The sequence below is a fragment of the Phaeobacter sp. S60 genome (assembly GCF_000826845.1).
In the GTDB taxonomy this organism is placed as follows: Bacteria; Pseudomonadota; Alphaproteobacteria; order Rhodobacterales; family Rhodobacteraceae; genus Phaeobacter; species Phaeobacter piscinae.
In genome coordinates this window covers 285570-342656 of record NZ_JSWJ01000012.1, presented here as the reverse complement: position 1 = coordinate 342656, position 57087 = coordinate 285570, and the positions used below count along the sequence as shown (strand labels likewise).

Sequence of the window (57087 nt, the reverse complement as noted above, 5' to 3'; positions counted from 1 at the left end):
AGAGCCAGATGAAAGACATTGCCGAAATCTTTGCCGAACAATATGGCGAAACGCGCGAGCAGGAGATGTCGCTGCAGGACTATCTGAATGCCTGCCGCGATGATCCCAGCATGTACGCCAATGTCGCTGAGCGTATGCTCAAGGCGATTGGCGAAGAAGAACTGGTCGATACATCGAAAGATGCGCGACTGGGGCCGATCTTTCAGAACCGCACAATCAAACGATACTCTGCCTTCAAAGATTTCTACGGCATGGAGGACACGATTGAGCGGATCGTGGGCTACTTCCGCCACGCCGCGCAGGGGTTGGAAGAGCGCAAACAGATCCTCTACCTGCTGGGCCCCGTTGGCGGCGGCAAATCCTCTCTCGCGGAACGGCTGAAGCGTCTGGTCGAGGATCAGCCGATCTACGTTCTGAAGGCAGGGGACCAGCTGTCCCCCATTTTCGAAAGCCCGCTTGGCCTCTTCGATCCGGTGCGGATGGGCAAACTTTTGAACGATGAATACGGGATCGCGCAGCACCGCCTGCCCGGGCTGATGTCACCTTGGGCGGTGCAGCGACTTGATGAATTCGGCGGCGATATCAATAAATTTTCGGTGGTGCGACTGTATCCGTCGCGGCTGCGCCGGATCTGCGTGGCCAAGGTTGAGCCGGGGGATGAGAACAATCAGGACATTTCTACCCTGGTGGGCAAAGTCGACATTCGCCAGTTGGAGCATTTCAGCCAGGACAACCCGGATGCCTATAGCTTCTCAGGCGGTTTGAACCGCGCAACACAGGGCATCCTTGAGTTTGTTGAGATGTTCAAGGCTCCGATCAAGATGCTGCACCCGCTGCTTACCGCGACGCAGGAAGGCAATTATATGGGGACCGAAAGCTTCGGCGCGATCCCCTTTACCGGCCTGATCCTTGCTCATTCCAATGAATCTGAATGGCAGCAGTTCAAGAACAACAAGAACAATGAGGCCTTCATTGACCGGGTGTCGATTGTGAAGGTGCCGTACTGTCTGCGCGTCACCGAAGAAGCGAAGATCTACGACAAGCTGATCGAGCACAGCGAACTTGCAGCAGCGCCCTGTGCCCCTGAGACGTTGAAAATTCTCAGCCGGTTCTCGGTTCTCACCCGGCTGAAGCCGCATGAGAACTCCAACCTCTATTCAAAGCTACGGGTCTACGATGGCGAGAGCCTGAAGGACACCGACCCCAAGGCGAAAACCGTGCAGGAGTATCAGGATCGCGCCGGAGTTGATGAGGGTATGAACGGGATCTCCACGCGGTTTGCCTTCAAGGTGCTGTCGACCACGTTCAACTTCGACACCGATGAGGTCGCAGCTGATCCGGTTCATCTGATGTATGTGCTGGAACAGATGATCAAGCGCGAGCAGTTCCCAACGGAGACGGAGGCAAAATATCTTGCCTTCATCAAGACAGAATTGGCGCCGCGCTATGAGGAGTTCATCGGCAACGAAATCCAGAAGGCCTATCTGGAGAGCTATACCGAATACGGGCAGAACGTGTTCGACCGGTATATCTCTTATGCTGACGCCTGGATTGAGGAGCAGGACTACAAGGACCCCGATACTGGCCAGCTCTATGATCGCGAGGTTTTGGATGCGGAGCTCAGCAAGATCGAGAAACCCGTCGGCATCGCCAACCCCAAGGATTTCCGCAATGAGGTTGTGAAATTCGCCCTGCGCCACCGCGCCAATACCGGCTCAAACCCGGCGTGGAATTCCTATGAGAAGCTGCGCGATGTGATCGAAAAACACATGTTCAGCCAGGTCGAGGAGCTGCTTCCGGTGATTTCCTTTGGCTCCAAGAAGGACAGCAAAACCGAGGGCAAACATCAGGAGTTCGTCGAACGGATGCGCAGCCACGGTTACACCGACCGGCAGGTCCGCAGGTTGGTGGAGTGGTACATGCGCGTGAACAAGGCGGGCTAACAGAAAAAGGGTGGGTGCCAGATGCATCATTTTATCGACAGGCGCGCCAATCCCAAGGGCAAGAGTTTGGGGAACCGGCAACGGTTCCTTGAACGTGCCCGCGAAAGTATCAAGGAACGTGTCGACAGATCGGTCCGAGATAAGTCGATCAAGGATGGTGGTGGCATCCCGGCCGAAGGCGAGAAGGTCACCATCCCCTCCCGCGGGCTGAAGGAACCCCGGTTTCACCATTCCCCCAAGGGGGGGCGGCGGCGCCATGTGCTGCCGGGCAACAAGGAATTCGTGGTTGGCGATACGCTGAAACGACCCCAGGGCGGTGCGGGTGAGGGCGGCAAACAGGCCTCCGAGGATGGTGATGGCGCGGATGAATTCTCCTTCACCCTGACGCGGGACGAATATCTTGAAATTCTGTTCGATGGGTTGGAGCTGCCGGATCTGGTTGAAAAGGCCACTGTAGAGACAGAAACTATCGGAACACGCCGCGCCGGGCTGACCACGGCGGGCACGCCGAATAACCTCAACCTTGTGCGGACCATGCGCAATTCCTTGGGGCGCCGGATCGCGTTGCAGCGGCCCTCCGCCAGATCTATTGCCGAGCTACAAGCCGAGATTGAAGAGCTGGAGTCGCTGCCGGAGCGTAGCGAAAAACAGCAGATCCATCTCGAGGATTTGCGCCATCGGCTGGAGGTGTTGGAGCGCAAACGTCGGGTAGTGGGCTACATTGACCCGCTGGATCTGCGGTATGATACGCATGTGCCAGAGAAAATCCGCAATTCGCGCGCGGTCGTCTTCTGCCTTATGGATGTGTCGGGTTCCATGCAGGAGCGGGAGAAGGATCTGGCGAAACGCTTCTTCCTGCTGCTGCATCTGTTCCTGACGCGCAGCTATGAACACACCGAACTGGTGTTTGTGCGCCATACCCATCACGCGCAGGAGGTCGATGAGGAGACGTTTTTCTATGCGCGCGAAACTGGTGGCACCATTGTCTCGACCGCGCTGGAAAAAATGAAGGAGATCGTCGCTGAACGGTATCCGCCGGATGAATGGAACATCTATGGCGCGCAGGCGTCTGACGGGGAAAACTTCGGCAATGACTCGGCGCGCTGCAAGGCGCTGCTGCTGGAGGATCTGCTGCCGGTTTGCCAGTACTACGCTTACGTCGAAATCGTCGATGAAAACGCAGAGATGCTGTTGAACAATCCCGAGGCGGGCGAGGATTTGTGGCAGAACTATCGGCAGGTGAAGGCACAGGCTCCGCATTTTGAAATGCAGCGCGTGTCGCAGCCATCGCATATCTATCCGATTTTCCGGGAGTTTTTCCTTCCCAAGGCAAAAGGGGCGCAGAATGCAGGCGGGTGACACTGTCGCGAAACCGATGTTCACAGGGCCGGAATGGACCTTTGAGTTGTTGGAAGTCGCGCGCGATGCGATTGAGGAAATCGCGCTCAATGATCTGGGGCTGGACGTCTATCCAAACCAGATCGAGATCATCTCGGCCGAACAGATGCTGGATGCCTATTCCTGCGTCGGCCTGCCCCTGATGTATCAGCACTGGTCATTCGGGAAGCATTTTGCCCGTGATGAGGCGCTTTACCGGACCGGGCGGCAGGGGCTGGCCTACGAGATTGTCATCAACTCAAACCCCTGTATCAGCTACAATATGGAAGAGAACACCATGGCCATGCAGACGCTGGTCATGGCGCATGCGGCCTTTGGGCACAATCATTTCTTCAAGAACAACTATCTGTTCCAGCAATGGACCGATGCGGCTGGTATCCATGATTACCTGGCCTTCGCCAAGAATTACATCTCGGCCTGCGAGGAACGCTATGGCCTCAGCGCGGTTGAGGAAATTCTGGATGCGGCCCATGCATTGCAGTCGCAGGGGGTGTTTCGCTACGGGCGCCCGCCCAAACCAACCACCGAAGAATTGGCCGCGATGCAGAAGGTGCGCGAGGGTCATGAGAGCGCGCAGAGCGTATTGGACATCTGGACCGATGCGACGTTGGGCCGGGACAAGCTGGAACAGATCAAGGATGAACCCTACAGTGCCCGCCGCAAGCTGATGAATCTGCCGCAGGAGAACCTGCTGTATTTTCTGGAAAAGCACAGTCCGGTGCTGGAGCCTTGGCAATGCGAGATCCTGCGCATTGTGCGGATGCTGGCGCAGTATCTTTATCCGCAGAAGCAGACCAAGGTCATGAATGAGGGGTGCGCGACCTTTGTGCATTATTACATCATCAACAAGCTGTTCGAGCAGGGGCGCCTGACCGAAGGCTCCTATATGGAAATGATGCACAGCCACACCAATGTAGTGCTCCAGCCCGAGTATGACGACCCGCGTTACTCGGGCATCAATCCCTACGCGCTCGGCTTTGCGATGATGCAGGATATCCGGCGAATCTGCGAGGCGCCGACCGATGAGGACCGGGAGTGGTTCCCTGATTTTGCAGGTGATCCGGATTGGCGCCGGGTGATGCGGGACGCCTGGGCCAACTACCGGGATGAAAGCTTCATCCAGCAGTTCCTGTCGCCGCATCTCATTCGCAAGTTCAAACTGTTCACCCTCGCGGATGATGCGGATCAATCACATCTGGTGGTGAGCCAGATTCACAACCGAACCGGCTATCGCTCCGTGCGCCGGGATCTCGCCCATTCTTACGATCTGGCCTATTTAGAGCCTGATATTCAGGTCACCGACGCCGACCTGAAGGGCGATCGCGAGCTGAAGCTGACCCATACCGTTCGGGACGGAATCCACCTGTCGGAGGAGGACCGCGACGAGGTGCTGAAGCACCTGCGCAGGCTATGGGGATACGATGTCAGTCTTGCAGCAGTCGATGCGGGGGAATGAGGCTGGATCAGGGGATCTGAGCCCGCAATTGCTCCTCAAGTGAGGTTTTGGCCGCCAGTATATGTTCTGCCGTGAGCCGGGCGGCCTGTTCAGCATCGCGCGCTTCGCAGGCGCGGAGAATAGCGCGATGTTCCTGGTCGCTGCGGGCCATGCCGTCACTCATGATCAACTGCGCCCGCAGATAGCGGTCGATACGATCCATCGCGCCCTCAACGACTTCGACATGGTAGGGCAGGCCGCTGACGCCATAGAGCGTGCCGTGGAATTGCCGGTTCAGCGGTCCCCATTGCATCGGATCATTGCAGGCCGCAAAGGCATCCAGATGCGCATGGGCCTGATCTGTGATCTCTTGCGTCATGTTGGCAACCGCGGCGCGGATAATATCGGCCTCAAGTTTTGCGCGCAGATCAAAAATCTCGGAGGCATCCTGCATCGACAGGGTCGCGACCACCGCTCCTTTGTAGCGCTGTGAGGTGACCAACCCCTGTTGTTCCAAACGGGCGATGGCCTCGCGTACGGGAAAGCGCGAGGTGCGAAAGGCCTTGGCGATTTCATCCTGTCGCAGGGGGGTGCCGTCAGAGAGGTCGCCGGTGATGATTGCCTTCTGCAGCGCACGAAAAATGATCGTCGCCGCAGACTCACTCTTGGAGATATCGATAGCGTGCAGTTTCAATCCGGTTCCTCGGCCAAAGCGGAGCATGTGAGGTTGATTATGCCTGTGGTTGAACCTTGCCGCCAGCCCTGTGGGCGTGTCTGATCCGGATTCGACGGATGCGCAGCCCAAATGAAAACGCAGGCCGGGTGGCCTGCGTCATGGTTTTGTCTGTAGTGTCTTATTTGCGATGCAGGATCAGAATTCGACGACGGCGCGGATCGATTTGCCTTCATGCATCAGGTCGAACCCGTGGTTGATTTCATCAAGAGACAGCTTGTGGGTAATCATCGGATCGATTTCGATCTTGCCGTCCATATACCAGTCTACAATCTTGGGCACATCCGTCCGCCCGGCCGCGCCGCCGAAGGCGGTGCCGCGCCAGCTGCGGCCTGTGACCAGCTGGAACGGACGGGTGGAGATTTCGGCACCTGCCGGTGCAACGCCGATAATGATGCTCTCACCCCAGCCTTTATGCGCAGCTTCAAGCGCGGTCCGCATCACCTGTACATTGCCCGTGGCATCAAAGGTGTAATCTGCGCCACCTTTGGTCAGCTCCACGAGATGAGCGACCAGATCGCCGTCAACCTCAGCCGGGTTCACAAAATCGGTCATGCCAAACTGCGTGGCCATCTCGACCTTGCCGGGGTTGAGGTCCACACCGACGATCTGATCCGCACCGGCCAAGCGCAGGCCCTGAATCACGTTGAGGCCAATCCCGCCGAGACCAAAGACAATCGCGCGTGAGCCGATCTCTACCTTGGCGGTGTTGATCACCGCGCCGATACCCGTTGTGACACCGCAACCGATGTAGCAGACCTTGTCGAAAGGGGCGTCTTTGCGGATCTTGGCCAGGGCGATTTCGGGCACCACGGTGTGGTTGGCGAAGGTGGAGCACCCCATGTAGTGGTAGATCGGCGTGCCATCCAGCATTGAGAACCGTGTGGAGCCGTCGGGCAGCAGGCCTTGCCCTTGCGTTGAGCGGATCGCCTGACACAGGTTGGTCTTGGGGTTGAGGCAGTATTCGCATTCGCGGCATTCCGGCGTGTAAAGCGGGATCACATGGTCGCCCACTTCCAGGCTGGTCACGCCTTCGCCCACTTCGACCACGACGCCTGCACCCTCATGGCCCAGAATTGCCGGAAAGATCCCCTCGGGATCATCACCAGAGCGGGTGAACTCATCCGTGTGGCAAAGACCAGTTGCTTTGATTTCGACCAGCACCTCGCCCTTTTTCGGGCCTTCGAGGTTCACCTCCATAATCTCCAGCGGTTTGCCCGGGGCAACGGCCACAGCGGCGCGAGTGCGTATCATGGTGAAATTCCTTTGTTCTGTCTGTGACGGCAGGCGCCAATTGCGCTGAGCCGCATATTGGCAGACCCGTTGGGGGGGCGTAAACCACCCGCCGTCGCGGGATGTGCATTTCTTGCTGTCGCCAGTCTAACGATGCTGATCAACTGCGCCCTGAAAAAATACGACAGCGGGGCTTCCGTTCCCGTCATCCCGGAGCCAGTTCGCGCTCAGGGTGGCTTCGATGTTGAAAGGATTTAATTTCACACGGATAGGCTCTTGACCTTCCTGTGACTGGAAGCCCCATATCAGCGAAGTTACGATCTTAATGACAATGTCTGGAAGGTGTCAGCCATGGAAAAATCACATGTCAGGGAGCGGACTATTGAGGTGACCGGCCTGAGCTGTGCGGGCTGTGTTGGCCGGGCAGAGCGGGCGTTGGCTGCGGTGCCAGGGGTGAAGGAGGCGTCCGTCAATCTGGCAACCAGCAAGGCGCGCGTTGTTGGTTCGTCCGAGGTATCGGCGGAGGGTCTGCGCGGAGCCTTGAAAACGGCCGGATACCCGGCGGCAGAGGCGACGGTTGAGTTGCAGATCAGTGGTCTCACCTGCGCAAGCTGCGTTGGTCGCGTCGAACGCGCTCTGCAACAGGTCGACGGGGTGGTTTCGGCAGACGTGAACCTTGCACAGGAGCAGGCCCATGTGACCTATCTGGCCGGGGTGCTGACTGCGGAGGATCTGCTGAAGGCCAGCAAGCACGCAGGTTATCCCGCGACCCCAATCGGGAACACGCAAAGCGACGCCGATAGCCTGAAGGTTGAAAAGGAAGCTGAAATTCAGCGTCTTGGCTGGGAATTCCTTATCGCCGCGGCCCTGACGCTACCTGTCTTTGTGATTGAGATGGGTGGCCATATGATCCCTGCGCTGCACCATTGGGTTGCGCGCACCATCGGCACCGGAAACAGCCATATTCTGCAATTCCTGCTGACAACACTGGTGTTGTTTGGTCCCGGTCTGCGGTTCTACCGCCAGGGGGTGCCTGCGCTGCTGCGCGCTGCGCCGGATATGAATGCGCTGGTGGCGATCGGGACCGCGGCGGCCTACGGGTATTCGGTGGTGGCAACCTTTGCCCCGGACCTGCTGCCTGCGGGAACCGCCAATGTCTACTACGAGGCGGCAGCGGTAATCGTCACCCTGATCCTGTTGGGGCGCTGGCTGGAGGCCCGCGCCAAGGGGCGCACCGGCGCTGCGATCCGTGCTCTGGTCGGGCTGCAGCCCAAGGTCGCGTTGGTTGTTACGGGCACCAAGGCGGAGGAGCGTCCGGTCTCGGAGCTGCGTGTCGGCGATCATCTGCGGGCGCGACCGGGTGAGCGGATCGCCGTAGATGGCACGGTTTTGACCGGACGCTCCTTTGTTGATGAGAGCATGATCACCGGAGAACCGATTCCCTTGGAGAAAGCTGATGGCGATGTGCTGACGGCAGGCACCATCAATGGGGCTGCGGTTTTGGACTATCGCGCCACCCATGTCGGCGCCGATACGCTGCTGGCGCAGATCGTGCGCATGGTGGAGCAGGCGCAGGGCGCCAAACTGCCGGTGCAGGCGCTGGTGGATCGTGTGACACTGTGGTTTGTCCCGGCGGTGATCGTGATTGCGGCGCTGACGGTCGCTGTCTGGCTGCTGTTTGGCCCGGACCCGGCCCTGCCCTTGGCGCTGGTTGCGGGGGTGTCTGTGCTGATCATCGCCTGCCCCTGTGCAATGGGGCTGGCGACGCCAACGTCAATCATGGTTGGGATTGGGCGTGCGGCACAGATGGGCGTGCTGTTTCGCAAGGGAGACGCTCTGCAACGGTTGCAGGATACGCGCGTGGTTGCTTTGGATAAGACGGGCACCCTGACGGAAGGCCGCCCGACACTGACCATGCTGCGCTGTGCCGACGGGTTTGACAGGGCCGGGCTGCTGCCACTGCTGGCGGCGGCAGAGGCCCAGTCGGAACATCCGATCGCACGGGCCATAACAGCGGCAGCGGGGGCGGATATCCCGCAGGCGACAGAGGTCGAGGCCATCCCAGGATATGGTTTGCGTGCCACTGTAGCGGGCCAGCTGGTTCTTATCGGGGCTGCACGACTGATGACGCGTGAGGGTGTTTCCTGTGCGCCATTTGAGGAGGAGGCTGAGAGTCTCGCCGCGCGCGGTGCAACCACGCTATATGCGGTAGTTGATGGGCGCCTGGCCGGGTTGGTGGCCGTAACCGATCCCGTCAAAGAGGGCAGCCGTGCCGCTGTAAAGGCCATGGCTGCGCAGGGGCTGAAGGTTGCGATGCTGACCGGCGATGGGGCGGCCACGGCGCAGGCTATCGCTGACGATCTGGGGATTGAGATCGTTGAAGCGAACTGTTTGCCCGGTGATAAGGTGAGCGCATTGGAGGCGCTGCAGAAGCAACATGGGGCCCTTGCCTTCGTTGGTGACGGGATCAATGATGCCCCGGCTCTCGCGGCGGCAGACGTCGGGATTGCAATCGGCACTGGCACCGATGTGGCCATTGAGACAGCTGATATCGTCCTGGTCTCTGGCGACCTGCGCGGGGCGGTCAACGCCATTAAGATCAGCCGGGCGACGTTGCGCAATATCCGGCAGAATTTGGGGTGGGCCTTTGGTTACAATATACTTCTGGTGCCTGTGGCTGCGGGAGTCCTTGTGCCCTTCGGCGGGCCGCTTTTGTCGCCTGGATTGGCGGCTGGTGCGATGGCGCTGTCCAGTGTGTTTGTGCTCAGCAATGCGCTGCGCTTGCGTGGGCTGCGGTCGGACATAGGTCAGTCAGAGACACCGGCGGATCCAACACCCGCGCAGCAGATGAAAGAGGTGCGACCATGAACATTGGTGATGTGGCCAGCCGCTCTGGCCTGCCGGCCAAGACCATTCGCTACTATGAAGACATAGGCCTGATCAAACCGCGGCGCAGCGATAATGGCTATCGTTGTTTTGCGGAGACCGACCTGCACAAGCTGGCGTTTCTGGGCCGCGCCCGCGCGCTTGGCTTTACCATCGAAGATTGCCGGACGCTGCTTGCGCTTTATGAGGATGAGAGTCGTGCCAGTGCCGATGTGAAACAATTGGCGCAGGAGCATCTCGACAAGATCAATATCAAGATCGCCGATCTTGAAGCGATGCGGGATACGCTGTCGGAGCTGGTGACCTGTTGCGCAGGTGACAGTCGGCCTGACTGCCCCATTCTGCGTGATCTGTCGCAGCCACCTGAAACGGATGAGTAACCGGGCGGTTCAATCAGATCAGCCGATGTTTGTGATGTAAGGTGACGCGCGGCGCATTCGAGGCCCTATGCAACTCGGGAGGGTTAGGCAGTAGGGCAACAGCAGCCGAGGGAGGAGCGGCTCTTGCTGCGAATGCGTCGCGCGCATCAACGAGATAAGGTGCGCTATCCGCGCAAACAAGAGGGGAGAGCCGCCTGACGCCGCGTCCGCAATCCTCAGCATAAAACAGCCGAAAGAGGGGCGAGCGGAGGGCCCGCGACAACCCCGGCCCAAGAGGTTGTGCGCGAAGGGTCTCAGCAGTTGGCAGCGCGCAGACCTAAAATGGCACGGGCTTCGGCGCATGTTGCCACAGGGCGGTTGTAGTGATCACATAGATCTGCGGCGCGGCGCACCAATGCGGCGTTGGAGGGCGCAAGCGTATGGCGGTCCAGCCGCAGATTGTCCTCCAGCCCGGTGCGTGTGTGACCACCCGCTGCGATGGCCCATTCGTTGACGTCCAGCTGACCGGCACCAATCCCAGCGGCGCACCACTGCGCGTCCGGAGCAAGCCGCTGCATGGTCTTCACGTAATAATCGAAGACGTCGCGGTCCACCGGCATAGCGTTTTTGACACCCAGTACAAACTGCACATAAAGCGGGGCCTTCAGTCGACCGTCCCGTGACATCGCCACTGCCTGGTGAATGTGCGAGAGGTCAAAGGCCTCAATCTCCGGTTTGACGTCATACGCCAGCATCTGCTCCGCCAGCCAGTCCACCAGATCCGGTGGGTTCTCATAGACGCGGGTTGGGAAGTTGTTGGAGCCGACAGAGAGCGAAGCCATGTCGGGTCGCAGCGACAACATGCCGCCGCGTTCGCGCCCGGCCCCTGACCGCCCGCCAGTCGACAGCTGGATGATCATATCAGGGCAGTGATGACGGATCCCGCCCATGAGCCGGGCGAAGCGGTCGGGATCCGAGGTCGGCGTCTCATCCTCAAGCCGGACATGGCAATGTGCGATGCTGGCACCGGCTTCATAGGCTTCATGGGTGCTTTCGATCTGCTCTTCAATGCTGATTGGTACGGCCGGATTATGAGCTTTGCGCGGAACAGAGCCGGTAATGGCGACGCAGATGATGCAAGGATTGTTCATGATCAGCCTCCTCAGATATCAAAGAACACGGTTTCATCCGGTCCCTGTAGATGAATGTCGAAGCGATAGACCAAAGGTGTTTCGGCGGTGTCCGTGTCTGCTTGCCCCTGCCTGCGAGCGAGGAGAGTGCTGCGTCGAGCGGTCTGCTCAATCAGCTTCAACACAGGGTCGTTACCGTTCGCTTCATGCTCTTCCTCGAAGTAGAGCCGGGTATTCAGGCCAACGTTGATGCCGCGCGCCACAATCCAGAGGTTGATATGGGGCGCCATCATTTGGCCGCCGCGGCCGTGAACCGGACCGGGCTTCACGGTTTCAAACTGCCAGTCGCCGGTATCAAAATCTGAAATCACGCGCCCCCAGCCCCGGAATCCGGCCTCGACCTGTTGCGGCTCCCCTTCCGGTTGGGGCGTCTCCCGGTGCGCATATATCCCCTTGGCGTTGGCCTGCCAGACCTCGATCAACACATCTTTCAGCGGGGCGCCAGTGCCATCCAGAACCCGACCTTCGATGCGAATACGCTGGCCCTTGGCCTCTGGCCCCGCGATATCCTGCCCCAGCTCGGTCTCGTAGATGTCAAACCCGGCAGCGCCGGGAGCCAGACCGATATGGACATAAGGCCCTGCAGTTTGTGAGGGTGTTTCCTTCAGCGACGTCATCAGTTCCCCTCCATTCGGTTCTCGAACATCGTCGACCGACGTCCGCGCAGAACGATGTCAAACCGATAAGCGATCATATCCAGTGGGCGGGTTTCATTCATATCGAGCCGCGCGATCAACTGCTGTACGGCGACTGGATCCGGGATGGTGCTGACAATGGGGCAGCGAGCAATCAGCGGGTCGCCTTCGAAGTAAAGCTGGGTGATCAGGCGCTGGGCAAAGGCGCTGCCGAAGACCGAAACGTGGATATGCGCCGGACGCCAGTCGTTGATACCGTTGCGCCAGGGATAGGCCCCCGGTTTCACCGTGCGAAAGGCATAGGCGCCATTGTCATCTGTCAGCACCCGACCGCAGCCTCCGAAATTCGGGTCTAATGCGCCCAAATAGCCGTCTTTCTTGTGCCGGTACCGGCCAGAGGCATTGGCCTGCCAGATTTCGACCAACGTGTTGGGGACAGGTCGTGCGTTTTCGTCCACGACCCGGCCATGCAGCAGGATCCGCTCGCCTATCGGACTGCCGCCATCACGCGCGAAATTGGTCAGAAGATCGTTATCGCCTTCTGCGATGTCAGTTGGCGCAAAGGTCGGGCCGGTGATTTCGCTCGCCGTGTTCTCCAGACTGAGCAGGGGCAATCGCGGTGACCGGCTAACCGATGTTTTGTAGTCCGGTGTAAAAGCGGGCGGGTGCCAGCGGCGGTCGCGGGAGAAGTAATCAGGGGGCGTCATGGCTGTCTCCTGCATGACCGTCTGTGGCCTCTTTTTCGGCGGCCATCTCGGCATAGGTTGTCTTGGCGAGCTTCAACGCATGATTGGCGCGTGGCACCCCGGCATAAATGGCGACATGCTGAAAAACTTCTGCAATATCTTCGGGGGTTGCCCCTGTGTTTGCGGTCGCGCGTATGTGCATCGGGATCTCGTCAAAATTGCCGAGCGCTGCCAAGAGCGCGAGCGTCAGCATAGACCGCTCGCGGCGGCTGATCTGATCTGAAGCCCAGACCGTGCCCCAGGCGACCTCGGTAATCAGCTGCTGAAACGGCGCGTCCAACGGGGTTGTGGCCGCATCTGCGTTGGTGACATGGGCGGCTCCCAAGACCTCTCGGCGAATGTTCTGACCTGCGTCATACTGTGGCTTGCGCATCTGCTTCTCCATTCGCTATGTGTTATCTCATATCGTAATTGGTCTGTATAATCCTGCAATATGGATAGTTTTATGTCGAAAATGATATGCGTCTTTCGTCTCAGTTGAAACTCCGACATCTGGAGGTCTTCGTTGAGGTTGCGCGAAAGATGAGCGTCACCCAGGCGGCGGAGCGGTTGGGTATGACCCAACCGGCGGTGACGCGCGCTCTGCGTGAGCTGGAAGCGGTCTGTGAGAAGCCGCTGGTGGAGAAGCATGGACGCGGTATTCGTCTGTCTGCCTATGGTGAAATGTTTCGGGACTATGCCGGACGCAGCTTGGCACTGACGCGTGATGGTGTTGATCTGCTGCGCGGGCTGGATGCGGCGGAAGGATCGAAAGTCACTATTGGGGCTTTGCCAACGGTATCGGCCACCGTGGTGCCAGACGCGCTGGCCAGTATCTGGGAGCAAGGCGGGCGCAACCGGTTTTCGGTGATGTCAGGTGACAATCAATATCTCCTCGATCTGTTGCGACGCGGAGAGCTGGACGTCGTGGTGGGGCGTTTGCCTGCGCCTGAAAACATGGTCGGCTTGGATTTCGATCCGCTGTTTCGCGAGCGGGTCACGGTGGTTGTGGCGCCGGACCACCCACTGACAAGGTTGGATGCTGCGCATCTGCCGGATGCCCTGTTCGGCAAATACCCGGTGCTGATGCCGCCGCCTGCGTCGATCATACGTTCCTCAGTTGAGCGGATGTTCCTGGAGCAGGGCATCCCGATGCCCGATGCGCCCATCGAGACGGTGTCGTCGACGTTTGGTCGCCAATTCGCGTTGGCCCATCAGGCCATCTGGGTGATCAGCCACGGCGTTGTGAGGTCCGATCTTGCCAGCGGTGTTCTGGTGGCACTGCCCTTGGATACGGACAGCACCCGTGGGCCAGTGGGGCTGTGCCTGCGCAGTGAACATCGCCTGTCCCCAGCCGCCGCGAGATTCTGCGCTGCACTGAAAAACGTCTGCAGCTGACAGCGACGATACGACCTATTTTGGTGATGCTGTAGGCGGTTGATCCGATGCGAATGTTAGGTGCTTTCTGCGAATCTGATAGCCTGTTTTTCTGGCTCTGACGCAGGGTCGCGTGGATTGACAGGTGAAAATGTATCTCTCTACTCTGGGTTTAATCGCGGTAACGAGCAGGCTTGAGGAGGCCTGCATCGTGCAAAAATACGCGAAAGCCGCCCTGAACGGGCAGGGGAGGACATCTTGGACGGAGTGCAGCTGCTGGTCAGCGGGCTTGCGAATGGCTGTGTTTACGGCCTGATCGCGCTTGGCTTTGTGTTGATCTACAAGGCGACCGAAGCGGTCAATTTCGCGCAGGGCGATTTCATGATGCTCGGCGCCTTTGTCACGCTGGGGCTGACCAACGCCGAATATCTGCATCTGCCGTTTTGGTTGGCCGCGCCTTTGTCGATCGCGATCATGGCCGGGCTCGGGTATCTGCTGGATCTGGTGATCCTGCGCCATCTCTTTGGTCAGAACCAGACGGCGGTGGTCATCCTGACCATCGCGCTCGGCTTTGTCATTCGGTTTTTCGCGGGTGCCATCTGGGGGCATGAACCGCAAACGCTAGAGAGCCCGCTTGCCCTCGGTGATGTGCAACTTGTAGGGGTTGTTCTGGGCTTGGCGGATCTGGCGATCATCATTGTGACCGTGCTGCTGACCTGGTCGCTCTATCAGTTCTTTCAGCGCACCAAGCTGGGGCTGGCGATGCAGGCGGCCAGTCAGAACCAGATGGCGGCGTATTTCATGGGCATTCCTGTCAAGCGGGTGCAGGGGCTGATCTGGGGGCTCTCCGGGGCAACTGCGGCGGTTGCGGGCATTCTCTTTGCCTCCAAAGGGGCGATTGATCCGAATGCAGGGCTGCTGGGGATCAAGGCCTTTGCAGCAGCGGTCATCGGCGGTTTCGGCTCGCTGCCTGGTGCCTTGGCAGGCGGGTTGATCGTGGGTGTCATTGAACCCTTTGCCGCGCGATACCTCGCGGCTGGGTATTCACAGATTGCCCCCTACGTGCTGTTGCTCGCGGTGCTGGTGTTCCGCCCACACGGCCTGTTCAGCCAAGTCCGCACAAAGAAGGTTTGAAGCCATGCGGATCCAGTTCAAAACCAGCTACGACCACGATATCCGCCTGTTTCCCGACCGTCACAGCCTGCTCGTTTATGGCGCATTGATCGCATTGGCACTGGCGCTGCCGCTGCTGATCAATGAGTTCTACATTGGCGAAGTCACAAATGTTCTGATCTGGGCGATCGCCGGACTGGGGCTGATGTTGCTGACCGGGCAGACCGGTCAGGCCAGCCTTGGCCACGCCGCGTTTCTGGCAATTGGCTGCTATGCTAACACCATCCTGATCGAACAAGGGCTGCCTTTTGTGGTGGCCTTTCCGCTGGCAGGGGTGATTACCGGGATCGTGGGGGGCATCATCGCCATTCCGGCGCTGCGTCTGCACGGGATCTACCTAGCTATTGCGACGATTGCCCTGTCGATCCTTGCCGATGATATCATCGTTTTGCTGGAACCCTGGACCGGTGGTGTCTCGGGTAAGTTCCCTGATGTGATCCGCCTGTTCGGTATTGAGATCGAGCGTTGGACGATGCCGGTCCGGTTCTACTATCTTGTGCTCGGTGTCACGGTAATCTGTACGTTGTTTTATCGAAACTTGCTGCGCTCACCGTTTGGCCGGGCCTTTGCCGCAGTGCGCGACAGTGAGGTCAGCGCCACCGCGATGGGGGTTCATATCGCCCGCACCAAGGCGACCGCTTTCGGGCTGAGCTGCATGATCACCGGTTGGGCCGGGGCGTTGATGGGCTACTACGCTGGCGCTTTCAACAATGAAACATTTTCCCTGGTGATCTCCATCACCTTGTTGATGATGATCGTCATCGGTGGGCTTGGATCCATCCATGGCGCGTTCTTTGGCGCGGTGGTGGTTGCGTTCCTGCCGCAGGGGCTGTCGATCCTGAAGGACAGCGTGCTGGGCAGTGGTGTTGCCATTCCGGGGCTGGAAACCGGCGTCTTCGGGATGATCCTGATCCTGTTCATCCTGTTTGAACCAATGGGCCTCTATGGGCGCTGGTTGAAGATCCGTATCTGGTTTGAGCTGTTCCCCTTTGCCCGCAAAGACATGTTCCGCCGCCAGAAATCGTATCTCAAGACGGAGCGCCTCAGATGAGCCTGTTGGAGATTGAACATGCGACGCTGAAATTCGGCGGCGTGGTGGCGGTGAACGATCTCAGTTTCTCGGTGGAGGAGGGGGAGGTCTATGCCATCGTTGGTCCTAACGGGGCTGGCAAGTCGACGGTTTTCAACCTGATTTCCCGGTTTTACCAACCGCATTCGGGCCGTCTGAGTTTTGACGGGCAGGACTTGCTGCAGTCCAAAGCCGATGCGGTGGCCGACTTGGGCATTGCGCGCACGTTCCAGAATATCGAGCTGTTCGACCATGCGACCGTGTTGCAGAACCTGCTGGTCGGGCGGCATCGCCACCGGCGTAGCACGCTGATGGAAGAGCTGTTCTTTTCTCCGCGCGTCCGGCGCGAAGAGCGCTGCCACCGGGCCGCGGTGGAAGAGGTGATCGACTTCCTCGACCTGCAGGCCTACCGCGACAAGATGATCGCCGGGTTGCCCTATGGGGTGCGCAAGGTGGTTGAACTGGGCCGCGCGCTGGCGTCCGGCCCACGGCTTTTGCTCTTGGATGAGCCCGCGTCCGGCCTGTCGGTTGAAGAAACTCAGGACATGCGCTGGTGGATTGATGATATTCGCAAGCAGATGGGGATCACCGTTCTTATGGTGGAGCACGATATGGGGCTGGTCTCCAGCGTATCGGACCGGGTGCTGGCGCTGGCGGATGGCGCCAAATTGGCGGAAGGAACCCCGGCTGAGGTTCAGGCCGATCCTGCGGTGATTGAGGCCTATTTGGGCGCGGGGGCGGTGTGATGGGGGCAGCCTTGTTGGACATCCGCAATCTGGAGAGTTTCTACGGTCCCATCATGGCCATTCGCGGTGTCTCCCTCTCGGTGGAGGCTGGTCAGATCGTCACTGTTCTGGGTGCAAATGGGGCCGGGAAATCGACGCTGCTAAAGACAATTTCTGGGATCATGGATCCTGAAAAGGGCAGTGTCAGCTTTGATGGTGAAGAGATCCAAGGCGAGGAGCCACACCGCATTGTCCGGCGCGGCATCGTGCATGTGCCGGAGGGACGGGAGGTTTTCCCCCTGTTGACTGTTGAGGAAAACCTGACACTGGGCGCCTACACCCGCCGGGATCAAGCGGAGATCGAGCGTGATCGCCAGATGGTGTTTGACTATTTTCCCATTCTGGCGGAACGGCGCCACCAGGAGGCCGGGACGTTGTCCGGCGGTCAGCAGCAGATGCTGGCGATTGGCCGCGGCCTGATGCTGCGCCCGCGGATCATGCTTCTGGATGAGCCAAGCCTGGGGCTGTCGCCGCTACTGGTGCAGGAAATTTTTGGCATCCTCAAACGGCTGAACCGTGATGAGGGGGTGACCATGATGCTGGTAGAACAGAACGCGCGTATCGCACTTGAACTGGCTCATGTCGGTTATGTCATGGAAATCGGGCGCATTGTCATGGACGGCAGCGCCGACCGGCTGATGGAGAGCGAGGATATCAAATCCTTCTATCTGGGCCATCAGGAGGCGGGCCAACGCAGTGAAAAACGCTGGAAGCGCAAGAAGACATGGCGCTGACCAAGAAGCCTGAACAGGCGCAAAAACATGGGTTCAAGCGCGGATGGGAATAACGGTGACACAGACAGTGGTGGCGGCAGATCGCAGAGCAGAGCAGGATGGGGCAACTGCCCCGTTGCCTCAGGTCGTGCTGAACGGTGCCAGCTACAACGCAACGCCCGGACAACGGCCGGTCATGGTGGATCGCTGCGATACGGTGGCGAAGCTCTTTGCACTGCGCTGCCGCACGCTTGGTCCCCGCACCGCGCACCGAGAGAAGGACATGGGCATCTGGAAGGCCTATTCCTGGCAAGATTATTGGGACCACGCCGAGAAGATCGGCCTCGGCCTGATGGCGCTTGGGTTGGAGCGCGGCGAAGTTGTCTCAATCCTCAGCGAAGATCGCAAGGAATGGCTCTACCTCGATATGGGTATTCAGGGCGCCGGGGCAATTGCCTCGGGGGTCTACACCACGGATTCAGCGCAGCAGCTGGCCTATCTGGTCAACGACAGCGGCAGCCGGTTTCTGGTGGTGGAGAATGACGAACAGCTGGACAAGTTTCTGGAGATTGAGGCGGAGGTTCCGCACCTGCGCTGGGTGATCATTCTGGACCGCGACGGGCTGCATGATCTCCGGCATGAGAAATGTCTGTTTCTCGATCAGCTCTATGATCAGGGGGCAGCCTATAAAATTGCCAATCCAACGGCGTTTGAGGGTGCGGTGGCGCGATCTCGACCGGATGATACTGCGCTGCTGATCTATACCTCGGGCACCACGGGTCTGCCTAAGGGCGCCATGCTGAGCCATGAGAATATTCTGGCCACGATGGAGTCGGGTGCGCGGTCGCTGGAGTGTTACGCCACGGATGAACAGCTGTGTTTCCTGCCGCTGTGCCATATTCTTGAGCGCAACGTCTCGGTCTATCTGCCGATGGCGGCGGGCAGTACGGTCAACTTCGCCGAAAGCCCGGAGACGGTCTTTGACAATATTCAGGAAGTCTCGCCTGCAACCTTCTTTGCGGTGCCGCGTGTCTGGGAGAAAGTCTATTCCCGCGTTCTGGTGCTGGGGCAGGAGGCAACCTGGCTGGGCCGCTGGGCCTTTAACCGGGCGGTGGCAGCGGGTGCGGCGCGGGCCAACTATGTGCTGGCCGCGAAACCCGTCCCGACCGGCATCGCGCTGCGCTACCGTATCTGGGATCTGCTGGTCCTGCGGAATCTGCGGCGGATGCTGGGGCTGGACCGGTTGCGCCGGGGCGGCACGGGGGCGGCGCCGATCTCACCTGAGTTGCTGCGCTGGTACTGGTCGATCGGGGTGCCTCTGATCGAAGGTTACGGGATGACCGAAAACGCCGGGCTGACCGCTGCCAACCGGGTCTTGTCGCATCGTCCGGGCACTGTTGGTCAGGCGGTGCCGGGCGTCGAGATCCGCATCGCGCCGGATGGCGAAATTCAGCTTTGGGGGCTGAACAATTTCCGGGGCTACTGGAACAAGCCTGAAAAAACCGCTGAAACCTACACCGAGGACGGCTGGCTGCGCACAGGCGACGTCGGACAGCTGGATGATGCAGGTTTCTTAACCATCACCGGGCGGATCAAGGACATTATCATCACTGCTGGTGGGAAGAACATCACCCCGGCGGAAATCGAGAGCCGACTAAAATTCAGCCACTATATTTCCGATGCAGTGGTGATTGGTGATCGGCGTAAATTCCTGACTTGCCTGATTATGATTGATCAGGAGAACGTCGAGAAATTTGCCCAGGATCGAAAAATCCCGTTTAGTGATTTTGCCTCGCTCTGTGCGGCGGAACAGGTGGTTGATCTGATCCGGGGGGAGGTCGATGCGGTGAACAGGGATTTTGCGCGCGTCGAACAGATCAAGGATTTTCGCCTGATCAATGTCCTGCTGACGGCTGAGGATGACGAGCTGACCGCAACGATGAAGCTGAAACGCGGGCTGGTGGAGAAAAAGCACAAGCACCTGATTGACCAGATGTACTGACATAACGGGCGCATCCGCGCCGGGGGACACAAGGGAGTAAGCGCAGATGAAGACATGGACAGCGAAGCTTGTCGGGGTAGCTCTGGCAGCGGGGCTTGCGCCGCAGGCGATGGCGGACACTCAGGGCGTCAGCGACAGCGAAATCGTGTTGGGGTCAGTCAATGACCTAAGCGGGATCTTTGCCGCGGTGGGCGTGCCTGCGGTAAATGGCGCCATTCTACGTTTCGAGGAAGCCAATGCAAATGGCGGGGTCCATGGCCGTCAGCTCCGTTTCGTGGTGGAAGACAATGGCTACCAGATCCCGCGGGCGATGCAGGGCTACAACAAGCTTCTGAACCGCGATCAGGTGTTTGCGATGCTGTTGTCGCTTGGCACACCGATGAATATCGCCGGTTTTAAACTGCTCGACCCGAAGGGTATTCCCAACATCAGCCCGCTGACCGCTGCGCGACAGATGCTGCAGGACCCGGTGGACAACAAATTCATCGGCTTTTCCAGCTACTATGATCAGGTGCGGGCCGGGGTGAGCTATCTGGCAGAGGAGTTCGATGCCAAGGAAGTCTGCTCCATGTATATCCCGTCCGACTTTGGCAAGGAGATCAAGGAGGGCAGTGCGGATATTGCCGCCGACCTGGGCCTGCGTTTCGCTGCTGAGACCACGCACAAACCGGATGAGTTGGATTTTGTTGGCTCCCTCACCAAGCTGAAGGCGGAAGGGTGCGATGTCGTCACCATGGCGCTTGGCGTGCGGCAGGGGATCACCGTGGTTGGCACGGCCAAGAAACTGGGTTGGACAGATGTGAAATTCCTCAACACCTCTGCCGGATTTCTTGAGGTGGTTGCCGCCGTACCGGGCGGCGTGACAGACGGGTTATATGCGGCGGCAGGCTGGGCCGATCTGATCGCCCGGGCCGATGATGAAGTGCCCGCCAAGTTTATGGCGGATTATGAGGCCAAGTTCGGCCAGCCCGCTGGTGGCTTTGCCATGCTTGGATATAGCGCTGCCAATACCGTGGTGAACGCGCTGGAGGCGGCGGGCCCCGAGCTGACGCATGAGAGCTTCATCAAGGGGATGGAAAGCCTCGATTTCTTTGATGCGCTGACTGACACACAAATCACCTATGGTCCTGATGACCATCGCGGTGCCGATGTCATTGTTATTTCGGTGGTTGAAAACGGCGTCTGGAAAGAGTTGAGCCGGAAGTAAGCCGTATTCTTGCAATGAAAACCAAAGAGCCTGCAGATCGCGATCTGTAGGCTCTTTCTTATTCTGCAAAAACAATCCGAGATATCAGGTCTGACCGGGCTTCATATCATGCACATATTTGAATATCATAAGAATGTGTCGAGGGAGGCAGATCATGACAGTGACTAGACGGCGTTTTGTGCAGGGGCTGGGGGCGGGCATGGCTTTGTTGCCAGCGAGTCGAGTTTGGTCTGAGACCAGAGTCTCGCTTGGTGGTGCGGAGATACTCAGCCTGTCCGATGGTCAGATGCGTCTGCCGCCGTCGTTCCTATACGGTGATCTGGATCCCGCCATGCTTGCCCCGGTTCTGGCAGAGCATGGGATGACGCCTGACGATCCGCTGACGCCGGCGATCAATATCACGCTTCTGCGTGACGCGGATCGCATTGTTCTCTTCGATGCGGGGGCCGGGCCAGCCTTTCAGGATGGGACAGGGCAATTGCCGGATGCACTGGCCGCGGTTGGCATCAGCCCAGAGGACGTTACCCATGTTGTCTTTACCCATTGTCACCCGGATCACCTCTGGGGAGTTTTGGACGATTTTGATGATCCGCTTTTTGGTAACGCAAAGCATTTGATGGGGCGACAGGAGTGGGACTATTGGTTCGACCCGGCGACTGTCGATATGGTTGGCGAGGATAGGGCGTCCATGGCTGTCGGTGCGCGTCGCCGGATGGAGGTATTGGCAGAGCGAATCACCTTGTTTGACGATGGTGCCGAGATCCTTCCCAATGTTGCTGCGCGGGCCACTTTTGGCCATTCGCCTGGCCATATGTCGTTTGAGATCGCCCGTGGCTCAGACAGGGTTATGGTTTTGGGGGATGCGGTTACCAACGCGCATGTCAGTTTCTCCGAGCCCGGTTGGGAGATTGCGTCAGATCAGGACCCTGCCCTCGCAGCACAGGTGCGACAAATGCTGTTACAACAACTGGCTGCGGAACAGATGATGGTGGTGGGCTATCATTTGCCAGCTGGCGGCGTAGGTTATGTTGAGGCATCAGGGGCTGGGTACCGGTTCGTGCAAGGTACATGATATAAAGACAACCTTTGCATGTATTTATTTTTTTTAAATATGCGGGGTGTGAATGGGGCTATATCAGCCGGTCCACGTTGCTAACGCATCCTAATAACTGCCTGAGATGGTTGTAGATTGGCACACACAGCTCACAAGGAGGGGTGTGCCCTGTCCAATCAGACCATTCTTGGCTGACATAGTTCTCAGTCACCGGAGCACCCGTGAGAAGTAGCGCAACTCCATGTCTGAGAAGGTGGTGCTACTTGCAACAGTTTTTTATTGGAAATGCTTGAAACCCCTTAGGTTGTATTATTTTTGATGACTTTCATTTGCCTCTGTGAGATGGTTAACGCGTGGGTAATCAATTTGATCGGGGTAGGGGGTTTTGGTTCCGGTTGTATTGCTAGAGGTAGTGGGTTTGGGATATGGAAAATAAACTTAGAATTCGCCATTTCGGCGCGTTTGGAGTTTTTCTGCCCGATGGAGAGAGTATTCTTCTCGGCTCAAAGCACCAAGCATTGTTGGCACTTTTGTCTACCGCCGAGGGCGGAGTACGAACGCGGGCGTTTCTGGAGCGCACCCTTTGGAGTTTGGCGCAGCCAGAACAGGCCAAGGCGAGCCTGCGCACCGCACTATCGACACTTCGACGACATCTTGGAACGGAATGCGCGTCTCTGCTCTCTGCAAATCGAGAGCGCGTGGTGCTAGATTTGTCCAAAATTGAAGTGGATGCAGACCCGGGGAAAGGCGATTTCATGGAGGGATTCGAACTTCCTCATGAGACGACATTTGCGGTTTGGTTGGAACAGCAGCGCAATGAGTTGACACGAGCGGATGCGCGGAACCGGGCTGCAACCGGAATGCTGAGAGACTACAGCCGTGCCGTGCTTGATAGCCTGTTGCCACCGATAGCGGTGCTGCCTTTTGTGCATCGTGCGCCAGGAGATGCGAAATCGCCGCTCGGTGCCTTACTATCCGAGGAACTGGTGCGCCATCTGTCGCGCAGTCACGCCTTTTGCGTGACGTCTTACCTGGCTTCGCGGCAGTTTGACCCGCATCAGATCCGACCAAGTGAAGTCTATTCAATGGCGGGTGCCAATTATTTGGTCTCAGGAACGGTAAATCTCACCGGACAGACCTATCGGCTTCAGGTCGATCTGCATGATGCCGAACGTGAGCGGGTTATCTGGTCTCGTGATTTCACAGAGTCGCTGTCGACACTGACCAGCGGGTGCAGCGCCGCATTGCGGGATGTGACTGCGCAGATCGGATGGACGGTTGTGGGGGAGTCAGTACGACTTGTCGGCTTTCGCCCCTTGTCCAAGCACGACAGTCACACGCTGCTGATGGCTGCGATTGCACTGATGCAGGACATGCAGCTGCCGCAGTTCAATCAGGCGCAGGAAATTCTCGCGGTGTTGCTGGAGCGTGAGGTGCAGCACCCGGTTGCTCTGACCTGGATGGCCATGTGGCACGTGATGCGCGTACAGAAGGGGTTCTCGACCGACCGACAATTGGATGCGCATCTGGCCAATCAGCTGATTGCGGCGGCACTGGCGCAGGATCCGTCCTTTTCGCTGGCTTTGACCGTGCGCGGATTGATCGCGAGCCACCTGATGTTCCGCTTCGATCTGGCGCAGGATTCCTATGACCTTGCGCTGAAGGACAATCCGAACGAGGCTCTGGCTCTGCTGCTCAAGGGGACAACGCTTGCCTATCAGAACCAGCCGGAAGATGCCGTCCGCCTGACTGATGCCGCGCGTCGCCTGTCACCGCTTGGGCCGCAGCGATATTACTTCGATTCGCTTTCGGCTACGGCCAACCTTGGGGCGCAGAACTATGATCGCGCGGTCAGCCTTGCGGATCGGTCGCTACAGGCCAACCCGACGTTCCCGGCAACGTTGCGGACGAAGGCCATCGCCCTGCAATCCATGGGTCAAACGGCCAAGGCGCGGGATGTGGTGAAATCCCTGCTGGATGTCCAGCCGGGCTTCAATATCGCCCGTTATGAGAAAGACCATGCCGCCCCCAATGCCCCTTTCGGCAAAGACTGGAGCAAGGCGCTGAGATCCGCAGGCGTTCCTGCCTGAACAGGATGAAAGCCGGGTGATCGTTAATCCGGGTGAAAACAAGGCAGACGCGGGGGCTTGCAAGCCTGCCGCGTCTTCGTTCTTTTGCGGGGGTGACTGGTGCCGGGTCTTGCCGACGCAGGCGCTCGGTCGCATAGGGTGAGAGGGGCCACATCATGAAAGCGATCACATATCGGGCATTTGGACCGGCGGAAACTGTGCTGCAATTGGAGGATCTGCCCGATATCGCGCCTGCGCGGGGCGAACTGCGCGTTGAACTGGCCTATTCCGGCGTCAACCCATCAGATGTGAAGGCAAGGGCCGGTGCCCGTGCTGGCGTCTCTGAACTGCCCTATCCTGTGATTGTCCCGCATAGCGACGGATCTGGCGTGGTCGTCGAGGTGGGCGAGGGGGTTGATCCGGCCCGGATCGGTGAGGAGGTCTGGATCTGGAATGGTCAGTGGCAACGTCCAAATGGCACCGCAGCCAGCTCGATTACCCTGCCCGCGAATCAGGCTGCTCCTCTGCCCGCAGGGCTGACCCTACAACAGGGGGCAGTCTTGGGTATTCCTGCACTTACAGCGGCTCATACAGTGTTTTCTGGCGGCGATGTCGGTGGCAAGACGGTGCTGATCCAAGGTGGCGCCGGTACGGTTGGTCTGCTGGCGGTGCAGTTGGCCAAATGGGGCGGCGCGCGGGTGGTTGCCACCTGCTCGTCAGCGGATTTTGAACGGGTGCAGCGTGCCGGAGCTGATGCAGTGCTGAGTTACGCTGAGGATGATCTGGCTGACCAGATCCTGGCCGCAAACGGGGGCCGTCCCGTGGATCACATTGTTGAGGTCGAATTTGGCGCCAATTGTGCGGTCGACACCGCCGTCATCGCCCCCAACGGACGCATCACCGCATATGGATCAGCACGGGACATGACCCCAAGCCTGCCGTTCTATCCCTTGATGTTCAAAGCCGTAACGCTGGAGATGGCGCTGGTCTATCTGTTGCCCGCAGAGGCCCGGCGCAATGCCATCGAACGTATCAATGCCGCTGCGGCGCAGGGCGCGCTGCAGCCTCCTGTCGCTGCGGTTTTCGATCTGGCGGATACAGCTCAGGCGCATCAGGCTGTGGAGGCCGGAAAACGCGCAGGCGCGATCCTTGTAAAGACTGGGTGAGCCACGAAAAACCAAAGATCGCAGGTGGTGATTTCCAAGGCCAATCCACGCGATCAAAGGGAAGCGCGAAAACTGCATTTTTTTCCAGAAACCCCCTTGCGCCTCCCGATATCTGCCTTTAGACAGCCGCTCACCGATGGGGTGTGGCCAAGTGGTAAGGCAACAGTTTTTGGTACTGAAGATCGTAGGTTCGAATCCTACCACCCCAGCCATTTTTCTCTGAACATCCGATGAACTAGGCAGTTTTCCCCGGGCGCATGTGCGGGCGTTTCAGGGCGTTGACGCGGTGGTCACGTAAATCGTGGCTCTGACTGCTAGGTGAGTGTTCTTCTTCATATTGCTGGGCAGATGCGATGATACTCAAATCGCGTGTTGATCGGCGCCGCCGACCTGTGCCTGGGCCTATGGGGCGGACCAGCCGATTTTCATCGTCTGGGAGCGAAGTCAGATGGACCTGTCTTAGACGGGGTAAGATATTGGATTTGTTTTAGAAACAGGATGTGGGGATTAGTGCGTGTCACGCAGAATGAGTTCCGCATCCAGCAGCACAGTCTCTTCTTGCGCTTGCGGATGGTCAAGGCGTCGATCCAAACAGCACAACACCGCAGCGACCATGTCATCAATGGGGTTTCGCAATGTGGTCAGCCGGATGGTTGGCCAGCGGGCCATTTCGATATCGTCAAAACCGATGACCGAGATATCCAGTGATACGGCACGCCCGGCATCCTTCAGCGCCCCGAGTGCGCCGATGGCCATGGCATCATTGGCACAGAATATCCCATCAAAGTCGGCCTGTTCCAACAGTCTTTGGGTGGCGAAATATCCGCTCTCGGTCGTGTAGTTTCCTTTGATTTCTCCAGCAAGGGTGAGCCGATGCTTCACCAGGCCCTCGAGCAGCCCATTCCGACGCTCAGCGGTCGCGCCGAAGTCGTCCGGCCCGCCCACAAGTGCGACGTGCTGCCGCCCGCGTTGCGCAAACAGATCTGCTGCCAGCAGGGCGGCCTGATGATTGCGCAGACATATGTTGTCGACCCGCTCAGCGTCGATAATACGGCCAGAGGCAATGACGGGGATATGCAGTTTGCTGCAAAGATCGACAATCTCGGTGGCGAGGCTGCCGCTGCGCAGAATCATCGCGTCCAGCGGATATCGCAGCACCTGAGTGACGGCATCGCGGGCATGGTCGCCACTACCGGCGATCACCACTGGCCATTTACCCGCAGCGTTTAGGCCAGCAATCAGGGCCGAGGTGGCCTCCTTGTCGTATTCATTCCGCATCTCACCGGCAAAGACCGCAACCAGATTTGAGCGGGCACCCTGCAACGTGGCCGCCAGTGCGTTTGGCTGATAGCCCAGCTCGTGGGCGGCCAACAGGATGCGTTCGCGCTTTTCCTGATCAAGATAGGCGCCCTCGGTGAAGGCCCGCGACACTGCCGAACGCGAAACACCTGCAATTTCAGCGACATCCGCTGCTGTCACGCGCGAAAGCCGCCTACCAGCTGCTGGCCCTTGTCGTTTCATCTGTCGTCCCTTTCGGGCGGGATGTTTTTTTCTTCAAACACCGAAACCCTTGACATAACCGTTACATACCGCCCCTATATGAACACGTGTGCAGATCTGGTGCAACGGACTCGTTCCTGAGACAAAAGCGCTTCAAGCGCTGCTGCAGCAGAGCTCACTGGCCTAAGGGGAGGCCAATTCATAATACCACGGCGGGCTAAACCGGTCGCCGTGGTTCAATTGGAACCGCTCGCTCTTTAGGGGGCGACGGAGGACCGGAGACAGAAGATGAAACGTATTGCGTTCACAACCGCTGCCACGCTGGCATTCGCCGCCAATGCTGCATTTGCCGAAACTGAAATCACCTGGTGGCACGCCATGGGTGGTGCGCTGGGTGATACCGTCAACCAGATCGCATCTGACTTCAACGCGAGCCAGGATGAGTATAAGATCACCCCGGTTTTCAAGGGCACCTATGAGGAGACCCTGACCGCAGGCATCGCCGCCTTCCGCGCGGGTGAGCAACCCAATGTGATGCAGGTGTTTGACGCCGGCGCCGCTACCGTGATTGGCGCGAAGGGCGCGACCATTCCGGTGCAGGATCTCTTGGCCGACAATGGCGTTGATTTCGACATCAATGACTATATCGCTGGTGTGCGCTATTTCTACGCCGACAGCGATGGCAAGATGATCGGCATGCCGTTCAACTCCTCCACGCCCATTATGTACTATAACATTCAGGCGCTGGAGAAAGCGGGGGTTACCGCACCCAAGACCTGGGAAGAATTCCAGACCGTGACTGCGCCCGCGCTGAAAGAGGCTGGGTATACCGCCCTGTCGCAATCGCACCTGCCCTGGATCTTCACCGAGAACTTCCATTCCCGCCATAACCTGCCGTTTGCAACCAACAACAATGGTTACGACGGCGTCGACACTCAGATTCTGGTGAACAATGACGCGATCAAAGCGCATTTCACCGCCGTGACTGACTGGCAGGAAAAGGGCCATTTTGAATGGTTCGGCACGGGCTGGGGGGACAACCAGACGCCGTTTGAAGAAGGCAAGGTTGCCATGTGGCTGGGTTCTTCCGGCTCGTTTGGTGGTCTGAGCAAAAAAGACCTGCCTTTTGATTTCTCCGCTACCATGCTGCCCTATTGGGAAGGTGTGACCAAAGAGCCGACGCAGACGTTCATCGGCGGCGCGTCCCTGTTTGCGATGGCTGGTCATGATGCCGAAGAAAACAAGGCAACTGCTGCGTTCTTCGACTTCCTGACCTCTTCTGAGGTGCAGTATTTCTGGCACAAAGAGACCGGATATGTGCCGATCACAGAAGCCGCCTATGAAATGGCAAAAGCGGACGGCCATTATGACCGTGCGCCTGCTGCCGAGGTTGGTATCCAGCAGCTGTCGCTGCCCGGTGGTGACAACACCAAAGGCTATCGCATGGGCTTCTATGTGCAGATCCGCGACGTGATGAACCGTGAATATGGCCGCATCCTGACTGGTGAAACATCGGTTGAAGACGCGTTCAACGCCATCGAAGCCGAAGCCAACAACCTGCTGGCCCGTTTCGCAAAAACCCAAGGTTAATCGCGGGGCTTCCCCTTACTTGTGACGGCCGCAGCCCCTGCGGCCGTCACGCATTCCAACGAAGAGGCACACCGTGAAACGCGCCGGATTCTCGACCAAGTGGATGCCGATCCTGTTGCTGATGCCGCAGCTCGTCATTATCGCTATTTTCTTCTATTGGCCCGCCTGGCATGCAATCCAGTCGTCCTTCTACCTTCAGGATCCGTTTGGGTTTGGCTCGACCTTCGTGGGGCTGGATAACTATACCGATCTTCTGGGCAATTCCGAATATCGCCGTGTCGCGATCTTCACTCTCGTCTTTACAGTGCTGGTAACCTTCTTCTCGCTGGCGATTGCACTGCTGCTGGCGGTGAAGGCGGACAATGTTCTGCGCGGTGCCCGCACCTACCGGACGCTTCTTATGTGGGTCTACGCGGTGGCGCCGCCGGTTGCAGGCTTTATCGGCCTGATCATGTTCGACCAGAGCTGGGGGCCGCTGACGCGCCTTGCTGGCGTCTTTGGTTGGGATTTTGTGCTGGGTGTGAATTTCAATGACACTGCTGCCGCCATGGTTCTGGTGTCGGTCTGGAAACAGATTCCGGTCAACTTCATCTTCTTTTTGTCCGGGCTTCAGTCGATCCCGCGTTCCGTGCGCGAAGCGGCCCTGATCGACAATCGCTCAGCCACAGGCCGGTTCTGGGATGTCACCTTTCCGCTGCTGGCGCCGACTGGTTTCTTCCTGCTGATCATCAACATCACCTATGCGCTGTTCGACACCTTCGGCATCGTCGACACCCTTGTGAAAGGTGAGCCGGGGAACAACCCGATGACCCTGGTTTACAAGGTCTACGTGGATGGTTTCCGTGGCAACGATCTGGGTGGTTCGTCGGCGCAGTCGGTTATTCTGATGGTCCTTGTTCTGGCGCTTACGATCTTTCAGTTCCGGCTGATCGACCGCCGCATCCACTATACCTGAGGGGGCTGACATGGCTGACCAAACACCCGTCCAAACGCCACGCCGCTCCATCAACTGGGGGGCTATTGGCGACCACACTGTGCTGATCCTCGGCTCGCTGTTCATGTTGGTGCCGCTGATCATGGTGGTGCTGACCACCACGGTGCCGGATGTGGACATCATCAAATACGGCCCGCAGCTGAAAATCGGCGATCAGTTCGATGAGAATTTCGAGAAGGCGATGTTTGAGGCGTCTGGGTTCTCCGGAGCGAATACCGGGACCCGGATGCTGTTCAACTCTTTCGTGCTGGGCATCGGTTTTGCGCTTGGCAAAATCGTGATTGCGATGATGGCGGCCTATGCCATCGTTTACTTCCGCCTGCGGTTCGCCTCGCTGGCATTCTGGGTGATCTTCACCACGCTGCTTCTGCCGCTGGAGGTGCGTATTCTGCCTTCTTATGAGGTCGTGCAGCAGTTGGGTATGCTGAACACCTATCAGGGGCTGATCATTCCGCTGATCGCATCGGCCACGGCGACGTTCTTCTTCCGGCAGTATTTCCGGTCGATCCCCGAAGAACTTGTTGAGGCTGCCCGCATCGACGGGGCAGGGCCGGTGAAGTTCTTCATCGATATTCTCGTGCCGCTGTCCAAAACCATGATCGCAGCGATGTTCATCATCATGTTTGTCTTTGGCTGGAACCAGTATCTCTGGCCCACGATGATCACGACCGAAGAGGACATGTATACGCTGGTGCGGGGGATCAAACAGATCACTCAGACCCTGGAAGGCACAAATGTGCCGGAATTCGGTCGCGCAAATCTTCTGGCAGTGATTGCCATCCTGCCCCCGGTGGCAGTCGTCATTTTCTTCCAAAGCTGGTTCGTCAAGGGCCTGACGGAATCCGATAAGTAAGGACTTCACACAATGGCTCAGGTTACCCTGAATTCTGTACGCAAGGTCTACCCCAACGGGGTTGAGGCCGTCACCTCCTCCAGCTTCAAGATCGAGGACGGCGAGTTCGTCGTCCTGGTCGGCCCGTCGGGCTGTGGCAAATCCACCCTGCTGCGCATGATCGCCGGTCTGGAGGATATCACCGAAGGTTCGCTGGAGATCGGCGACCGGGTGGTGAACAACGTGGATCCCGCAGATCGCGATATCGCGATGGTGTTCCAGAACTACGCGCTTTATCCGCATATGACCGTGCGCAAGAACATCGCCTACGGTCTGAAAAACCGCAAAACCCCTGCGGATGAGATTGAGCGCAAGGTGGCCGAGGCCGCCAAGATGCTGAACCTCGAAGAGTATCTGGATCGCAAACCGTCTCAGTTGTCCGGTGGACAGCGCCAGCGGGTTGCCATGGGCCGTGCCATCGTGCGTGACCCGGCATTGTTCCTGTTCGACGAACCTCTGTCGAACCTCGATGCCAAGCTGCGCAACCAGATGCGGATTGAGATCAAGGCATTGCAGCGCCGGTTGGGCGTGACCTCTATCTATGTGACCCACGATCAGGTCGAAGCGATGACCATGGCGGATCGCATCATCGTGCTGAACGGTGGCCGTATCGAACAGATCGGCACCCCGTCTGAGATCTACCACAACCCGGCGTCTGTCTTTGTGGCGTCGTTTATGGGCGCCCCGCCGATGAATCTGATCGACGCCACCATCGCCAACGGCCAGGTGACATTGCCGGATGGTGTCTCCATGGGCGCGCTGGACACCTCGGCCCAGGGCGCGGTCAAGCTGGGTATCCGGCCGGAGGACGTCCAGCTGGTTGCCGAAGGTGGCCTTGCCATCAATGTGGAGCTGATTGAAGAACTCGGCGCCCATCGTCTGTTGCATGGCAAGCTGGGGGGGCAACCCTTCACCATTCACGTACTGAAGGACATCCCGGTTGATCCCGGCACCCATCAGATCTCGGTCGACCCAGCTGCGATCTGCCTGTTTGATGCGGAAAGCGGCCAGCGACGATGACACGGGTTCTGGACAGCCTGCCGACGGTTTCATCCGATCTGCAGGCGCGGATCAAGGCGGCGCCGCGCAATGCGGTGGCGCACCGGGCGCTGATGGCTGAGGTGCCGGCAATGTCGACCTTGCAATCCGGCGGTCAGGCCTCTCTGGAGGTCTTGACCGCCTCGGTTTCCGTTGTTGCCTGGAACGTCGAGCGCTGCCTGTTCCCGGAGGATACGGCCCGCCATATTCAACCTCTCGCCCCGCAGGTCGTCCTGCTGTCGGAGGTGGATCACGGCATGGCCCGCACCGGTCAGCGCCACACCACCGAGGCCATGGCGAAAGCATTGGACATGGCTTACGTCTTTGGCGTTGAGTTCCATGAACTGGATCTGGGTGGCCCGACCGAGCAGGCATTCTGCACGGATGATTTCAACCTGTTTGGCTGGCATGGGAACGCCATCCTCTCGGCCGTTCCGCCAGAGCGTGTCACCCTGATCCGGCTGGATGACCACGGCCACTGGTTTTCCTCCGATGAGGTGCCCGCCGATCCGGAGCAGCCACGTCTTGGCGGGCGGATGGCTATCGCGGCGGTCCTGCCGACTGAGGCGGGGCCGATTTGCGTTGTCTCCACCCATCTGGAAAGCAATGCTGACGCCGAACACCGCCATGCGCAATTCGACCGTCTGCTGCATGCAATTGAGGCGTTTGCGCCGGATATGCCGGTGTTGATCGGCGGGGATCTCAACACCGGCAACCATTTGCCGCCTGATTTCGATTGGCAACGTGAGACGCTGTTCGATCTGGCGCGCGCGCATGGCTATGACTGGTCGGCGACCCCGGATGGTGTCACCACCCGGCCAAGCCTCATCACGCCGCATCCGGACCGGCAGATGAAACTGGATTGGTTCTGCACCCGTGGCATGCGCTCAACGGAAAACCGTCTGGTGTCTTCAGTTGATGAAAATGGCCGTCCGCTGTCCGATCACGACGCTGTCTGGTGCCGCGTCGCGCTGGACTGACACGGGCGCATGCCAGAGGCTGCTAAACCAAAAAACCTGCCACCGCATAATCCACGCCTGATTATCGGCGGCAGGCTGACGACCATATGCTAAACAAGGCATATGTTGTTTGATCTTCCTGACCATGAGGCGCTGTATCAGGCGCTGCTCAATCGCGATGACCGGTATGACGGGCAGGCTTATGTCTGCGTCGCCACCACCGGCATCTTCTGTCGCCTGACCTGCCCGGCACGCAAACCCAAACGCGAGAACTGCCAGTTTTTCGGCAGCGTAGGCGAATGTATCGAAGCCGGGTTTCGCGCCTGCAAACGGTGCCACCCCCTGCGCCCGATGGCAGAGGCGGATCCCGCAGTGGCCACCCTTTTGGCGGCCCTGGATCAACGCCCGGACTACCGCTGGGGGGAGGGGGATATCACCCGCATGGGCTTTGATCTCTCCACGGTGCGGCGCAGTTTCAAGCGGCAGTTCGGCATGACCTTTCTGGAGATGGCCCGCCAGCGCCGGCTGCGCGAAGGTTTCACCGTGTTGTCGGACGGCGGCAAGGTGATCGAGGCGCAGCTGGATGCGCAATTTGACTCCCCAAGTGCGTTTCGCGCCGCATTTGCCCGCCTGTTGGGACGTGCGCCTGGCAGCCTGACCGGCGAAGGCCTGTTGCTGGCGGATTGGATTGCGACACCGCTTGGTGACATGATTGCCGTTGCCAGCAAGACAGAACTGCATTTGCTGGAATTCGTGGAGCGCAAGGCGCTCAAGGGCGAATTGGACAAATTGCAACGCGCGGTGAAAGGCGACCTCGGCATAGGTCCCACACCGCCGAGCGAGCAGATCCGGGCGGAACTGGATGCGTTTTTTGCGGGGCGTTCGGCGCGATTTGAGACTCCTTTGGCCTATCATGGCACAGCCTTCATGCAGCAGGTCTGGGACGCGCTGCGACAGATCCCACCGGGCATCACCCGCAGCTATTCGGAGATTGCGCGCACCATAGGCCGCCCTGATGCCACCCGTGCTGTTGCCCGCGCCAATGGCGCCAATCAGATCGCTTTGGTGGTGCCCTGCCACCGGGTGATTGGTGCGGATGGGTCGCTGACCGGATACGGTGGGGGGCTGTGGCGCAAACAGCGACTCTTGGACATTGAGCGCCAGTATCGCACATCGGCGGCGCAGCCGGTCTGAGGACCTCGCCCAAGACCGGAGGGGCGCGTAGATAGTCCCTCCAGACCGATCGGCGGTTTCCCAACCCCCGGCAAATCTGTAGAAGGCAGTAACGCCACTCAGAGCCGGAGCCTGAAACCATGTCGACGCCCAAACCAGTTGTTCTGTGTATCCTTGATGGTTGGGGCAATGCCGATCCAGGAACCGCCAATGCGCCCTATCTGGCTCGGACACCAACGCTTGACGAGATTGCCAAGACCTGCCCAATGGCACGGTTGATCACCCATGGGCCGGATGTCGGCCTGCCAAGCGGGCAAATGGGGAACTCAGAGGTGGGCCACACCAATATCGGCGCCGGCCGGGTGGTGGCAATGGATCTGGGCCAGATTGATCTCGCAATCGAGGATGGTTCGTTTTTCGACAATGAGGCGCTGCAGGGCTTTATTGCCCGGCTGAAGGAAACCGGCGGTGCGGCACATCTCATGGGGTTGGTTTCGGATGGCGGCGTCCATGGCCATGTCACCCATATCCTTGCTGCGGTGAAGGCGATCCGCGATGCGGGTGTGCCTGTCTGGCTGCATGTGATGACCGATGGGCGCGATGTTGCCCCGAAATCTGCTCTGGACTTTGTCACCGCCCTGCAAGGCGATCTCGCGGAGGGCGCGCGTATCGCCACCGTGACGGGGCGTTACTATGCGATGGATCGCGACAATCGCTGGGAACGTGTCAGTCAGGCCTATGACGCAATGATTCATGGCCGCGGGCAATATGAGGCGGAGACCGCCGCGGACGCGATCAAGGCCAGCTACGCCCGCGATGAGCTGGATGAGTTTGTTAAGGCCACGGTGATTGATGGGTATGGTGGCGTGAAGGCCGGGGATGGCATTTTCTGCCTGAATTTCCGCGCCGACCGTGCCCGCGAGATCCTGCGCGCTATGGGAGAGCCGGGTTTTGATGCCTTCGATACCGGGGCACGCCCGGAGCTGGCAGCATTGCTGGGCATGGTGGAATATTCGGCAGGCCATAACGAATACATGCAAACCGTGTTTCCCAAACGCGCGATCATCAATACTTTGGGCGCTTGGGTGGCGAAACAGGGCAAGCGTCAATTCCGCCTCGCCGAGACGGAGAAGTATCCGCATGTGACCTTCTTCCTCAACGGTGGCAAAGAAGACCCTGAGGAGGGGGAAGACCGCGCCATGCCGAAATCGCCCAAGGTTGCGACCTATGATCTGCAACCGGAAATGTCAGCGCCTGAGGTGACCGAGCGGTTTGTCGAGGCGATTGAGGCGGGCTATGACCTGATTGTCACCAATTATGCGAACCCGGATATGGTTGGTCACACCGGTGATCTCGATGCTGCGATCAAGGCCTGCGAAGCGGTCGATCAGGGGCTGGCCAAGGTCGTCGCCGCGTTGAAGGCCGCAGGTGGCGTGATGCTGGTCACAGCTGATCATGGCAATTGTGAAGTGATGGTCGATCCTGACACAGGCGGCCCGCACACCGCCCATACCACCAATCTGGTACCCGTCGCGCTGGTTGGTGGACCGGCTGGGGCGGAGCTGCGTGATGGCCGTCTCGCAGATCTGGCACCAACGCTTTTGCAGCTGATGAACCTCCCGAAACCGGATGAAATGACCGGAGAGAGCCTGCTGGCATGAGCTCAGCATTTGGCATCTTGGGGCCGGTTGCTGTCTGGCGTGGCTTTCAGATCTGCGCCCTTGCGCTGGCTCTGTCCGCATCGGCAATGGGGGCAAGTGCGGCAGAGGATCCCGCGACAGCGGCGCAGCGGGCGGCCAACCAGCTGGAGACTGCCACGCTTGCGCTTCAGCAGGCGGAAACTGCACGGGACCGCGTAGCTGCATTGACCGAAACCGTCCGCGCCTATGAGGCCGGGCTGGCGGCCATGCGCGATGGCCTGCGCCGTGTCGCGCAGCGCGAGGGGCAGTTGGCGGCCCAGCTGAAAGCGCGCGAAGATGATGTGGCGGATTTGCTCGGGGTTTTGCAGACCATTGAGACTGCACCACCACCGGTGCTGATGCTGCACCCCTCGGGGCCGCTTGGGGCCGCCCGCTCTGCCATGACATTGGCTGAGGTGACACCGGCCTTGCAGGCGCGAGCAACCGCGCTGCGCCGTGATCTGGAGGAGGTCCAGACGCTGCGCCTGCTGCAACAAAGCGCCGCCAACACCCTGCAGGAAGGTCTGAACGGTGTGCAAGAGGCCCGCGTGCAACTGTCTGCCGCCATCGCCGACCGCACCGACCTTCCGCGTCGCTTTACTCAGGATCCGGTACGCACTGCGATCCTGATATCCTCGACAGAGACGCTCAGCGGCTTTGCCAGCGGGCTGGCTGAAATCGCCGAAGGGGAGATCGCAACAATTGAGGCCGATGTCAGTGCCCTGCGGGGCGAGCTGCCGATCCCCGTCGAAGGGCTGGTCCTGCGCGGCTATGGTGAAAAAGACGCCGCAGGCATCGCCCGTCCCGGCTGGTTGATTGCGGCACGTCCGCGCGCGCTGGTGGTGTCGCCCACCGCCGCCACGATCCGCTATCAGGGGCCGCTGCTGGATCTTGGCAATGTGGTCATCCTCGAACCGCAGCCCGAGACGCTATTTGTGCTGTCGGGACTGGCCGAAGTTTACGGAACCATGGGGGAGGTCATCCCCGCAGGAACCCCGATTGGCCTGATGGGGGGTAAAAACCCGGAAATCGGCGCCATTTTGTCACTAAGCGGTGAAGGGGCTGGAACTGACCGCACAGAAACGCTCTATATAGAAGTGAGAATGGACAACAGTCCGGTGGACCCCGAAACCTGGTTCCGCACCGACAAGGATGGAAATTAGTTCATGAGAAAATTCGCGATGGCCGCAGTGGGCGGCACGCTGGCAGGGATACTTGCCACCACCTATGTAGCTGAGCCGCTTCTGGCCCAGGAAGGCAGCCGGGAGGCCAGCGTTTATGAGCAGCTGGACCTCTTTGGGGACATCTTTGAACGCATCCGCGTGCAATATGTCGAAGATGTCGATGAGACTGAGCTGATTGAAGCCGCCATTGGTGGCATGCTCGCCTCACTGGACCCGCATTCCAGCTATCTCTCCCCGGATGATGCCGCCAATATGCGGGTGCAGACCCGTGGCGAATTTGGTGGGCTGGGCATTGAGGTCACGCAGGAAGAAGGCTTCGTCAAAGTGGTCTCGCCCATTGATGGCACCCCGGCGGATGAGGCCGGGATGGAATCGGGCGACTTCATCACCCATGTGGATGGCGAAAGCGTTCTGGGGCTGGCTCTGGACGAGGCGGTGGATCTGATGCGCGGGCCGGTTGGCTCCGAGATCGTCATCACCGTTGTGCGCGAAGGTGAGGCGGAGCCCTTTGATGTGTCGATCATTCGCGACACCATCAAGCTGACGGCCGTACGCGCCCGGACCGAAGATGAAACGGTTGTTCTGCGCCTGACCACTTTCAACGACCAGACCACGCCAAACCTTGAGGCGGGCCTGAAAAAGCAGCTGGAAGAGGCCGGCGGCATGGACAATGTCAACGGTATCGTACTTGATCTGCGCAACAACCCCGGTGGTCTGCTGACGCAGGCGATCAGAGTGGCGGACAGCTTCCTCGACAGCGGTGAAATCGTCTCTACCCGTGGGCGTAATCCTGAGGACGGCGAACGGTTCAATGCCACTCCCGGCGATCTGGTCGACGGCAAACCCATTGTGGTGCTGATCAATGGCGGGTCGGCTTCAGCATCTGAGATTGTCGCGGGTGCCCTTCAAGATCACCGCCGTGCCATTGTGGTCGGCACCAAATCCTTTGGTAAAGGGTCGGTCCAGACGGTGATGCCACTGAAGGGGGATGGTGCGATGCGCCTGACCACAGCGCGGTATTACACGCCCTCCGGCCGTTCGATCCAGGCGCTTGGGGTGTCCCCGGATATTGTCGTGGAACAGCCGCGCCGGGATCCAAATGCGGAAGAGGAAGAGGAAAATACCTCCGCCGCCCGCCGGACCCGGTCTGAGGCAGATCTGCGGGGGCGTCTGAACAACGACAGCCTTTCCGAGGATGAGGTCCGCCAGATCGAGGAAGACCGCGCCAAAGCGGAGGCCGCAGCGGAGCGCCGCGAAGAGGATTATCAACTGGCCTATGCCATCGATATTCTGAAAGGTCTGTCAAAGCTGGGCCCGGAAGAGTAACCGCCAGCTATCTGCCCAAAACCAATCAAAACCGCCCCGTGAGCGATCCGGGGCGGTTTCTTTTTTAATCATCTGCCAAGACAGCGGCGGTTTATTCAGGTGGCAATCCACCTGCGGTGACATGCCGACGAAACCGTCTTGGCGGCAGCCCTGTCCCCCGCGCAAACACACGGCTGAAATGGGCGGGGTCAGCATAGCCAAGCTCATAGGCGATCTGTGCTGCACTCAATGTCGTGTAAATCAGCAGGCGACGCGCCTCACGCAGCATCCGCTCGTTGATCAGCTGTGAGGCGGATTGCCCGGTGGCCTGATGGCTGATCCGATTGAGGTGCGTTGTCGAAACGGCAAGTTCACGTGCGTAGTCGCTGACCTGACGCCGGGCACGGAAATCCCGGTTTACCAGTGTTTCGAACCGGGCAAACAATTGATGCGCCTTCAGTTTGGCATCGCGGGACTGCTGCGCACCGATGTATTGCGCGACCGTGCCGGTGACCGCGCCCACAAGTCCACGTAGGATCGCTGTACGTGCAAACCCGTCGGCACCATAAGCATCACGGATCGCGGTGATAAGCTGTAACAAGTCATCCCGCAGGGGGGTGACCGCCGCACGATCCAGCGTTGTCAGAATGTCGGAACTATCGCCAAGCACCTGATCCATAAGGTCGGACGTCAATGTCAGCACCCATCCTCTGGTATCGCTGCTAAACCGGAACCCATGCACGGCACCCCGAGGGATATTGATCATGCACGGGGAATGAAGATCCTGCTCGATACCGTCAAGCGTGGTCAGACCACCGCCTTGCGTCAGCGTCAAAATCTGATGCAACCGGGCATGGCGATGGGGCGTCAGCGACCAATCGTGGAGCGAGGACCGTGCCTCAATGCTCTCGATATGCAGAAGATCGGCCAGTTCTGTATTCTCCCCAAACAGGGAGTAGGTGGTTATCGCCTTTGGGTCGGTCATGTGCGAAATATACAAGAATGCGGCGATTGGGTCTATTCGCAAGATGGCGGAGTTTCGGCATGATGTGTGGGCGAACAGGAGAGAGCTGATGCAGAGCCAGACAACACAGGTGGTGATTGTTGGAGGTGGTCCCTCCGGGCTGTTGCTGTCGCAGCTGCTGCACCGGGCCGGGATCGACACAATCGTGCTGGAGCGTCAGACCCGGGACTACGTGCTGGGACGCATTCGCGCAGGCGTTCTGGAGCACGGGTTTGTGGACTTGCTGCGCCGGGCTGGCGCCAGCGCGCGCATGGACCGCGACGGTATGGTGCACCACGGATTTCACATTGCCCATCAGGGGCGGCTAGACCGTATCGATCTTGCTGGCAGCGCCAAGGGACAGACGGTGATGGTTTACGGCCAGACCGAGGTGACGCGCGATCTCTATGAGGCCCGTGACGCCATGCGAGGGCAGATCATCCACGAGGCCGCGAATGTCGCGCTGCATGATCTGACGACGGTGCGGCCTTATGTTACCTATGAACAGCAGGGCGAAACCCGTCGCATTGATACCAAGTTCATTGTTGGCGCGGATGGGTTTCACGGGGTCAGCCGCAAGTCGATCCCGTCGGATGTCCTACGTGAATACGAAAAGGTCTACCCGTTCGGCTGGCTCGGCGTGCTCTCGCAGACATCGCCCGCTGCGGATGAGTTGATCTATGCCCGGCACGACCGTGGATTTGCGCTGTGTTCGATGCGCAATCCTCAGTTGAGCCGCTACTACATTCAGGTGCCGCTGACCGACCGGGTCGAGGACTGGAGCGATGCCGCCTTCTGGGAGGAGTTGAAGCGACGTCTGCCCGACGATGTGGCACGTGGATTGCAAACCGGGCCCTCAATTGAGAAGTCCATCGCGCCGCTGCGCAGCTTCGTGGCAGAGCCTATGCGCTATGGCGCGCTGTTTCTGGCGGGCGACGCCGCCCATATCGTGCCCCCCACCGGGGCCAAGGGGCTGAACCTTGCGGCCTCGGATATCCATTATCTCTACGACGGTTTGTCTGATCACTTCCTGCGCGGTGATGACACTGCGCTGGACAGCTATTCCGAGCGCGCGCTGGCGCGGATTTGGAAAGCTGAACGGTTCAGCTGGTGGATGACCAACCTGCTGCATCGCTTCCCTGACATGTCGCCAGCGGATCTGCGGCTGCAGCAGGCCGATCTCGACTATCTGTTCTCCTCCGATGCGGCGCAGGCATCTTTGGCCGAAAACTACGTTGGTTTGCCTTATTAGGGTCTAAACTCAGGCGTTTCCCCAAGCGACAGTCAGCCGCTTTTCGGGGCGATTTTGCTGCTCTGCCAGATCCATCAGGGCACCGCCAAAATCGGCAAAGGAAATCTGCGACAGCCCATCGGCATCGGTCACCAGCGTATCGGTGCCCCATTCGTAGCGGTCCCGGCGCTCTCCCTCCTGCAGCATCGCAGGTGGGCGCAGGCAGGTCCAATCCGCATATGATGTACTCTCCAGCAAATGATCCTGCGCGGCGCAGGCCTCTGCAATCGGACGCACCGCATCCGGCAGAAAACCTGGTGCGCTCAGCACCGTTTCCCCGCTGCCGTCAGCCAGTTTCAAAAGGGCAGCGCCGCCGGTGATCAGAGCGGGGATATTGCCCGCTTCCGCGGCCCGCAGCACCGCTTGCGTCAACGCCACCAGCAAGGCGTCCTGCCCGGCGATCGGGCGCAATGCGCTGATAATGATCTGATGGCGGCGTGCAAGATCGGTCAGTTGTTCGGAGCTGGTCAGCACATCCAGAGCGAGCGGTGTCACCAGCTGGTCGCCCAGTGGTCCGCGCAGGTCGGGATTGCGCGCAATCGCAGTCACACGGTGCCCGCGTTCAATGGCCTGCTGCGCCGTGGCGCGGCCGACATCTCCGGTCGCCCCAAAAAGAAGAATATCCATGTTATGCCTCATATCTTGATGTCGAGATAATTGATGATGTAAAAATAGTTTGACGTCAAGATAAATTTCGTCCTGCACCAGTGCACAAGATAATGCGCACCTGTAAACGCTGGCGCTGCAATCCCCGCTGGCGGTTGCGCAATGTTGGCGCTACCTTGCACTGAACTGATGAGTTTACTTTTGAAGGAGGCAGCAATGTCAGCCATCCTATCCATTCGTGATTTGGAAAAGACATATGAGGGTGGGTTCCAGGCCCTCAAGGGAGTCTCGCTCGATATTGAGGAGGGCGAAATCCTTGCGTTGCTCGGTCCAAACGGCGCCGGTAAAACCACGTTGATTTCAACTGTCTGCGGCATCACAACACCCACATCAGGCCATGTCACGGTCGGCGGGCACGATATTATTGAAGACTTTCGCGCCGCGCGCAGCCTGATCGGGCTGGTGCCGCAGGAAATCAATCTTGAGCCCTTTGAAACGGTCTGGAACTCCGTCAGATTTTCCCGCGGGCTGTTTGGCAAACCGCGCAATGATGCCTTGCTTGAGGATATCCTGCGCAAACTGTCGCTCTGGGATAAACGCAAGAGCCAGATTAAGGAACTGTCAGGCGGCATGAAACGGCGCGTCCTGATAGCCAAGGCGCTTAGCCACGAACCCCGCATTCTGTTCCTCGATGAACCGACCGCTGGCGTCGACGTGGAATTGCGCAAAGACATGTGGGATGTGGTGGCAGAGCTGAAGCGCGATGGTGTCACCATCATTCTAACCACCCATTATATCGAGGAAGCCGAGGCCATTGCCGACCGGGTCGGCGTCATCACCAATGGAGAAATCCTGCTGGTCGAGGAGAAGGCCAAACTGATGGCGCAACTCGGTAAGAAGCAGCTGGAAGTCCAGTTGACCGACGCACTGACAGCGGTCCCCGACAGCCTTGCTGCCTATGGGCTGACCCCGACTGAGGACGGGCGCGGGCTGATTTATTCCTACGACACCAACGCCGAGCGCACCGGCATCACGGCGCTGCTGAACGACGTGGCAAAATCCGGCCTTACGCTGGCGGATGTGCAAACCCGGCAATCCAGCCTTGAAGACATATTTGTCGGGCTGGTTTCAGGAGAATCGACATGAACTGGACAGCAATCTCTTCAATCTATCGCTTTGAAATGGCAAGGTTCTTTCGCACGCTGATGCAAAGCTTCCTGTCTCCGGTGCTGTCCACCTCGCTTTATTTCGTAGTGTTCGGAGCCGCCATCGGCAGCCGCATTGATCAGGTCGAAGGGGTGCCGTACGGTGCTTTCATCGTGCCGGGTCTGATCATGCTCAGCGTGATGACGCAGGCCACGTCCAACGCGTCCTTCGGGATCTATTTTCCCAAATTTATCGGCACCATTTATGAGTTGCTCTCCGCGCCGGTGAATTTCCTGGAGATCGTGATTGGCTATGTGGGTGCGGCGGCGACGAAGGCGCTGTTCATCGGCGTGGTTATACTGGTGACGGCGTCGCTCTTTGTTGATCTGACCATCGCGCACCCGCTGGCTATGGTATTGTTCATGGTGCTGACATGCGTCAGCTTTGCTCTGTTGGGCTTCATCATTGGGGTCTGGGCCAAAAACTTTGAACAGCTGCAACTGGTGCCTTTGCTGATCGTCACGCCACTGGTGTTCCTGGGCGGGTCGTTTTATTCGATCTCGATGCTGCCGCCAATCTGGCAGAAGATCACCCTCTTTAATCCGGTGGTCTATTTGATCTCCGGTTTCCGCTGGTCGTTCTTCGGCGCCTCAGATGTGCCTGTCGGGCTTAGCCTTCTGGCGATCGGTGGGTTTACAGCACTCTGTCTTGCGGTGATCTGGTGGATCTTCAAAACCGGTTGGCGCATTCGGTCCTGATGGCCAGGCAATTTGGTTAAGCCATCAAGCCCCGGCGACGGGTCTTGAGCATCACACACACGATATCGGGGCGGCCCTGATCAGGCTGCCCCAACGGCAGGCAATCTGTGCGGACGTCGCACGTATTGAGGGAACGTTGCAATTTTACCCAAGCTGCGCGGCTTTTTGCCGCTGCGCTTGCTTCGTTCCGGCGCCATCCCTTGTTTCAGGGCAGTCGGCATTCTACATCGGCGCCATGAACCTGAAATTGCCCTTCTTGAACAAGCCACCGCTGGTTGCTGTTGTGCGCCTCAATGGCGCCATTGGCATGGCCGGTCGCGGCGCACTGAATGATGCCGCGCTTGGCCCGGTGCTGGAACGTGCCTTTCGCAAGGGCAAACCGGCTGCGGTCGCGCTCGAGATCAACTCGCCCGGGGGCTCACCCGTGCAAAGCGCCCTGATCGGCGCGCGTATTCGTCGCCTCTCGGAAGAGCTGAAGGTCCCCACTATCGCCTTTGTCGAAGATGTGGCGGCCTCAGGGGGCTACTGGCTGGCGGCCTCGGCGGATGAGATCTGGGCCGATGAAAGCTCGATCCTTGGCTCCATTGGCGTCATTTCCGCAGGCTTCGGTGCCCATGTGTTCCTGGCGCGTCAAGGCGTTGAGCGGCGGGTCTATACGGCCGGTCGCAGCAAATCGATGCTGGACCCGTTCCGTCCGGAAAATGCAGCGGACGTGAAGCGCCTGAAGCAGCTCTTGGGCGATATCCACGACAATTTCATCGCCCATGTTAAAGATCGCCGTGGCGACAAACTGGACAGCAGCGAGGATCTTTACACCGGTGAGATCTGGCTTGGACGACGCGCCGCCTCCCTTGGTCTGATTGATGGCATCGGCCATTTGCGCCCCAAAATGCAGGCGCGCTTTGGTCCCAAGGTGCGGTTCCGCCGCTACGGCATTAAGAAGCCGCTTCTGGGGCGGATCGGTATGCAGATAGCGCAAGACGCGCTGAGCGGCATTGAGGAACGCGCCGAATACGCGCGGTTTGGCCTCTGACGTGATTTTTAAGATCGTTTCCCTGTTTCTTGTGGTGATGGCTGTGCTGGCGATGTTCGGCAAGCTGCGGATGCCCGGCCAAAAACACCTGGCCTCGCGGCGCTGTGGCAGCTGCGGCCGCTTCAAGATCGGAAAAGGCCCCTGCGCCTGCAAAAAGAATGGAGGGCCTCGGCAATGATGCCATGGCTGTTGTCTGGACTTGGGCTTGTGATCCTGCTGCTCGCCGGGGACGCTTTGGTGCGCGGGGCTGTGAACCTCAGCCTGCGGCTGGGTGTGCCGGCGTTGATCGTCAGTCTGACGATCGTGGCTTTTGGCACCTCGGCGCCGGAGCTGCTGATCGCCATCCGCGCCGTCGGGGAAAACGCGGACGGGATTGCGCTTGGCAATGTGGTCGGGTCAAACACGGCCAACATCCTGATGGTTCTGGGCATTCCTGCCCTGATGCGATCCTTGCACACCAGCGAGTGCGACACGCGCAAGAACTATGTGTTTATGCTGATCGCCTCGGTCCTGTTTATTGGACTGGCCTTCTGCGGCACTTTCACGGTCTGGTCCGGCCTGATCCTGCTGGCGGCCCTTTCTGTGGTTCTTGGCGTTGCCTTCCGCGAGGCCCGCGCCCATCGCCGCAATGGCAAGGACAGTGAGCTGGATGACATCGAGGAGGCCGATCCCGATATGCCTTACTGGCGGATCGGCATCTACCTTTTCCTGGGGCTGATCGGCCTGCCGCTGGGGGCTGATTTGCTGGTCGACAACGCGTCGATCATCGCCCGCACCTATGGGGTCACGGAAACTGTGATCGGCCTGACGCTGGTGGCCATTGGCACCTCTTTGCCGGAACTCGCGACCACCGTCATGGCAGCGTTGCGCCGTCAGGCGGATGTCGCGCTTGGCAATGTTATTGGCTCCAACATGTTCAATCTGCTGGCGATCGTCGGCATCGCGACCTTTGTTGGTCCGATCAGTGTTGACCCCTCTTTCCTGCGGGCGGATCTCTGGGTGATGCTGGCCTCGTCACTGCTGCTGGTGCCCTTTGTCTTCTTCAAAATGGACATCACCCGCACCTGGGGTGTGATTTTATCTGCCGTTTATGTGGTCTACCTGGTGCAGCTGTTCTAACTCATTGCCAACAGGCAGATGAGGAGAGAGCAAAATGCGGGCATTGGTAACCGGCGCGGGCAAGCGACTTGGCCGCGCGATGGCGTTGGAACTGGCGGCAAACGGCTACGACGTCGCCGTCCACTACGCGAGCTCAGCTGACGCAGCAGCAACCACAGCGGCAGATATTCGTGCGATGGGCCGCGTTGCTGTTCCCCTGCAGGCCGACCTGCTGGAGGAGGCAGCGACTGAGGCTCTGCTGCCTGCTGCAGCGGAGGCTCTGGGAGGGCCGATCACCTGTCTGGTGAACAACGCCTCTATATTTGAGCACGACAGTCTGGAGACGGCGACCCGCAACAGCTGGGATCGCCATATGGACAGCAATTTGCGTGCGCCCTTTATCCTGACGCAGCAGTTGGCCGCGCAGGAACTGCCACAACAGGTTGATGAGCAGGGGCGGGCGCTGGCGTCTGCCTCCGTCATCAATCTCATTGATCAGCGCGTGCGCAAACTGACACCGGACTTCATGACCTATACGCTGGCGAAATCCGCGCTTTGGACGCTGACCCGCACCAGTGCGCAGGCGCTTGCGCCCCGCATCCGTGTCAATGGTATCGGCCCGGGACCCACGCTGAGAGGTCCGCGGCAGACCGAAAGCCAATTCGCCCGCCAATGTGCCAACACCCCGCTGCAGCGCGGTGCCGACCCGGCTGATATCAGAGCGGCGCTGAGCTATCTTTTGCGCGCGCCATCGGTCACCGGGCAGCTGATTTGCATCGATAGCGGTCAGCATCTCAGCTGGGAAACACCGGACGTTGTGGGGCTGGAATAACCCGCTTTGCGGAGCGGTTCAAAAGTGGTAGCGCCGAAGTTGTGCACGTAGCGTCAATCCGTCGTCAATTCGTTACAAAAATCCGTTTGGAATCATTAACTTGTCCGCAGAAATAAAAATTATATATTGTTATCAGTGCCTTGCGGTTGTGCCTAATTTTTAGGCAAACGCTGGAAATCAGCCAAAAATAAGGAAAAATCGCGGATAGCCATAAGATATTACCAGACTTATCCACAGCATCAGTGGATTTGTTCCATGTTGATCCCGATGCGCTAACATTGCAGACCACCTGCGGGAATCATAGATCTCGAAACATGACAGACCATCAGCCCGAATCCTCGCCGGAAACGGCACGCCCGACCCTCCGGACGGGGTACGCCGTAATACAGGACTATCTGAAGACCCTGGACAGCTCTCCGGGCGTCTACAGGATGCTGGATAGCGAGAGCCGTGTCCTCTACGTCGGTAAGGCGCGTAATCTGCGGGCGCGGGTGTCGAACTATTCCCGTCCGGGCCATTCGCCCCGGATTGAGCGGATGATCGCGGCAACCGCATCGATGATGTTCCTGACCACCCGCACGGAGACTGAGGCGCTGCTGCTGGAGCAGAACCTGATCAAGCAGCTCAAGCCGAAATACAACGTGCTGCTGCGCGACGACAAAAGTTTCCCCAATATTCTGGTCGCAAAGGATCACGCGTTTCCGCAAATCAAGAAACACCGCGGCACCCGGCGCGAGAAGGGCAGTTATTTTGGTCCCTTCGCGAGTGCAGGCGCGGTCAACCGAACGCTCAACCAGTTGCAGAAGGCTTTCCTGCTGCGCAATTGCAGCAATGCGATGTTCGAAAGCCGCACGCGTCCCTGCCTGCAATATCAGATCAAGCGCTGCACCGCGCCCTGTACCGGTGAAATCTCGGCCGAGGACTATGCGGCCTCCGTGCGGGATGCCGAGCGGTTTCTGTCCGGGCGCTCCACCAAGATCCAGGAAGAGCTGGCCGAACAGATGGCCGCCGCCTCCGAGGCGATGGAGTTTGAGCGGGCCGCCGCCCTGCGCGACCGGATCAAGGCGCTGACGCAGGTGCAGACCTCGCAGGGCATCAATCCCCGTGGTGTGGCGGAGGCGGATGTTATCGGTCTGCATCTCGACAGCGGACAGGCCTGCGTGCAGGTGTTTTTCATTCGCGCCAATCAGAACTGGGGCAACCAGGATTTCTATCCCCGTATCAACGGTGATGTTTCCCCGGCGGAGGTGATGGAGGCCTTCATCGGCCAGTTCTACGACAATAAGGAGCCGCCCCGGCAGCTGATCCTGTCTGATGAGATTGAAAACGGCGACCTGATGGAGCAGGCACTCAGCGACAAGGCCGGGCGCCGGGTCGAAATTCTGGTGCCGCAACGCGGGGAGAAGACAGAGCTGGTGGCGGGTGCCGTCCGCAACGCCCGCGAATCCCTGGCCCGCCGCATGGCCGAGAGCGCGACACAGGCAAAACTGCTGCGCGGTGTGGCCGAGGCCTTTGGTCTGGAAGGGCCGCCGCAGCGGATTGAGGTCTACGACAACTCGCATATTCAGGGCAGCCATGCGGTGGGGGGCATGATCGTCGCCGGCCCCGAAGGGTTCATGAAGAACGCCTATCGCAAGTTCAACATCAAAGGGGATGACCTCACGCCCGGTGATGATTTCGGCATGATGAAGGAAGTTCTCAACCGCCGCTTCTCTCGTTTGTTGAAGGAGGATCCCGACCGTGAGAAGGGCCTCTGGCCGGATCTTCTGCTGATTGACGGCGGCGCCGGACAGGTCAGCGCGGTGGCGGAGATCATGGCTGAACATGGTGTGCAGGACATCCCTATGATTGGTGTCGCCAAAGGTGTCGACCGGGACCACGGCAAGGAGGAATTTCACCGCTTGGGTGAGCCCGCCTTTGCGCTCCAGCGCAATGATCCGGTGCTTTATTTTGTGCAGCGGATGCGGGATGAGGCGCACCGGTTTGCAATTGGCACCCACCGCGCCAAACGGGCGAAAGCCATGGGCGCCACGCCGCTGGATGAGGTGCCGGGCGTCGGTGCGGCCCGCAAACGTGCGCTGTTGGCGCATTTTGGCAGCGCCAAGGCGGTCAGCCGGGCCAACCTGTCAGACCTGAAGGCGGTAGAGGGGGTCTCGGCGGCGCTGGCGCAACGGATCTATGATTTCTTCCACGCGCAGGGCTAGATGCCCAACTCCAGTGTCAGCCTGTCTGGCAGCGATCTGGTGCCGGGCGTGGCGCGCTTCGTGGGGGGGAGAAGGTATCGCGGCGACAAGGTCCTGACTTGATGGTCAAAAAACAGTCGCGAAGATGTGGCCATTCGCCTCCGAAAATTCATCTGTACCGCTTTCCACCCGTGAAACTGCGGGCTAGTGTGCAGCCATGAAATGGACCGTGCCCAATATCCTCACCCTGATGCGCCTGGTGGCAGCACCGGGGCTCGCGATTATGTTCCTCTATTTTTCGCGCCCCTATGCGGATTGGTTTGCGCTGATCCTCTTTGTCAGCGCGGCGATCACCGACTGGTTTGACGGCTACCTCGCCCGGTCCTGGGGCCAGGAGACGAAGATGGGGGCGATGCTTGATCCCATCGCTGACAAGGCGATGGTTGTGATCGCATTGATGATCCTCGTTGGATACGCCGCCGAACACTGGACACCCTGGCTGGTGCTGCCCGCCACGGTGATCCTGTTTCGTGAGGTGTTTGTCTCCGGTCTGCGCGAATTTCTCGGCGATACGGCGGGCACGCTCAAGGTGACGGCGCTGGCAAAATGGAAGACCACCGCGCAGATGATCGCCATCGCCACGCTGTTTTCCCAAGGGATTTTCGAACACTATCTGGTGATGTCTTCCTTTGGCATGGATCAGGCGCTTGTCGATCAGATTATGCTGGGGGAGGTCAGCGATGAATTTGGCCTGCGCTGGAAATACGAGGGTATGATCTGGACCAGCCGGTTGGGCCTGTTGCTGCTGTGGGTCGCAGCCGCGCTGACGCTGATCACTGGCGCCGACTACATGCGCAAGGCGCTGCCACATCTGAAGGAGACGCGCTGATGGATGTTCTCTACTTCGCCTGGGTGCGCGAGCGTATCGGACTGCCCAAGGAGCGTGTGGACAGCACGGCCGCAAATGTGCGCGATCTGGTGGCTGAACTCAGCGCCCGCGATCCGCGCTATGCGGCCGCCTTCGCCGATCTGTCGGCGCTACGTGTGGCGCTGGATCAGGATCTTTCAGATTTTGATGCCTCGCTTGATGGCGTGCGAGAGGTGGCGTTTTTCCCACCGATGACCGGAGGCTGAGCGATGCGGATCGCAGTGCAGACGGACGCCTTTGATCTGGGGGAGGAAAGCCAGCGCTTTGCGTCGGATGTTGCGACCTCCGGCGCGAATGCCGGCGCTATTGTAACCTTCACCGGCGTGGTGCGGGGGTCCGACAGCGGTGAGATGGTGGCGATGGAGATTGAGCATTATCCCGGCATGACCGAGCGCGCGATAGAGGCGATCACGCAGGAGGCACAACAGCGCTGGTCCCTTGCGGATGCGCTGGTCATTCATCGTCATGGGCAGTTGGTTCCGGGCGAGCAGATCATGATGGTCGCCACCGCGGCACGTCATCGCGCCGATGCGTTTGAGGCGGCGGAATATCTGATGGATTACCTCAAATCCCGCGCCCCCTTCTGGAAGAAAGAGCTGACTCAGGACGGCACCGGCAACTGGGTCGAGGCCAAGGACAGCGACGAAGAGGCGCTGACCCGCTGGGACTGACCCCACTGCGGTTTGATCCGCTGGGAAGATTGTAGTCCCCGCAGAGCGCCTCAGGCGTGCAGCTGTCCGCGCAGTTCTTCGGCTTCGCGGCGCGCATCTCGCAGACCGTCCATCGCCGCCCGCAACTCTGCCTCGGTCTGGGCCAGCTGATTGGACAGCTCCGCCTCACGCTGTTGCAGATAGGTGATCGCCTGATCGCGAGTTTCTTCTGCTTCGTGCAATTCCTGGCTCATCCGGTCCAGATCGGCCACGTCGCTCTGCTTCACGCGGGTAAAGCGATGCACCAGCCAATTGGCAAACCACCCCATCGCAAAGGCGACAAACAGGATAATGGCAGTGGTGATGATGAACTCTGTCCTGTTCATTGTCCGGATGTCTCCTGTTCACTGTCGGAAGGGGTCTCTGAGGTGCCTTCAGGGGCGGTGGCGGCCTCATCAAGCGTGGTTTCGCTGGCGGCCTCATTGGCCGGGCGGATCAGGCGGAATTCGATCCGACGATTGGCTTCACGGCCATCTTCGGTGTCATTGCTCGCGATCGGGGTGCTTTCGCCGTACCCCTTGGCGGTGAAGCTGCTGGTGACCAGACGACGGCCGCGCAGCTCATTGAGAACCGATTGTGCCCGCGCTTGGCTGAGGTTCTGGTTCATTTCTTCGCGCCCCTGACTGTCGGTATGGCCCTGGATTTCCAGCCGCACCCCGTCACAGCGCGCCAGGATGTCGGCGATCTGATCCAATGTGTCCCGGCTGTCGGCGGCCACGGTCGCCGACCCCGGTTCAAAGGTGATTTTTGAGACTGTCTGCACCGCAGCCAGCTCCGCCTCACACAGTTCCGGCGACATCGGCTTATCCGCAGGTTCCGGCGGCTCCTCATAGGTGACGTTCAGCTCATAGCTCTCTGCCTCGCCCAGTTTGGCGGACAACAGCTTGGCGATCTCGGAGGGCGCATCTTCGCGATGGCTCATTCCGCTCAGGCTCAGGCTGTCCGGGGTCACAGACACCGCGCCGCGTTGAAGATGGGACAGCGCCTCAAGCCCGGCCAGCACCCGCACCGGCCAATCGGCAGGCAGATCCTCAACCACCCGCGTGGCACTATAGACATTCTGTGAACCGAACCGCGCCTTGGCATAGCTGCTGCTGATCTGGCGCAGCGCCTCATCCGAAATCCGCCCACGCAGCTGCACCTGTCCTTCCGGGCTCAAGGTTGCGGTAAACTCAGGTGGGCCGCTGCCTTCATTGGTTTCCGGCTCGGGCAAGACCGCATGCAGGGCAAAAACCTGGGGCAGCGCGCTCTCCAGCTCGCCGACCACATGATCAAACAGTGCCGGTGCGGTCCCTTCCGCTGCAACCAGCGTCATATCGGCATTGGCCAGCGTCACCGATCCCGCGCCCAGCTCTGCCAGGGATGCAATCCCCAGCTCTGCGGCGCGGGCCCAATTGGGCGAGGGCACGCCCATACCAATTACGCAATCAGCCTTGCCGTCAAACCCGGCCTTGGTCGCCGCCCGCAGAATGCGGTCGCGGCTCAGCTCGCTTTCGGCAGAGCAGGCATCAAAACGGCCGCCGGTGTCATCCAGACTGTAGCGCAGCGTAAACGGGGTGATGACCGGGCGCGGCGCCGCAATATCCAGCGACAGGCGCAGCCCGGCAGGCGCCATGCGGGTCAGGCGTTTCTCGATCTGTTCCTTGGCTTCGGCGCTATCGGAAATGGCTGTGATGGAAACTTCCTCCGCCTCGACCGAGATCTTTGACCGGGGCAGCAGACTCAGCGCATCCAATGCGTAGTCCATTGCGGGCATCCAGCCCTTGGGGGCGGTGTAATTTGCGGTTTCCAGTAGATCCGCCACCTGATCCTCACCTGCTATCGTATTCAGCCGGGCGATCACTGTGTCGCGGTCGGTCACCCGCGGGATCAGTCCGATGATCGAAATGCCGCTGTCGTTGCGCAGAATTTCGGCTGAAAACCGGGGCGGGGCAATGCCTTCTGAGGGGGTGATTTGCATCTCGTCGATCACCCGCGCCGCGTCGACCACGCCGCCGACCAGCGATATCACGCCAAACCGTGTGGCCTCATCGGGTGCGGTGCCATTCAGGATCACACGCAGCCCGTCAGCGGTGACTTCGGCCCAGGTATGACCGGCTTTGTCCAGCGCACGGCGTACGGCGGTTTCGCTGCCTGCTTCGATGCCCGTCACCGCAAAACCGGCCACCACCAGGCTCAGCGCGGCAGCGGCGACAAAGGTCAGGCCAGAGATCAAAAGCGAGGACAGGCGCATGGGTAGGCTGGTCTCCGTTGGGGCGTCCGTCTGAGACGGCTTTTGCCTGTCTTACAGGGGCTGCGCGACGGGTTCAATCATGCGAACAGAGCTGCGGCAAAGAAGATCAGCGGAATCAAGCCCGTATCCCGGTTGAGGCGAAACAATTGCAACAAACGATCAGTGTTCTCCGCATCGAACACCCGCAGCTGCCAGGTCATATGCCAGCCCATCGCCCAAGGCGCGACCAGCGCCAGCATCAGCGCCAGAACCGATCCCTGCGGCTGCACAGCCAAAATGATGGCAATTGCCATCAGGCTGACGGTGGCGACAATGAACCGGCGCAGCCACATGGGCGTCTGCGTGCCAAACAGCCGTGCCGTCGATTTGACCCCGATCAGTGCGTCATCCTCAGTATCCTGATGGGCATAGATGGTGTCGTAGAACAGCGTCCAGGCAATTCCCGCCAGATACAGGATAACCGCTGGCCAGTTCAGCGTGCCGGTATGGGCAACCCAGGCCAGCATTGCGCCCCAGTTGAAGGCCAGCCCCAGAAACACCTGTGGCCACCAGGTGAACCGCTTGGCAAAGGGATAGATCGCCACCGGGAACAAGGCCAGAATGCCCATCGCGATCGCGGCCTGATTGAAACTCAGCAGAATACCGAGCGAGATCAGCGCCTGCAGCCCCATCCAGACAACAGCCCCGGTGACCGTGACCTGACCCGATGGAATGGGTCGTGACCGGGTGCGTTCCACCTGCCCATCAAAATTGCGGTCGGTGATATCGTTCCAGGTGCAGCCCGCTCCGCGCATCAGCCAGGCTCCGGCGGCGCAGGCGGCAAAAATCCACAGATCCCCCCAGCGTGGGCTTTGATCCCATAGGATCGCCAGCATTAGCCCCCACCAGCAAGGGATCAACAGCAGCCAGGTCCCGATGGGTCGATCCGCGCGGCTGAGGCGCAGATAGGGGCGGCTCCATTCAGGGGCGTAGCGATCGACCCAATTGCCTTTGACCGCATCTGCGACCTGTCCATCTGGTGTTGGCGTCCCGCCTTGCATATGTATGCCTCATGAGTGCAAAGATCAGACTGTATGTAGAGCACCCGCTGGGGGCAGGGCAATCGGTTCCTCTGGACCGGGATCAGGCGCATTACCTGTTTGGGGTGATGCGGCAGGCGGTTGGGGCGCAGCTATTGCTGTTCAACGGAGAAGACGGCGAATGGCGCGCCGAGGTGGCCGAGGCCAGCAAGCGCAGTGGCGTTCTTATCTGTCAGGAGCAAACCCGCCCGCTGGTGTTGCCGCCGGATCTGTGGCTGTTGTTTGCCCCGATCAAAAAGGCCCGTACCGATTTTATCGTGGAGAAGGCTGCCGAAATGGGCGCGGCGCGGATTCTGCCGGTACAGACCGAGTTCACAAATTCCGACCGCATTCGCCAGGACCGCCTTCAAGCCCACGCGGTTGAAGCCGCCGAACAATGTGGTGGCACCTATGTGCCAGAGGTGGCCGATCTGCAAAAACTCTCCCGCGTGCTGGACCACTGGCCCGAAGAGCGCCAGCTGATGTTTTGCGACGAAGCCGAGGTCGGCAGCGCCTTGGCACTGGCCAGCGAGACAGCGGCACAGGTGCCCTGGGCGATTCTCATTGGTCCCGAAGGTGGGTTTTCTGAGGCCGAACGCAAGCGTCTGCACGCGCTGCCGCAATCTCATGTCGTAAGCCTCGGCCCGCGCATCCTGCGCGCTGATACCGCTGCGGTCGCGGCACTAACCGTTTGGCAGCAACGCTATGGAGATTGGGGATGAGCTGGCGTCCGGCACAGGACGGCGACCTCGCTGCGATCCATGATCTGCTGCGTCGCAACGTCGCCAGCTCCATGTTTCTACTGATCAATCTGCGCGACCACGGCCTGCACGGGGCCGAGGCCAAGGCCATGCGCCTGTGGGTGCGCGCCAGTGGCAATGGCGGCGTGGCGGGTCTGACCAACGATGGCACCCTGTTGTTGCAGTCGGCGGAGGCCAGCGCCACGGACTGGCACGAATTGCAACAGCTGGTCGAGCAGCGACTGGCAGAGACCTCATCGCACCCCCAGGTCGGCGTCTTGGGGGAAACGACGCAAGCGCGTCGCTACCTTGTGGCCACCGGGCTCGACCAGCACCCCAAACGGCTTGATCGGGATGAACCGGGGCTGGCGCTATCACTGACGGATCTGGATCTGCGCAGCCTAGACCGACCGCAACTAAAGGGCGCGACGCTACACCCGTTGTCGGCTGCGCCCCGTCCGATGCTGGTGCAGTGGCGGGCGGCTTATCATCAGGAAATTCTCGGCACCCCCTCGAGTGAGGCGGTGGCCATCGCATCACAGGATATCGACAGTTTCCTGCTGCGCGACAGTCATCGGGTGCTGAACATCGCAGACCGCTGGGTCGCGATGACAGGATTTAACGCGCAGCTGCCAGAGGTGGTGCAGATCGGCGGGGTCTACACACCGCCGGAACAACGCGGCCACGGCTACGCCCGCTGCGCGCTGGCACTGCACCTGAAGGAGGCCCATGCGGCAGGGGTGGAACAGTCTGTGCTCTTTGCTGCGGGAGAGGCCGCCGTGCGGGCCTATCGGGCCATCGGATTCCAGCCCATTGGCGGCTATTCGCTGATCCTTTTTGATCACGCACCGCAGCCTGCGATGGCTGGGGGAGCGTCTGCCTCATGACCTTCATTCGACCAGAAGCCCGCGCGGCCCTCTGGCGCTGGCGCGAGATGATTGCGGCGACGGCTCTTGGTGCGCTTGGCCTGTTCTGGGCGCTTGGCAGCTATGGAGGGCAGGCGCTGCTGGGCTGGGCGCTGCTGGGGCTGGGCGTTGTGATCGCGGTCATCGGCATGCAGCGCATGCGGTTTCGCCTCGGCGGCGGCGGCCCCGGTGTGGTTCAGGTGGACGAAGGGCAGATCGCCTATTTCGGCCCCCTCACTGGCGGTGCTGTCGCGCTTTCCGAACTGGAGCGCCTGACATTGGATCACGCCGCCAAACCACCCCATTGGCTGCTGGATCAACCGGGGCAGTCCGCATTGGCGATCCCGGTCAATGCAACCAACACCGATGCACTCTTTGATGCCTTCGCGACCCTGCCGGGGTTGCGCATGGAGCGGATGCTGGCAGAATTGCACAGATCCGGCGGTCACCAGGTCGTGATCTGGGAGCGCGCGCCAACACGACCAACCGTGCACAGGCTGCATTGACACTGCCGAAAATACCGACCACGACTTGCAGCGCAAGACGGATCAACCTTACGGAGAGCCCCAGATGTCTATCCCTCAATCCGGCGGTGGGCCGATCGAACGGCACGAACAATTGGCGGAATATCTTGCCTCTGGCTGCAAGCCCCGTGACCAATGGCGTATCGGCACCGAGCATGAGAAATTTGGCTATTGCAAGGACTCGCTGAAGCCGCTGCCGTTTGAGGGGACGCGCTCTATTGTGGCCGTTCTTGAGGGCTTGCGCGACCGCCACGGCTGGTCGGAGGTGCGCGAAGGCGGCCATCTGATCGGCCTTGAAAAAGATGGTGCCAATGTCTCGCTGGAACCAGGTGGCGCGCTGGAACTCTCAGGGGCCCCGTTGGAGACGATCCATGAGACCTGCGACGAGGTGAACACCCACCTGCGCGAGGTGAAGGATATCGCCGATGAAATCGGCGTCGGTTTCATCGGTCTTGGGGCCGCTCCGATCTGGTCCCACGAAGAAATGCCATTGATGCCCAAGGGCCGCTATAAGCTGATGGACGCCTATATGGGCAAGGTCGGCACTATGGGCCGCACCATGATGCGCCGGACTTGCACCGTTCAGGTGAACCTCGACTTCGGGTCCGAGGCGGACATGGTGCAGAAAATGCGCGTGGCCATCGCCCTGCAACCCGTCGCAACCGCTCTCTTTGCCAATTCGCCCTTCCTTGAGGGCAAGCCGAACAACCACAAATCCTGGCGCTCGCGCGTTTGGCGCGATCTGGATGCGGACCGGACCGGCATGGTGCCTTTCGTCTTTGACGAGGGGTTCGGTTTCGAGCGCTGGGTCGAATATGCGCTCGATGTGCCGATGTATTTTGTCTATCGCGACGGTGAGTATATCGACGCGCTTGGCATGTCGTTCCGCGACTTCCTGAAGGGGGAGCTGCCCGCACTGCCGGGGCAAACGCCCACCCTGAGCGATTGGGCCGATCATCTGACCACCGCCTTCCCCGAAGCGCGGATCAAGAAATACATGGAAATGCGCGGTGCCGACGGCGGCCCCTGGCGCCGCCTCTGTGCCCTGCCAGCTTTCTGGGTGGGGATGATGTACGATCAATCCAGCCTTGATGCCGCCTGGGATCTGGCAAAGGGCTGGGATGCCGAGACCCGCGAGGCCCTGCGTGTGGCCGCATCGGAACAGGGGCTGCAGGCACAGGTCGGCAACATCAAAATGCATGATCTGGCCCGCGAAGTTGTGGCGATCTCAGAGGCGGGCCTCAAATCCCGCGCACGCGCCGGGGCCGGGGGGCTGGTGCCGGATGAAACCCACTTCCTGAATGCGTTGAAGGACAGTATCGAAACCGGCAAAGTCCCCGCGGATGAGCTGCTGGATCGCTATTATGGCGATTGGAATGGCGATCTGAGCCGCATCTACTCTGAATACAGCTACTAGGTCCCATAAGGGTTCAGGTTGAAATCACCGAAAGGGCGCTGGCAGGCGCCCTTTTTTCTGCCCGGGCAGCGCGGCAGTTTTGCGGCGGGTTCTGCTGGTGCTGGCGGAGGTTTTCGTTGGTGCTATCTGCTTGATTTTCCCCCTAATTGAGAGCTTGTTCTCTAAATATTGCCCCCCTAAAAGAGCGCGCAATCTATGGCTCTGAAAGGTATTGATATGGGCAATTTCTTCATTTCGGCATTTGAGAAACTGGTTGGTGTCGTTGTTGTGCTGCTGCTGCTCGCAGTTGTCGGTGGCGCGGTTCTGGCAACCATGCAGCCGGGCGGCGGCGGTATCCTCGCGGCACTCGGTGTGCTGGTTGTGGGCACTCTTTATGTGATCCTGATCGCCGGTTCGCTCTATCTGGCGCTGGGGATTTACAACAACACCAAGCGCACGGCTGAAGCGGTCGAACGGCTGGCCTCGAAGTAATACCCCGCGCGGAGGGAGTGTCCCCCCTGAGACGTGAACCAGAATGGGCGGCAGGATATCCTGCCGCCCGTCTGCAATTTGGATCTGCCGTTACAGGCTCACTGCAGCAGCTCCGCCGGTTCGGCGTCAGCGATCTCATCCCAGTTCACATCGGCTTTTTCGATGAAGCCGGGAATGTCTGTGCTCCAACGTTCCTGAATGTCCTTCGACAGGTTCAGGTAGAGGACATCATCCACGATTTTCCACTGGTGCGGATCACCGTCGAACTTGAAGCCCATCGCCGCACCAAAGGCGCAGTAGCCGCCATACGCCGGGATGTAGGCGTCCGGGGTGGCCTCAAACAGGGCTTTGTTCTCTTCGGTGGCGAACCAATATGTGGCGTCGTCGTGGGTGGCGGTCACCTTGTAGGATCCTTTGGTCGCTTCACCGGCGTTGAAATAGGCGACGGGATCGTATCCCTGCATGGCCAGACCAGTAGAGGAGGCGTTGACATCAACACCAGCAGCCAGCGCGGAGGTTGCCAGAGTAACAGAAAGGGCGATCCCGCCCAGAAGGGATTTTACGGTGTTCATCGGTATGAACCTTTCGATGTAGCGGGTACCTCGGCACCCGGAGTTGGAATGATCAAAGCGTTACGTCATCAAAATTCAGGTCTTTAAAATTGGACCGTTTTGGTCACGACACC

General features: G+C 59.5%; 52 protein-coding genes and 1 tRNA gene. 40 read left to right on the top strand and 13 right to left on the bottom strand.

Annotation, left to right across the window (positions count from 1 at the left end; all coding sequences use genetic code 11):
* Positions 1-8: 8 nt before the first annotated feature.
* From OO25_RS13595 to OO25_RS13585, 3 genes are read left to right on the top strand one after another with little or no spacing between them, the layout of a single operon-like run.
* Positions 9-1943 carry a PrkA family serine protein kinase gene (locus tag OO25_RS13595; RefSeq protein ID WP_040180704.1) on the top strand — a complete coding sequence of 645 codons (1935 nt, stop codon included), beginning with the start codon at positions 9-11 and terminating at the stop codon, positions 1941-1943.
* A 21-nt stretch (positions 1944-1964) separates the two neighbouring features.
* Positions 1965-3302, top strand: coding sequence for a YeaH/YhbH family protein (locus OO25_RS13590; RefSeq protein WP_040180702.1), 1338 nt, complete (start codon positions 1965-1967; stop codon positions 3300-3302).
* Positions 3289-4797: a SpoVR family protein gene (locus tag OO25_RS13585; protein ID WP_040171456.1), complete on the top strand. Its 1509-nt coding sequence runs from the start codon at positions 3289-3291 to the stop codon at positions 4795-4797. The genes OO25_RS13590 and OO25_RS13585 overlap by 14 nt, the downstream gene beginning before the upstream one ends.
* A 7-nt stretch (positions 4798-4804) precedes the next feature.
* Here the strand turns inward: OO25_RS13585 and OO25_RS13580 are convergent, their stop codons facing one another.
* The gene (locus OO25_RS13580; RefSeq protein ID WP_040180744.1) at positions 4805-5470 is read right to left on the bottom strand and encodes a GntR family transcriptional regulator; all 666 of its coding nucleotides are present in this window, start codon (positions 5468-5470) and stop codon (positions 4805-4807) included.
* A gap of 177 nt (positions 5471-5647) precedes the next feature.
* Positions 5648-6763: an S-(hydroxymethyl)glutathione dehydrogenase/class III alcohol dehydrogenase gene (locus OO25_RS13575; RefSeq protein ID WP_040171450.1), complete on the bottom strand. Its 1116-nt coding sequence runs from the start codon at positions 6761-6763 to the stop codon at positions 5648-5650.
* A 330-nt stretch (positions 6764-7093) separates the two neighbouring features.
* Between OO25_RS13575 and OO25_RS13570 the strand changes: the two genes are divergently transcribed.
* Together OO25_RS13570 and cueR are read left to right on the top strand one after the other, a co-directional pair.
* Positions 7094-9610: a heavy metal translocating P-type ATPase gene (locus OO25_RS13570; protein WP_040180701.1), complete on the top strand. Its 2517-nt coding sequence runs from the start codon at positions 7094-7096 to the stop codon at positions 9608-9610.
* Positions 9607-10008: a Cu(I)-responsive transcriptional regulator gene (gene cueR / locus OO25_RS13565; RefSeq protein ID WP_040180699.1), complete on the top strand. Its 402-nt coding sequence runs from the start codon at positions 9607-9609 to the stop codon at positions 10006-10008. Before OO25_RS13570 ends, cueR begins: the two co-directional genes overlap by 4 nt.
* Before the next feature lie 293 nt (positions 10009-10301).
* Here the strand turns inward: cueR and OO25_RS13560 are convergent, their stop codons facing one another.
* From OO25_RS13560 to pcaC, 4 genes are read right to left on the bottom strand one after another with little or no spacing between them, the layout of a single operon-like run.
* Positions 10302-11138 carry a 3-keto-5-aminohexanoate cleavage protein gene (locus OO25_RS13560; protein ID WP_040180698.1) on the bottom strand — a complete coding sequence of 279 codons (837 nt, stop codon included), beginning with the start codon at positions 11136-11138 and terminating at the stop codon, positions 10302-10304.
* An 11-nt stretch (positions 11139-11149) separates the two neighbouring features.
* Positions 11150-11794, bottom strand: a complete 645-nt coding sequence (gene pcaG, locus OO25_RS13555; protein ID WP_040180697.1) for a protocatechuate 3,4-dioxygenase subunit alpha — start codon at positions 11792-11794, stop codon at positions 11150-11152.
* Positions 11794-12519 (bottom strand): protocatechuate 3,4-dioxygenase subunit beta, encoded by a 726-nt coding sequence (gene pcaH / locus OO25_RS13550; RefSeq protein ID WP_040180695.1) that lies wholly within the window; start codon positions 12517-12519, stop codon positions 11794-11796. The genes pcaG and pcaH overlap by 1 nt, the downstream gene beginning before the upstream one ends.
* A complete protein-coding gene (pcaC, locus tag OO25_RS13545; protein ID WP_040180743.1) occupies positions 12506-12931 on the bottom strand; it encodes a 4-carboxymuconolactone decarboxylase in 426 nt (141 codons plus the stop codon). Before pcaC ends, pcaH begins: the two co-directional genes overlap by 14 nt.
* Positions 12932-13017: 86 nt before the next feature.
* Here pcaC and pcaQ point away from each other — a divergent pair, with 86 nt between their 5' ends.
* The 11 genes from pcaQ to OO25_RS13490 all read left to right on the top strand — a co-directional run bounded on the left by pcaQ (position 13018) and on the right by OO25_RS13490 (position 25364).
* Entirely contained in the window at positions 13018-13935 is a 918-nt protein-coding gene (gene pcaQ, locus OO25_RS13540; protein WP_040180694.1) for a pca operon transcription factor PcaQ, read from the top strand.
* A 237-nt stretch (positions 13936-14172) separates the two neighbouring features.
* Entirely contained in the window at positions 14173-15048 is an 876-nt protein-coding gene (locus OO25_RS13535; protein WP_040180692.1) for a branched-chain amino acid ABC transporter permease, read from the top strand.
* A 4-nt stretch (positions 15049-15052) separates the two neighbouring features.
* The gene (locus tag OO25_RS13530) at positions 15053-16138 is read left to right on the top strand and encodes a branched-chain amino acid ABC transporter permease (protein ID WP_040180691.1); all 1086 of its coding nucleotides are present in this window, start codon (positions 15053-15055) and stop codon (positions 16136-16138) included.
* Positions 16135-16902, top strand: coding sequence for an ABC transporter ATP-binding protein (locus OO25_RS13525; protein ID WP_040180689.1), 768 nt, complete (start codon positions 16135-16137; stop codon positions 16900-16902). The genes OO25_RS13530 and OO25_RS13525 overlap by 4 nt, the downstream gene beginning before the upstream one ends.
* The gene (locus OO25_RS13520) at positions 16902-17675 is read left to right on the top strand and encodes an ABC transporter ATP-binding protein (RefSeq protein ID WP_040171429.1); all 774 of its coding nucleotides are present in this window, start codon (positions 16902-16904) and stop codon (positions 17673-17675) included. Before OO25_RS13525 ends, OO25_RS13520 begins: the two co-directional genes overlap by 1 nt.
* Before the next feature lie 43 nt (positions 17676-17718).
* Positions 17719-19656 (top strand): long-chain fatty acid--CoA ligase, encoded by a 1938-nt coding sequence (locus OO25_RS13515; RefSeq protein ID WP_040180688.1) that lies wholly within the window; start codon positions 17719-17721, stop codon positions 19654-19656.
* A 46-nt stretch (positions 19657-19702) separates the two neighbouring features.
* Entirely contained in the window at positions 19703-20863 is a 1161-nt protein-coding gene (locus OO25_RS13510) for an ABC transporter substrate-binding protein (protein ID WP_040180687.1), read from the top strand.
* A 154-nt stretch (positions 20864-21017) separates the two neighbouring features.
* Positions 21018-21935, top strand: a complete 918-nt coding sequence (locus OO25_RS13505) for an MBL fold metallo-hydrolase (RefSeq protein ID WP_040180686.1) — start codon at positions 21018-21020, stop codon at positions 21933-21935.
* 407 nt (positions 21936-22342) lie between these two features.
* On the top strand, positions 22343-24007 hold the full coding sequence (locus OO25_RS13500; RefSeq protein ID WP_040171420.1) for a tetratricopeptide repeat protein: 1665 nt from the start codon (positions 22343-22345) through the stop codon (positions 24005-24007).
* 155 nt (positions 24008-24162) lie between these two features.
* The gene (locus OO25_RS13495; RefSeq protein WP_040171418.1) at positions 24163-25152 is read left to right on the top strand and encodes an NADPH:quinone reductase; all 990 of its coding nucleotides are present in this window, start codon (positions 24163-24165) and stop codon (positions 25150-25152) included.
* 137 nt (positions 25153-25289) lie between these two features.
* Positions 25290-25364, top strand: a tRNA-Gln gene (locus OO25_RS13490).
* A 295-nt stretch (positions 25365-25659) separates the two neighbouring features.
* Here the strand turns inward: OO25_RS13490 and OO25_RS13485 are convergent.
* Positions 25660-26631 carry a LacI family DNA-binding transcriptional regulator gene (locus OO25_RS13485; RefSeq protein ID WP_242407045.1) on the bottom strand — a complete coding sequence of 324 codons (972 nt, stop codon included), beginning with the start codon at positions 26629-26631 and terminating at the stop codon, positions 25660-25662.
* 309 nt (positions 26632-26940) lie between these two features.
* Between OO25_RS13485 and OO25_RS13480 the strand changes: the two genes are divergently transcribed.
* From OO25_RS13480 to OO25_RS13440, 9 genes are all read left to right on the top strand, one after another.
* Positions 26941-28242 (top strand): extracellular solute-binding protein, encoded by a 1302-nt coding sequence (locus tag OO25_RS13480; protein WP_040171412.1) that lies wholly within the window; start codon positions 26941-26943, stop codon positions 28240-28242.
* A 73-nt stretch (positions 28243-28315) separates the two neighbouring features.
* Positions 28316-29197: an ABC transporter permease subunit gene (locus OO25_RS13475; protein ID WP_024098571.1), complete on the top strand. Its 882-nt coding sequence runs from the start codon at positions 28316-28318 to the stop codon at positions 29195-29197.
* Between the two features lie 10 nt (positions 29198-29207).
* On the top strand, positions 29208-30089 hold the full coding sequence (locus OO25_RS13470) for an ABC transporter permease subunit (RefSeq protein ID WP_040171410.1): 882 nt from the start codon (positions 29208-29210) through the stop codon (positions 30087-30089).
* Positions 30090-30101: 12 nt separating this feature from the next.
* Complete coding sequence (locus OO25_RS13465) at positions 30102-31148, top strand: ABC transporter ATP-binding protein (protein ID WP_040171407.1); 1047 nt, start codon at positions 30102-30104, stop codon at positions 31146-31148.
* Positions 31145-32146 (top strand): endonuclease/exonuclease/phosphatase family protein, encoded by a 1002-nt coding sequence (locus OO25_RS13460; RefSeq protein WP_040180683.1) that lies wholly within the window; start codon positions 31145-31147, stop codon positions 32144-32146. The genes OO25_RS13465 and OO25_RS13460 overlap by 4 nt, the downstream gene beginning before the upstream one ends.
* A gap of 102 nt (positions 32147-32248) precedes the next feature.
* Positions 32249-33319 (top strand): bifunctional transcriptional activator/DNA repair enzyme AdaA, encoded by a 1071-nt coding sequence (locus OO25_RS13455; RefSeq protein WP_040171403.1) that lies wholly within the window; start codon positions 32249-32251, stop codon positions 33317-33319.
* Positions 33320-33438: 119 nt separating this feature from the next.
* Positions 33439-34959 (top strand): 2,3-bisphosphoglycerate-independent phosphoglycerate mutase, encoded by a 1521-nt coding sequence (gene gpmI, locus OO25_RS13450; RefSeq protein ID WP_040180681.1) that lies wholly within the window; start codon positions 33439-33441, stop codon positions 34957-34959.
* Complete coding sequence (locus tag OO25_RS13445; protein ID WP_052465674.1) at positions 34956-36140, top strand: murein hydrolase activator EnvC; 1185 nt, start codon at positions 34956-34958, stop codon at positions 36138-36140. The genes gpmI and OO25_RS13445 overlap by 4 nt, the downstream gene beginning before the upstream one ends.
* A gap of 3 nt (positions 36141-36143) precedes the next feature.
* Positions 36144-37487, top strand: coding sequence for a S41 family peptidase (locus OO25_RS13440; RefSeq protein WP_040180678.1), 1344 nt, complete (start codon positions 36144-36146; stop codon positions 37485-37487).
* A gap of 91 nt (positions 37488-37578) precedes the next feature.
* Here the strand turns inward: OO25_RS13440 and OO25_RS13435 are convergent, their stop codons facing one another.
* A complete protein-coding gene (locus OO25_RS13435; protein ID WP_040180677.1) occupies positions 37579-38451 on the bottom strand; it encodes a helix-turn-helix domain-containing protein in 873 nt (290 codons plus the stop codon).
* An 88-nt stretch (positions 38452-38539) separates the two neighbouring features.
* Here OO25_RS13435 and pobA point away from each other — a divergent pair, with 88 nt between their 5' ends.
* Entirely contained in the window at positions 38540-39721 is a 1182-nt protein-coding gene (gene pobA / locus OO25_RS13430) for a 4-hydroxybenzoate 3-monooxygenase (protein WP_040180675.1), read from the top strand.
* 9 nt (positions 39722-39730) lie between these two features.
* Here pobA and OO25_RS13425 read toward each other — a convergent pair whose 3' ends face one another.
* Positions 39731-40387 (bottom strand): NAD(P)-dependent oxidoreductase, encoded by a 657-nt coding sequence (locus tag OO25_RS13425; protein WP_040180674.1) that lies wholly within the window; start codon positions 40385-40387, stop codon positions 39731-39733.
* 195 nt (positions 40388-40582) lie between these two features.
* Between OO25_RS13425 and OO25_RS13415 the strand changes: the two genes are divergently transcribed.
* From OO25_RS13415 to OO25_RS13370, 9 genes are all read left to right on the top strand, one after another.
* Entirely contained in the window at positions 40583-41512 is a 930-nt protein-coding gene (locus OO25_RS13415; RefSeq protein ID WP_040180671.1) for an ABC transporter ATP-binding protein, read from the top strand.
* Positions 41509-42270, top strand: coding sequence for an ABC transporter permease (locus OO25_RS13410; protein ID WP_040171384.1), 762 nt, complete (start codon positions 41509-41511; stop codon positions 42268-42270). The genes OO25_RS13415 and OO25_RS13410 overlap by 4 nt, the downstream gene beginning before the upstream one ends.
* Positions 42271-42505: 235 nt before the next feature.
* On the top strand, positions 42506-43303 hold the full coding sequence (locus OO25_RS13405; protein ID WP_040180668.1) for a S49 family peptidase: 798 nt from the start codon (positions 42506-42508) through the stop codon (positions 43301-43303).
* A 174-nt stretch (positions 43304-43477) separates the two neighbouring features.
* Complete coding sequence (locus tag OO25_RS13395; protein WP_024098557.1) at positions 43478-44422, top strand: calcium/sodium antiporter; 945 nt, start codon at positions 43478-43480, stop codon at positions 44420-44422.
* A gap of 34 nt (positions 44423-44456) precedes the next feature.
* Positions 44457-45233, top strand: coding sequence for an SDR family oxidoreductase (locus OO25_RS13390; RefSeq protein ID WP_040180667.1), 777 nt, complete (start codon positions 44457-44459; stop codon positions 45231-45233).
* Between the two features lie 314 nt (positions 45234-45547).
* Complete coding sequence (gene uvrC, locus OO25_RS13385) at positions 45548-47437, top strand: excinuclease ABC subunit UvrC (protein WP_040171378.1); 1890 nt, start codon at positions 45548-45550, stop codon at positions 47435-47437.
* 196 nt (positions 47438-47633) lie between these two features.
* A complete protein-coding gene (gene pgsA, locus OO25_RS13380; protein WP_040171375.1) occupies positions 47634-48305 on the top strand; it encodes a CDP-diacylglycerol--glycerol-3-phosphate 3-phosphatidyltransferase in 672 nt (223 codons plus the stop codon).
* The gene (moaD, locus tag OO25_RS13375) at positions 48305-48550 is read left to right on the top strand and encodes a molybdopterin converting factor subunit 1 (protein WP_040171373.1); all 246 of its coding nucleotides are present in this window, start codon (positions 48305-48307) and stop codon (positions 48548-48550) included. The genes pgsA and moaD overlap by 1 nt, the downstream gene beginning before the upstream one ends.
* Before the next feature lie 3 nt (positions 48551-48553).
* Complete coding sequence (locus tag OO25_RS13370) at positions 48554-49015, top strand: molybdenum cofactor biosynthesis protein MoaE (RefSeq protein ID WP_040180664.1); 462 nt, start codon at positions 48554-48556, stop codon at positions 49013-49015.
* 50 nt (positions 49016-49065) lie between these two features.
* On the opposite strand, the gene OO25_RS13365 is transcribed toward OO25_RS13370, so the two are convergent.
* The 3 genes from OO25_RS13365 to ubiA form a co-directional block, all read right to left on the bottom strand.
* On the bottom strand, positions 49066-49380 hold the full coding sequence (locus tag OO25_RS13365) for a hypothetical protein (RefSeq protein WP_040171367.1): 315 nt from the start codon (positions 49378-49380) through the stop codon (positions 49066-49068).
* Complete coding sequence (locus OO25_RS13360) at positions 49377-51287, bottom strand: OmpA family protein (RefSeq protein WP_040180662.1); 1911 nt, start codon at positions 51285-51287, stop codon at positions 49377-49379. The genes OO25_RS13365 and OO25_RS13360 overlap by 4 nt, the downstream gene beginning before the upstream one ends.
* A 77-nt stretch (positions 51288-51364) precedes the next feature.
* The gene (ubiA, locus tag OO25_RS13355; protein ID WP_040171363.1) at positions 51365-52327 is read right to left on the bottom strand and encodes a 4-hydroxybenzoate octaprenyltransferase; all 963 of its coding nucleotides are present in this window, start codon (positions 52325-52327) and stop codon (positions 51365-51367) included.
* Positions 52328-52338: 11 nt separating this feature from the next.
* Between ubiA and OO25_RS13350 the strand changes: the two genes are divergently transcribed.
* The 5 genes from OO25_RS13350 (at position 52339) to OO25_RS13330 (ending at position 56402) form a co-directional block, all read left to right on the top strand.
* Entirely contained in the window at positions 52339-53067 is a 729-nt protein-coding gene (locus OO25_RS13350) for a 16S rRNA (uracil(1498)-N(3))-methyltransferase (protein ID WP_040180660.1), read from the top strand.
* The gene (locus OO25_RS13345) at positions 53064-53972 is read left to right on the top strand and encodes a GNAT family N-acetyltransferase (RefSeq protein ID WP_040180658.1); all 909 of its coding nucleotides are present in this window, start codon (positions 53064-53066) and stop codon (positions 53970-53972) included. The genes OO25_RS13350 and OO25_RS13345 overlap by 4 nt, the downstream gene beginning before the upstream one ends.
* Positions 53969-54496, top strand: coding sequence for a hypothetical protein (locus tag OO25_RS13340; RefSeq protein ID WP_040180656.1), 528 nt, complete (start codon positions 53969-53971; stop codon positions 54494-54496). The genes OO25_RS13345 and OO25_RS13340 overlap by 4 nt, the downstream gene beginning before the upstream one ends.
* Before the next feature lie 64 nt (positions 54497-54560).
* A complete protein-coding gene (locus tag OO25_RS13335; RefSeq protein WP_040180655.1) occupies positions 54561-55931 on the top strand; it encodes a glutamate--cysteine ligase in 1371 nt (456 codons plus the stop codon).
* A 216-nt stretch (positions 55932-56147) separates the two neighbouring features.
* Complete coding sequence (locus OO25_RS13330; RefSeq protein WP_014873404.1) at positions 56148-56402, top strand: hypothetical protein; 255 nt, start codon at positions 56148-56150, stop codon at positions 56400-56402.
* A 98-nt stretch (positions 56403-56500) separates the two neighbouring features.
* Here OO25_RS13330 and OO25_RS13325 read toward each other — a convergent pair whose 3' ends face one another.
* Positions 56501-56974: a YHS domain-containing (seleno)protein gene (locus OO25_RS13325; protein ID WP_014873405.1), complete on the bottom strand. Its 474-nt coding sequence runs from the start codon at positions 56972-56974 to the stop codon at positions 56501-56503.
* Positions 56975-57087: the final 113 nt, after the last annotated feature.

What these genes read in the sequence shown, in the direction of transcription:
- OO25_RS13360 (WP_040180662.1), bottom strand. Translation starts at nt 51,287, where the DNA reads ATGCGCCTGTCCTCGCTTTTGATCTCTGGCCTGACCTTTGTCGCCGCT.
- pcaQ (WP_040180694.1), top strand. Translation starts at nt 13,018, where the DNA reads ATGCGTCTTTCGTCTCAGTTGAAACTCCGACATCTGGAGGTCTTCGTT.
- OO25_RS13495 (WP_040171418.1), top strand. Translation starts at nt 24,163, where the DNA reads ATGAAAGCGATCACATATCGGGCATTTGGACCGGCGGAAACTGTGCTG.
- OO25_RS13340 (WP_040180656.1), top strand. Translation starts at nt 53,969, where the DNA reads ATGACCTTCATTCGACCAGAAGCCCGCGCGGCCCTCTGGCGCTGGCGC.
- pgsA (WP_040171375.1), top strand. Translation starts at nt 47,634, where the DNA reads ATGAAATGGACCGTGCCCAATATCCTCACCCTGATGCGCCTGGTGGCA.
- OO25_RS13505 (WP_040180686.1), top strand. Translation starts at nt 21,018, where the DNA reads ATGACAGTGACTAGACGGCGTTTTGTGCAGGGGCTGGGGGCGGGCATG.
- OO25_RS13365 (WP_040171367.1), bottom strand. Translation starts at nt 49,380, where the DNA reads ATGAACAGGACAGAGTTCATCATCACCACTGCCATTATCCTGTTTGTC.
- OO25_RS13370 (WP_040180664.1), top strand. Translation starts at nt 48,554, where the DNA reads ATGCGGATCGCAGTGCAGACGGACGCCTTTGATCTGGGGGAGGAAAGC.
- ubiA (WP_040171363.1), bottom strand. Translation starts at nt 52,327, where the DNA reads ATGCAAGGCGGGACGCCAACACCAGATGGACAGGTCGCAGATGCGGTC.
- OO25_RS13405 (WP_040180668.1), top strand. Translation starts at nt 42,506, where the DNA reads ATGAACCTGAAATTGCCCTTCTTGAACAAGCCACCGCTGGTTGCTGTT.
- OO25_RS13325 (WP_014873405.1), bottom strand. Translation starts at nt 56,974, where the DNA reads ATGAACACCGTAAAATCCCTTCTGGGCGGGATCGCCCTTTCTGTTACT.
- OO25_RS13465 (WP_040171407.1), top strand. Translation starts at nt 30,102, where the DNA reads ATGGCTCAGGTTACCCTGAATTCTGTACGCAAGGTCTACCCCAACGGG.
- OO25_RS13330 (WP_014873404.1), top strand. Translation starts at nt 56,148, where the DNA reads ATGGGCAATTTCTTCATTTCGGCATTTGAGAAACTGGTTGGTGTCGTT.
- OO25_RS13525 (WP_040180689.1), top strand. Translation starts at nt 16,135, where the DNA reads ATGAGCCTGTTGGAGATTGAACATGCGACGCTGAAATTCGGCGGCGTG.
- cueR (WP_040180699.1), top strand. Translation starts at nt 9,607, where the DNA reads ATGAACATTGGTGATGTGGCCAGCCGCTCTGGCCTGCCGGCCAAGACC.
- OO25_RS13410 (WP_040171384.1), top strand. Translation starts at nt 41,509, where the DNA reads ATGAACTGGACAGCAATCTCTTCAATCTATCGCTTTGAAATGGCAAGG.
- OO25_RS13345 (WP_040180658.1), top strand. Translation starts at nt 53,064, where the DNA reads ATGAGCTGGCGTCCGGCACAGGACGGCGACCTCGCTGCGATCCATGAT.
- OO25_RS13530 (WP_040180691.1), top strand. Translation starts at nt 15,053, where the DNA reads ATGCGGATCCAGTTCAAAACCAGCTACGACCACGATATCCGCCTGTTT.
- OO25_RS13575 (WP_040171450.1), bottom strand. Translation starts at nt 6,763, where the DNA reads ATGATACGCACTCGCGCCGCTGTGGCCGTTGCCCCGGGCAAACCGCTG.
- OO25_RS13585 (WP_040171456.1), top strand. Translation starts at nt 3,289, where the DNA reads ATGCAGGCGGGTGACACTGTCGCGAAACCGATGTTCACAGGGCCGGAA.
- OO25_RS13480 (WP_040171412.1), top strand. Translation starts at nt 26,941, where the DNA reads ATGAAACGTATTGCGTTCACAACCGCTGCCACGCTGGCATTCGCCGCC.
- OO25_RS13350 (WP_040180660.1), top strand. Translation starts at nt 52,339, where the DNA reads ATGAGTGCAAAGATCAGACTGTATGTAGAGCACCCGCTGGGGGCAGGG.
- uvrC (WP_040171378.1), top strand. Translation starts at nt 45,548, where the DNA reads ATGACAGACCATCAGCCCGAATCCTCGCCGGAAACGGCACGCCCGACC.
- OO25_RS13590 (WP_040180702.1), top strand. Translation starts at nt 1,965, where the DNA reads ATGCATCATTTTATCGACAGGCGCGCCAATCCCAAGGGCAAGAGTTTG.
- OO25_RS13500 (WP_040171420.1), top strand. Translation starts at nt 22,343, where the DNA reads ATGGAAAATAAACTTAGAATTCGCCATTTCGGCGCGTTTGGAGTTTTT.
- gpmI (WP_040180681.1), top strand. Translation starts at nt 33,439, where the DNA reads ATGTCGACGCCCAAACCAGTTGTTCTGTGTATCCTTGATGGTTGGGGC.
- pcaC (WP_040180743.1), bottom strand. Translation starts at nt 12,931, where the DNA reads ATGCGCAAGCCACAGTATGACGCAGGTCAGAACATTCGCCGAGAGGTC.
- OO25_RS13515 (WP_040180688.1), top strand. Translation starts at nt 17,719, where the DNA reads ATGGGAATAACGGTGACACAGACAGTGGTGGCGGCAGATCGCAGAGCA.
- OO25_RS13445 (WP_052465674.1), top strand. Translation starts at nt 34,956, where the DNA reads ATGAGCTCAGCATTTGGCATCTTGGGGCCGGTTGCTGTCTGGCGTGGC.
- moaD (WP_040171373.1), top strand. Translation starts at nt 48,305, where the DNA reads ATGGATGTTCTCTACTTCGCCTGGGTGCGCGAGCGTATCGGACTGCCC.
- OO25_RS13455 (WP_040171403.1), top strand. Translation starts at nt 32,249, where the DNA reads ATGTTGTTTGATCTTCCTGACCATGAGGCGCTGTATCAGGCGCTGCTC.
- OO25_RS13460 (WP_040180683.1), top strand. Translation starts at nt 31,145, where the DNA reads ATGACACGGGTTCTGGACAGCCTGCCGACGGTTTCATCCGATCTGCAG.
- OO25_RS13470 (WP_040171410.1), top strand. Translation starts at nt 29,208, where the DNA reads ATGGCTGACCAAACACCCGTCCAAACGCCACGCCGCTCCATCAACTGG.
- OO25_RS13520 (WP_040171429.1), top strand. Translation starts at nt 16,902, where the DNA reads ATGGGGGCAGCCTTGTTGGACATCCGCAATCTGGAGAGTTTCTACGGT.
- OO25_RS13560 (WP_040180698.1), bottom strand. Translation starts at nt 11,138, where the DNA reads ATGAACAATCCTTGCATCATCTGCGTCGCCATTACCGGCTCTGTTCCG.
- OO25_RS13395 (WP_024098557.1), top strand. Translation starts at nt 43,478, where the DNA reads ATGATGCCATGGCTGTTGTCTGGACTTGGGCTTGTGATCCTGCTGCTC.
- OO25_RS13440 (WP_040180678.1), top strand. Translation starts at nt 36,144, where the DNA reads ATGAGAAAATTCGCGATGGCCGCAGTGGGCGGCACGCTGGCAGGGATA.
- pcaG (WP_040180697.1), bottom strand. Translation starts at nt 11,794, where the DNA reads ATGACGTCGCTGAAGGAAACACCCTCACAAACTGCAGGGCCTTATGTC.
- OO25_RS13425 (WP_040180674.1), bottom strand. Translation starts at nt 40,387, where the DNA reads ATGGATATTCTTCTTTTTGGGGCGACCGGAGATGTCGGCCGCGCCACG.
- OO25_RS13570 (WP_040180701.1), top strand. Translation starts at nt 7,094, where the DNA reads ATGGAAAAATCACATGTCAGGGAGCGGACTATTGAGGTGACCGGCCTG.
- OO25_RS13595 (WP_040180704.1), top strand. Translation starts at nt 9, where the DNA reads ATGAAAGACATTGCCGAAATCTTTGCCGAACAATATGGCGAAACGCGC.
- OO25_RS13415 (WP_040180671.1), top strand. Translation starts at nt 40,583, where the DNA reads ATGTCAGCCATCCTATCCATTCGTGATTTGGAAAAGACATATGAGGGT.
- pcaH (WP_040180695.1), bottom strand. Translation starts at nt 12,519, where the DNA reads ATGACGCCCCCTGATTACTTCTCCCGCGACCGCCGCTGGCACCCGCCC.
- OO25_RS13335 (WP_040180655.1), top strand. Translation starts at nt 54,561, where the DNA reads ATGTCTATCCCTCAATCCGGCGGTGGGCCGATCGAACGGCACGAACAA.
- OO25_RS13510 (WP_040180687.1), top strand. Translation starts at nt 19,703, where the DNA reads ATGAAGACATGGACAGCGAAGCTTGTCGGGGTAGCTCTGGCAGCGGGG.
- OO25_RS13435 (WP_040180677.1), bottom strand. Translation starts at nt 38,451, where the DNA reads ATGACCGACCCAAAGGCGATAACCACCTACTCCCTGTTTGGGGAGAAT.
- pobA (WP_040180675.1), top strand. Translation starts at nt 38,540, where the DNA reads ATGCAGAGCCAGACAACACAGGTGGTGATTGTTGGAGGTGGTCCCTCC.
- OO25_RS13390 (WP_040180667.1), top strand. Translation starts at nt 44,457, where the DNA reads ATGCGGGCATTGGTAACCGGCGCGGGCAAGCGACTTGGCCGCGCGATG.